Origin of the sequence: Cupriavidus oxalaticus (assembly GCF_004768545.1) — a bacterium.
Lineage (GTDB): Bacteria > Pseudomonadota > Gammaproteobacteria > Burkholderiales > Burkholderiaceae > Cupriavidus > Cupriavidus oxalaticus_A.
This window is the reverse complement of record NZ_CP038635.1, coordinates 1244562-1301185: the sequence shown is the minus strand read 5'-3', so window position 1 is coordinate 1301185 and position 56624 is coordinate 1244562. Positions and strand designations below refer to the sequence as shown.

General features: G+C 66.2%; 50 protein-coding genes and 4 tRNA genes (2 of these 54 cut by a window edge). 20 read left to right on the top strand and 34 right to left on the bottom strand.

Going from position 1 to position 56624, the window contains the following annotated elements; all coding sequences use genetic code 11:
- On the bottom strand, positions 1-885 hold the 5' portion of the coding sequence (locus E0W60_RS16870; RefSeq protein WP_135705003.1) for a DMT family transporter. Its footprint begins 42 nt before the window's first position; the window shows 885 of its 927 coding nt (coding positions 1-885); its start codon is at positions 883-885; its stop codon lies off the left edge, out of view.
- Positions 882-1802 (bottom strand): histone deacetylase family protein, encoded by a 921-nt coding sequence (locus E0W60_RS16865; protein WP_135705002.1) that lies wholly within the window; start codon positions 1800-1802, stop codon positions 882-884. The genes E0W60_RS16870 and E0W60_RS16865 overlap by 4 nt, the downstream gene beginning before the upstream one ends.
- Before the next feature lie 366 nt (positions 1803-2168).
- On the opposite strand from E0W60_RS16865, the gene phaP1 reads away from it, so the two are divergent.
- Positions 2169-2747, top strand: coding sequence for a TIGR01841 family phasin PhaP1 (gene phaP1, locus E0W60_RS16860; protein WP_133096799.1), 579 nt, complete (start codon positions 2169-2171; stop codon positions 2745-2747).
- Between the two features lie 354 nt (positions 2748-3101).
- On the opposite strand, the gene lpdA is transcribed toward phaP1, so the two are convergent.
- From lpdA to aceE, 4 genes are all read right to left on the bottom strand, one after another.
- Complete coding sequence (lpdA, locus tag E0W60_RS16855; protein WP_133096798.1) at positions 3102-4889, bottom strand: dihydrolipoyl dehydrogenase; 1788 nt, start codon at positions 4887-4889, stop codon at positions 3102-3104.
- Positions 4890-4922: 33 nt separating this feature from the next.
- Positions 4923-5552 carry an MFS transporter gene (locus E0W60_RS16850; RefSeq protein ID WP_133096797.1) on the bottom strand — a complete coding sequence of 210 codons (630 nt, stop codon included), beginning with the start codon at positions 5550-5552 and terminating at the stop codon, positions 4923-4925.
- Positions 5553-5628: 76 nt separating this feature from the next.
- The gene (aceF, locus tag E0W60_RS16845) at positions 5629-7293 is read right to left on the bottom strand and encodes a dihydrolipoyllysine-residue acetyltransferase (RefSeq protein ID WP_135705001.1); all 1665 of its coding nucleotides are present in this window, start codon (positions 7291-7293) and stop codon (positions 5629-5631) included.
- A 167-nt stretch (positions 7294-7460) separates the two neighbouring features.
- Positions 7461-10148: a pyruvate dehydrogenase (acetyl-transferring), homodimeric type gene (aceE, locus tag E0W60_RS16840; protein WP_135705000.1), complete on the bottom strand. Its 2688-nt coding sequence runs from the start codon at positions 10146-10148 to the stop codon at positions 7461-7463.
- A 422-nt stretch (positions 10149-10570) separates the two neighbouring features.
- Between aceE and E0W60_RS16835 the strand changes: the two genes are divergently transcribed.
- Positions 10571-13156 (top strand): PAS domain S-box protein, encoded by a 2586-nt coding sequence (locus E0W60_RS16835; protein WP_135704999.1) that lies wholly within the window; start codon positions 10571-10573, stop codon positions 13154-13156.
- Positions 13157-13304: 148 nt separating this feature from the next.
- Positions 13305-13937, top strand: a complete 633-nt coding sequence (locus tag E0W60_RS16830; RefSeq protein WP_029047707.1) for a response regulator transcription factor — start codon at positions 13305-13307, stop codon at positions 13935-13937.
- A gap of 72 nt (positions 13938-14009) precedes the next feature.
- Here the strand turns inward: E0W60_RS16830 and E0W60_RS16825 are convergent, their stop codons facing one another.
- Positions 14010-14690, bottom strand: a complete 681-nt coding sequence (locus E0W60_RS16825; protein WP_133097426.1) for a hypothetical protein — start codon at positions 14688-14690, stop codon at positions 14010-14012.
- A 195-nt stretch (positions 14691-14885) separates the two neighbouring features.
- Here E0W60_RS16825 and folD point away from each other — a divergent pair, with 195 nt between their 5' ends.
- The 4 genes from folD (at position 14886) to E0W60_RS16805 (ending at position 20797) form a co-directional block, all read left to right on the top strand.
- Positions 14886-15737 (top strand): bifunctional methylenetetrahydrofolate dehydrogenase/methenyltetrahydrofolate cyclohydrolase FolD, encoded by an 852-nt coding sequence (folD, locus tag E0W60_RS16820; protein ID WP_133097427.1) that lies wholly within the window; start codon positions 14886-14888, stop codon positions 15735-15737.
- A 120-nt stretch (positions 15738-15857) separates the two neighbouring features.
- Positions 15858-17951 (top strand): M3 family metallopeptidase, encoded by a 2094-nt coding sequence (locus tag E0W60_RS16815; protein ID WP_135704998.1) that lies wholly within the window; start codon positions 15858-15860, stop codon positions 17949-17951.
- On the top strand, positions 17948-18778 hold the full coding sequence (gene xth, locus E0W60_RS16810) for an exodeoxyribonuclease III (protein ID WP_195429544.1): 831 nt from the start codon (positions 17948-17950) through the stop codon (positions 18776-18778). Before E0W60_RS16815 ends, xth begins: the two co-directional genes overlap by 4 nt.
- A 174-nt stretch (positions 18779-18952) precedes the next feature.
- The gene (locus tag E0W60_RS16805) at positions 18953-20797 is read left to right on the top strand and encodes a SulP family inorganic anion transporter (RefSeq protein ID WP_371704846.1); all 1845 of its coding nucleotides are present in this window, start codon (positions 18953-18955) and stop codon (positions 20795-20797) included.
- Between the two features lie 207 nt (positions 20798-21004).
- Here the strand turns inward: E0W60_RS16805 and E0W60_RS16800 are convergent, their stop codons facing one another.
- Positions 21005-21268, bottom strand: coding sequence for a DUF1488 domain-containing protein (locus E0W60_RS16800; RefSeq protein ID WP_029047712.1), 264 nt, complete (start codon positions 21266-21268; stop codon positions 21005-21007).
- A 226-nt stretch (positions 21269-21494) separates the two neighbouring features.
- Here E0W60_RS16800 and E0W60_RS16795 point away from each other — a divergent pair.
- Positions 21495-21570: transfer RNA gene (locus E0W60_RS16795), tRNA-Lys, on the top strand.
- A gap of 128 nt (positions 21571-21698) precedes the next feature.
- On the opposite strand, the gene E0W60_RS16790 is transcribed toward E0W60_RS16795, so the two are convergent.
- The gene (locus tag E0W60_RS16790; RefSeq protein ID WP_135704997.1) at positions 21699-23087 is read right to left on the bottom strand and encodes an 8-oxoguanine deaminase; all 1389 of its coding nucleotides are present in this window, start codon (positions 23085-23087) and stop codon (positions 21699-21701) included.
- Between the two features lie 121 nt (positions 23088-23208).
- Positions 23209-24117: a LysR substrate-binding domain-containing protein gene (locus E0W60_RS16785; RefSeq protein ID WP_133097430.1), complete on the bottom strand. Its 909-nt coding sequence runs from the start codon at positions 24115-24117 to the stop codon at positions 23209-23211.
- A gap of 138 nt (positions 24118-24255) precedes the next feature.
- Between E0W60_RS16785 and E0W60_RS16780 the strand changes: the two genes are divergently transcribed.
- From E0W60_RS16780 to E0W60_RS16770, 3 genes are all read left to right on the top strand, one after another.
- Positions 24256-24331, top strand: a tRNA-Lys gene (locus E0W60_RS16780).
- 386 nt (positions 24332-24717) lie between these two features.
- Complete coding sequence (locus tag E0W60_RS16775; protein ID WP_135704996.1) at positions 24718-25698, top strand: tripartite tricarboxylate transporter substrate binding protein BugE; 981 nt, start codon at positions 24718-24720, stop codon at positions 25696-25698.
- A 320-nt stretch (positions 25699-26018) separates the two neighbouring features.
- The gene (locus E0W60_RS16770; protein WP_133097432.1) at positions 26019-26417 is read left to right on the top strand and encodes a hypothetical protein; all 399 of its coding nucleotides are present in this window, start codon (positions 26019-26021) and stop codon (positions 26415-26417) included.
- A 63-nt stretch (positions 26418-26480) separates the two neighbouring features.
- Here the strand turns inward: E0W60_RS16770 and E0W60_RS16765 are convergent, their stop codons facing one another.
- Positions 26481-27998 (bottom strand): acetyl-CoA hydrolase/transferase family protein, encoded by a 1518-nt coding sequence (locus E0W60_RS16765; RefSeq protein ID WP_135704995.1) that lies wholly within the window; start codon positions 27996-27998, stop codon positions 26481-26483.
- A gap of 410 nt (positions 27999-28408) precedes the next feature.
- Between E0W60_RS16765 and E0W60_RS16760 the strand changes: the two genes are divergently transcribed.
- Together E0W60_RS16760 and E0W60_RS16755 are read left to right on the top strand one after the other, a co-directional pair.
- Positions 28409-29023, top strand: coding sequence for a MarR family transcriptional regulator (locus tag E0W60_RS16760; protein ID WP_135704994.1), 615 nt, complete (start codon positions 28409-28411; stop codon positions 29021-29023).
- Between the two features lie 206 nt (positions 29024-29229).
- Entirely contained in the window at positions 29230-34098 is a 4869-nt protein-coding gene (locus E0W60_RS16755; RefSeq protein ID WP_135704993.1) for an NAD-glutamate dehydrogenase, read from the top strand.
- A 30-nt stretch (positions 34099-34128) separates the two neighbouring features.
- Here E0W60_RS16755 and E0W60_RS16750 read toward each other — a convergent pair whose 3' ends face one another.
- The 3 genes from E0W60_RS16750 to E0W60_RS16740 all read right to left on the bottom strand — a co-directional run bounded on the left by E0W60_RS16750 (position 34129) and on the right by E0W60_RS16740 (position 35225).
- Entirely contained in the window at positions 34129-34500 is a 372-nt protein-coding gene (locus E0W60_RS16750; protein ID WP_133097436.1) for a hypothetical protein, read from the bottom strand.
- Between the two features lie 101 nt (positions 34501-34601).
- Complete coding sequence (locus tag E0W60_RS16745) at positions 34602-34790, bottom strand: hypothetical protein (protein WP_133097437.1); 189 nt, start codon at positions 34788-34790, stop codon at positions 34602-34604.
- Positions 34791-34835: 45 nt separating this feature from the next.
- The gene (locus E0W60_RS16740; RefSeq protein ID WP_133097438.1) at positions 34836-35225 is read right to left on the bottom strand and encodes a hypothetical protein; all 390 of its coding nucleotides are present in this window, start codon (positions 35223-35225) and stop codon (positions 34836-34838) included.
- A 229-nt stretch (positions 35226-35454) separates the two neighbouring features.
- Between E0W60_RS16740 and E0W60_RS16735 the strand changes: the two genes are divergently transcribed.
- The 4 genes from E0W60_RS16735 to E0W60_RS16720 all read left to right on the top strand — a co-directional run bounded on the left by E0W60_RS16735 (position 35455) and on the right by E0W60_RS16720 (position 36997).
- Complete coding sequence (locus E0W60_RS16735; protein WP_240745948.1) at positions 35455-35730, top strand: hypothetical protein; 276 nt, start codon at positions 35455-35457, stop codon at positions 35728-35730.
- 38 nt (positions 35731-35768) lie between these two features.
- A complete protein-coding gene (locus E0W60_RS16730) occupies positions 35769-36275 on the top strand; it encodes a cupin domain-containing protein (protein WP_135704992.1) in 507 nt (168 codons plus the stop codon).
- 185 nt (positions 36276-36460) lie between these two features.
- Entirely contained in the window at positions 36461-36709 is a 249-nt protein-coding gene (locus E0W60_RS16725) for a hypothetical protein (protein WP_133097440.1), read from the top strand.
- Positions 36710-36712: 3 nt separating this feature from the next.
- The gene (locus E0W60_RS16720; protein WP_133097441.1) at positions 36713-36997 is read left to right on the top strand and encodes a hypothetical protein; all 285 of its coding nucleotides are present in this window, start codon (positions 36713-36715) and stop codon (positions 36995-36997) included.
- Positions 36998-37203: 206 nt separating this feature from the next.
- Here E0W60_RS16720 and E0W60_RS16715 read toward each other — a convergent pair whose 3' ends face one another.
- The 14 genes from E0W60_RS16715 to E0W60_RS16650 all read right to left on the bottom strand — a co-directional run bounded on the left by E0W60_RS16715 (position 37204) and on the right by E0W60_RS16650 (position 49906).
- Positions 37204-37485: a hypothetical protein gene (locus tag E0W60_RS16715; protein WP_240745947.1), complete on the bottom strand. Its 282-nt coding sequence runs from the start codon at positions 37483-37485 to the stop codon at positions 37204-37206.
- Positions 37486-37692: 207 nt separating this feature from the next.
- Positions 37693-37769 (bottom strand) — tRNA-Pro (locus E0W60_RS16710).
- Positions 37770-37825: 56 nt separating this feature from the next.
- A complete protein-coding gene (locus tag E0W60_RS16705; protein ID WP_133097442.1) occupies positions 37826-38248 on the bottom strand; it encodes a MerR family transcriptional regulator in 423 nt (140 codons plus the stop codon).
- A 132-nt stretch (positions 38249-38380) separates the two neighbouring features.
- The gene (locus E0W60_RS16700; RefSeq protein WP_063238522.1) at positions 38381-38791 is read right to left on the bottom strand and encodes an integration host factor subunit alpha; all 411 of its coding nucleotides are present in this window, start codon (positions 38789-38791) and stop codon (positions 38381-38383) included.
- An 89-nt stretch (positions 38792-38880) separates the two neighbouring features.
- On the bottom strand, positions 38881-41328 hold the full coding sequence (gene pheT, locus E0W60_RS16695; protein WP_135704991.1) for a phenylalanine--tRNA ligase subunit beta: 2448 nt from the start codon (positions 41326-41328) through the stop codon (positions 38881-38883).
- Positions 41329-41398: 70 nt separating this feature from the next.
- A complete protein-coding gene (pheS, locus tag E0W60_RS16690) occupies positions 41399-42430 on the bottom strand; it encodes a phenylalanine--tRNA ligase subunit alpha (protein WP_029047729.1) in 1032 nt (343 codons plus the stop codon).
- 250 nt (positions 42431-42680) lie between these two features.
- Entirely contained in the window at positions 42681-43037 is a 357-nt protein-coding gene (gene rplT / locus E0W60_RS16685) for a 50S ribosomal protein L20 (protein ID WP_008650487.1), read from the bottom strand.
- Between the two features lie 28 nt (positions 43038-43065).
- Positions 43066-43263 (bottom strand): 50S ribosomal protein L35, encoded by a 198-nt coding sequence (gene rpmI, locus E0W60_RS16680; RefSeq protein WP_006575466.1) that lies wholly within the window; start codon positions 43261-43263, stop codon positions 43066-43068.
- A gap of 166 nt (positions 43264-43429) precedes the next feature.
- Positions 43430-43951: a translation initiation factor IF-3 gene (infC, locus tag E0W60_RS16675; protein ID WP_081479471.1), complete on the bottom strand. Its 522-nt coding sequence runs from the start codon at positions 43949-43951 to the stop codon at positions 43430-43432.
- Positions 43952-43998: 47 nt separating this feature from the next.
- A complete protein-coding gene (gene thrS / locus E0W60_RS16670) occupies positions 43999-45906 on the bottom strand; it encodes a threonine--tRNA ligase (protein ID WP_135704990.1) in 1908 nt (635 codons plus the stop codon).
- 367 nt (positions 45907-46273) lie between these two features.
- Positions 46274-46350 (bottom strand) — tRNA-Val (locus tag E0W60_RS16665).
- A gap of 21 nt (positions 46351-46371) precedes the next feature.
- Positions 46372-48597 carry a RelA/SpoT family protein gene (locus E0W60_RS16660; protein ID WP_135704989.1) on the bottom strand — a complete coding sequence of 742 codons (2226 nt, stop codon included), beginning with the start codon at positions 48595-48597 and terminating at the stop codon, positions 46372-46374.
- A gap of 15 nt (positions 48598-48612) precedes the next feature.
- Positions 48613-48975: a RidA family protein gene (locus tag E0W60_RS16655; protein ID WP_135704988.1), complete on the bottom strand. Its 363-nt coding sequence runs from the start codon at positions 48973-48975 to the stop codon at positions 48613-48615.
- Positions 48976-49027: 52 nt separating this feature from the next.
- Entirely contained in the window at positions 49028-49906 is an 879-nt protein-coding gene (locus E0W60_RS16650; protein ID WP_133097447.1) for an alpha/beta fold hydrolase, read from the bottom strand.
- A gap of 229 nt (positions 49907-50135) precedes the next feature.
- Between E0W60_RS16650 and E0W60_RS16645 the strand changes: the two genes are divergently transcribed.
- Positions 50136-50912 (top strand): 3-hydroxybutyrate dehydrogenase, encoded by a 777-nt coding sequence (locus tag E0W60_RS16645; RefSeq protein WP_133097448.1) that lies wholly within the window; start codon positions 50136-50138, stop codon positions 50910-50912.
- A gap of 9 nt (positions 50913-50921) precedes the next feature.
- Positions 50922-51410, top strand: a complete 489-nt coding sequence (locus E0W60_RS16640; RefSeq protein ID WP_135704987.1) for a DUF411 domain-containing protein — start codon at positions 50922-50924, stop codon at positions 51408-51410.
- Positions 51411-51461: 51 nt separating this feature from the next.
- On the opposite strand, the gene E0W60_RS16635 is transcribed toward E0W60_RS16640, so the two are convergent.
- The 3 genes from E0W60_RS16635 to E0W60_RS16625 all read right to left on the bottom strand — a co-directional run bounded on the left by E0W60_RS16635 (position 51462) and on the right by E0W60_RS16625 (position 53393).
- A complete protein-coding gene (locus tag E0W60_RS16635; protein WP_133097450.1) occupies positions 51462-51842 on the bottom strand; it encodes a putative zinc-binding protein in 381 nt (126 codons plus the stop codon).
- A 199-nt stretch (positions 51843-52041) separates the two neighbouring features.
- A complete protein-coding gene (locus E0W60_RS16630) occupies positions 52042-52680 on the bottom strand; it encodes a CoA transferase subunit B (RefSeq protein ID WP_133097451.1) in 639 nt (212 codons plus the stop codon).
- An 11-nt stretch (positions 52681-52691) separates the two neighbouring features.
- Complete coding sequence (locus E0W60_RS16625; protein ID WP_063238512.1) at positions 52692-53393, bottom strand: CoA transferase subunit A; 702 nt, start codon at positions 53391-53393, stop codon at positions 52692-52694.
- Positions 53394-53582: 189 nt separating this feature from the next.
- Here E0W60_RS16625 and E0W60_RS16620 point away from each other — a divergent pair, with 189 nt between their 5' ends.
- The gene (locus tag E0W60_RS16620; RefSeq protein ID WP_133097452.1) at positions 53583-54128 is read left to right on the top strand and encodes a PAS and helix-turn-helix domain-containing protein; all 546 of its coding nucleotides are present in this window, start codon (positions 53583-53585) and stop codon (positions 54126-54128) included.
- Positions 54129-54131: 3 nt separating this feature from the next.
- Here E0W60_RS16620 and E0W60_RS16615 read toward each other — a convergent pair whose 3' ends face one another.
- The 3 genes from E0W60_RS16615 to E0W60_RS16605 all read right to left on the bottom strand — a co-directional run.
- Complete coding sequence (locus E0W60_RS16615) at positions 54132-54533, bottom strand: acyl-CoA thioesterase (RefSeq protein ID WP_133097453.1); 402 nt, start codon at positions 54531-54533, stop codon at positions 54132-54134.
- A gap of 52 nt (positions 54534-54585) precedes the next feature.
- The gene (locus E0W60_RS16610) at positions 54586-55614 is read right to left on the bottom strand and encodes a DctP family TRAP transporter solute-binding subunit (RefSeq protein WP_135704986.1); all 1029 of its coding nucleotides are present in this window, start codon (positions 55612-55614) and stop codon (positions 54586-54588) included.
- A 61-nt stretch (positions 55615-55675) separates the two neighbouring features.
- A protein-coding gene (locus tag E0W60_RS16605; protein ID WP_195429556.1) for a TRAP transporter large permease crosses the window boundary here: on the bottom strand, positions 55676-56624 show its 3' portion. 356 nt of this gene lie beyond the right edge of the window; only the last 949 of its 1305 coding nucleotides appear in the window; the start codon falls outside the window, past its right edge; it ends in the stop codon at positions 55676-55678.

Sequence of the window (56624 nt, the reverse complement as noted above, 5' to 3'; positions counted from 1 at the left end):
CATGCCCGCGGCGGCCAGCGGCGGGAAGCGTTCGCCGAAGAGCAGCCAGGCCATCACGGCAGTGGTTGGCGGCGTCAAGTACATCAGGCTCGACACCCTGGTTGCCGCGCCCTGGCGGAGCAGCACGAACAGCAGCGAGATGGCGCCGATGGACAACGCCACCACCGACCACGCCAGCGCGCCGATCATGGCGGCGGTCCATTGCACGCCGCGGGTCTCGAACAGGAACATGAACGGCAGGCAGGCGAGCGCGGCGGCGCCGAACTGGATCACGGATCCCATGCGCAGGTCGAACACCGGGCAGAAGTGCTTCTGGTAGACCGTGCCGACGGTAATGCTGAGCAGCGCGCCGACCGCCAGCGCCAGGCTTGCCGGCGTCAGCGCGCTGGTGCCGAGCTTGTTGCCCACCACCAGTGCCACGCCGGCGATGCCCAGGAGCAGGCCCAGCCACTGGCGCCCGCTGATGCGCTCGCCCAGCCGCGCGGCGATCAGCGCGGTCAGGATCGGCTGCATGCCCGCGATCAGCGCCGACACGCCGGCCGGCATGCCGAGCTTGATCGCCGCCCACACGCCACCAAGGTAGCCGCCCTGCAGCAGCAAGCCCGCCACGGCAAGATGGCCGACCACGCGCCAGTCGGTATGTGTCGAGCCGGCCGCGCGCGGCAACGGCACGCCGGCCAGCAGCACGAACGGCACCATCAGCACCAGCACGCCGGCAAAGCGCAGGAACAGGAATGTCATCGGTTCCGCATACGGCATGCCGTACTTGGCAACGATGAAGCCGGTGCTCCAGATCAGCACGAACAGCCACGGCATCGCCGCCACCCATGCCGTCTGGCGGGTGCCCGCGCCCACCGCGCGGCCGGGTTCTGCCGCGGCGCTCATGACACCCCCACCAGCGTGCCGTGGCGGGCATGGTATTGCGCGGCCAGGCGCACGGTCTGCACGTGGACCGCGACCGTGTCTTCGATCTGGTTGCCGTAGCCACCGGCCATCGCCACCGCCACCGGCAGTCCGCGCGCCATGGCGGCGTCGAATACCAGTTGGTCACGCCGCGCCAGGCCGGCGAAGCTCAGTTTGAGCCGCCCGAGCCGATCGCCCTCGTGCGGATCGGCGCCGGCCAGGTAGATCAGCAGGTCGGGCGCGAAGCGGCTGAACAGCGTATCCAGTGCCGCCTGCAGCGCACTGGCATAGCCATCGTCGTCGCAGCCGTCCGGCAGGCCGACGTCGAGGTCGCTGGCTTCCTTGCGGAACGGGTAGTTTTTCTCGCCGTGCAGCGACAGCGTGAACACGGTGGGGTCGCCTTGCAGGATCGACGCCGTGCCGTTGCCCTGGTGCACGTCGAGATCGACCACCGCCACGCGGCGCACGTCGCCGTCGCGCTGTAGCACGCGCGCCGCAATGGCAGCGTCGTTGAACACGCAGAAGCCGCCTCCCTTGTCGGCATACGCGTGATGCGTACCGCCCGCGAGGTTCACGGCAACGCCTTCGCGCAAGGCCGCCCGGCACGCCTCGATGGTGGCACCGGCAGAGCGCCGCGAGCGCTCGACCATGGCTTCGGACCACGGGAAGCCGATTTCGCGCTGGCGGGCGGCATCCAGCGTGCCGGCGGAAGCGGCCTGTACGTATTCCGGCGTATGCGCCAGCAGCAGGGCATCGTCGCCGGCGCGCGGCGCCTCGGCCAGGCGCAGGCCAGGAATCTGGGTTGCGACCGTGTCGCGCAGCATGCTGTACTTGCGCATCGGGAAACGATGTCCCGGCGGCAGCGGCAACACGAAATGGTCGGCGTAGAAGGCGAGCATGGGTCGGCCTGTGCGGTTCTGTTCACGTCTTGTCGGTTTTCGCAGGCGGCGGCCAGCCGTACAGCGAGGCAAGCCGCGATGTTAGCATCGCTCACCATCCCTCGCCGCCCTGCCGAAATGCCTGCTGCGGCACAAAATCAGCGCACCGCCACAATCTTTTTGTGCGACGCACAAAATGCGCTTGACATTAAACCTGGCTTCCCTAGAATTGGAATTGTTGCGGCGCATCAAAGCATCGGGCGCGGCACACAACCACCCACACGCGCCTGGGCTGGCCGAAACGGGAAACACCGTCACGGCCCTGACATCTAGGCGGCTTATTTTTGTATTTTGCTTGACCTTGAAGTTCACCACTGGAGACCAGCAATGATCCTGACCCCGGAACAAGTCGCAGCAGCGCAAAAAGCAAACCTGGAAACGCTGTTCGGCCTGACTACCAAGGCATTTGAAGGCGTCGAAAAGCTTGTCGAACTGAACCTGCAGGTCGTGAAGACCACGTTCGCCGAAAACGTGGAAAACGCCAAGAAGGCGCTGTCGGCCAAGGACGCACAGGAACTGCTGGCCCTGCAGGCCGCAGCCGTGCAACCGGTCGCCGAGAAGACCCTGGCTTACACCCGTCACCTGTACGAAATCGCTTCGGAAACCCAGAGCGAGTTCACCAAGGTGGCCGAGGCCCAACTGGCCGAAGGCTCGAAGAACGTGCAGGCGCTGGTCGAGAACTTCGCCAAGAACGCCCCGGCCGGTTCGGAATCGACCGTGGCCATCGTGAAGTCGGCGATCTCGGCTGCTAACAACGCCTACGAGTCGGTGCAGAAGGCGACCAAGCAAGCCGTGGAAATCGCTGAAACCAACTTCCAGGCCGCTGCTTCCGCCGCCACCAAGGCTGCCCAGCAAGCCAGCGCCACGGCCCGTACGGCCACGGCGAAGAAGGCTACGGTTGCCTGATAGCTGTTTGCCTTGACGATGGACCGGCTCCGGCCGGTCCGTTGGCAAAGCGCATCGAAGCGGAAACCTGCCGGTGTGTTTTGCCAACGATGAAGGTGGTGTCCCGACCGAGGATAGCGGCACTGCCTGGTCTGCCGATGTCTCCTCGGTACCGCGGTCTCCTTGTCCAAAGGTATCGTTAAAGCCTGGCCTGCAAAGGCCGGGCTTTTTTTTGGTTTTTCTCTTTCCCGCTTGTGCAGCGCCCCGCCCTGTTGGCCCCCAGTGTGGTGGCCTCGGGCTTCTGGCGGTTAATTGCATTCTCGGGGCAAAAAAAGAACCCGCCCGGAGGCGGGTTCTGCGCTTGCTGCGGAATCCTCAGCGCTTGCGCGGCGGCGGCACGTCGGTACAGGTACCTTCGTAGATCTCAGCCGCCATGCCGATCGATTCGCCCAGCGTCGGGTGCGGGTGGATGGTCTTGCCGATATCCACCGCATCGGCGCCCATCTCGATCGCCAGGCACACTTCGCTGATCAGGTCGCCGGCGTGCGTACCCACGATACCGCCGCCGATCACGCGATGCGTTTCCTCGTCGAAGATCAGCTTGGTAAAGCCCTCGTCGCGGCCATTGGCGATGGCGCGGCCCGAAGCGGCCCACGGGAACACACCCTTGCTGTACTTGATGCCCTGCGCCTTGCACTCGTCTTCGGTCAGGCCGGCCCAGGCCACTTCCGGATCGGTAAAGGCCACCGACGGGATCTGCTTGGCATCGAAGAACGCCTTCTCGCCATGCGCGGCTTCCGCGGCCACGTGGGCTTCATGCACCGCCTTGTGCGCCAGCATCGGCTGGCCGACGACGTCGCCGATCGCGAAGATATGCGGCACGTTGGTGCGCATCTGCTTGTCGACGTTGATAAAGCCGCGGTCGGTCACGGCCACGCCCGCCTTTTCGGCGGCGATGCGCTTGCCGTTGGGCGCGCGGCCCACCGACACCAGCACCAGGTCGTAGCGTTGCGCCTCGGCCGGGGCCTGCTCGCCCTCGAACTTTACGTAGATGCCGTCCGGCTTGGCTTCCACCCCGACCGTCTTGGTATTCAGCATGACCTTGCCGAAACGGTCCTTGTTCTTCTTTTCCCAGACCTTGACCAGGTCGCGGTCAGCGCCGCCCATCAGGCCCGGCAGCATCTCGACGACATCGATTTCCGCGCCCAGCGTGCTGTAGACCGTGGCCATTTCCAGGCCGATGATGCCGCCGCCGATGACCAGCATCTTGTTGGGCACTTCCGGCAGTTCGAGCGCGCCGGTCGAGTCGACGATGCGCGGGTCTTCCGGGATGAAGGGCAGCTTCACCGCCTGGCTGCCGGCGGCGATGATGGCCTTCTCGAAGCGGATCACGGTCTTCTTGCCGGTGCTGCGCTTGCCCTCGCCCTCGGTCAGCTCGACTTCCATATGGTGCGGGTCGAGGAAGTTGCCGATGCCGCGCACCACCTGCACCTTGCGCGCCTTGGCCATGCCGGCCAGGCCGCCGGTCAGCTTGCCGACCACCTGGTTCTTGTAGTGGCGCAGGCCGTCGAGGTCGATCTTGGCTTCGCCGAACAGGATGCCATGGGCGGCCAGCGCCTTGGCTTCGTCGATCACGGCGGCGTTGTGCAGCAGCGCCTTGGAGGGGATGCAGCCCACGTTCAGGCAGACGCCGCCAAGCGTGCTGTAGCGTTCGACCAGCACGGTATTCATGCCCAGGTCGGCGGCGCGGAAGGCGGCCGAGTAGCCGCCGGGGCCGGCGCCCAGCACCAGCATTTCGCACTGGATATCGGCACCGCCGCTATGCGTTGCGGCGGCCGGCGCAGCGGCGGCCGGTGCCGCGGCAGCCTGCGCAGGCGCAGCGGCCGGAGCCGGAGCTTGCGCGGGCGCCGGTGCAGCGGCGGCGGCCTCGGCCTCCACGGTGCAGATCACCGCGCCCTGGCCGACCTTGTCGCCCACCTTGACCTTGACTTCCACCACCTTGCCGGCGACCGACGACGGCACATCCATGCTCGCCTTGTCGGACTCCAGCACGATCAGGGACTGTTCCGTCTCGACCGTATCGCCGGCCTTGACCAGTACCTCGATCACTTCCACCGCGTCGAAATCGCCGATATCCGGCACCTTGACTTCGATCACACTCATATTTGCTCCTCAATACGCGCCCGCCTCTCGGCTTCAGGGCGCGCCGTCGTTGTTGGTTGCCGCATCCGCCGCCGGCGCTGCGCCATTGTCTGCATCGTGCAGCCGCACCGTATGGACCTCGATCGGCCCCGATGAGCTTTTGTCGAACTCCACGCCCGCATCGACGCCGATGCGCGCGATCTCGCCCGCATCCAGGTCGGGCCGGTCATACACCGCGTGCATCGCGCCCAGCGCGTAGTTGCGGCCCGAGCCGATGCCCCAGAAACGGTCGAACGAAAACACCTCGCGATACGAATAGACGCCGAAGATGCCGGCCGGATTGGCGATCAGGCATACGATCTGCGACGACTCGTAGGGATCGTCCTCGTCTTCCTTGGTGTTGACGAAGTACTCCGTCTTCAGCTTCTCGTGCACCTTCAGGAAGGTGCGGAACACGTCGTCGCGCGAGTCCAGCCGGCACTCCTCGCCCAGGCCCGCCAGCAGCGTGCGCATGACCGGGAAGTGCGCGGTCGTCCCGGCCAGCGCGATAAAGCCGTCGCCGACCGGAAAGACCTTCTGGTTGCGCTCATACGCGCGCGAGAGCCGCGTATCGCCGAAGGTGACCAGCGCGTCCGCCGCGATCGCCACCTCGGCGCCCTTCTTGACGACAACACAGGTAGTCATGGCTCGCTCCTCTGAATCAACTCAGGTGGCTGGCCTTTCGCACACCGGCAAAGCCGGTGTGCGTCGCGGCTGCTTTTTACAGCAGGATGCGGCGGAAGTCGGCCAGCAGTTGCGCGAAGTACGTGTTGAAGCGCGCAGCCTCGGCGCCGTCGATGACGCGGTGGTCCCACGACAGCGACAGCGGCAGCGTCAGGCGCGGCGCGAACTGCTTGCCGTCCCACACCGGCTTCTGGAACGACTTGCACACGCCCATGATGGCCACTTCCGGCGCGTTGATGATCGGCGTGAAGTACGTGCCGCCCAGGCCGCCCAGCGACGAGATCGAGAAGCAGCCGCCCTGCATCTGGTCCGGCTTGAGCTTGCCGTCGCGCGCCAGCTTGGCCAGCTCGCTCATTTCCTGGCTGATCTCCAGCACGCCCTTCTTGTCGGCGTCCTTGATCACCGGCACGACCAGGCCATTCGGGGTGTCGGCGGCGAAACCGATGTTGAAGTACTTCTTCAGCACCAGGTTGTCGCCGTCGAGCGAGGCATTGAAGTTCGGGAACTTCTTCAGCGCCGCGACCGTGGCCTTGATCATGAAGGCCAGCATGGTGACCTTGATGCCGGACTTCTCGTTTTCCTTGTTCAGCTGCACGCGGAAGGCTTCCAGCTCGGTGATGTCCGCTTCGTCATGGTTGGTGACGTGCGGGATCATGACCCAGTTGCGGTGCAGGTTGGCGCCGGAAATCTTCTTGATGCGAGACAGGGCCTTGCTTTCCACCTCGCCGAAGCGGGTGAAATCGACCTTCGGCCACGGCAGCAGGCCGAGCTCGCCACCGCCGCCGCCAGCCGCGGCAGCCTGGGCCGGCGCGGCGGCCTGGCCGGTCATCACGCCCTTGACGTAGTTCTGCACGTCCTGCTGCGTGATGCGGCCCTTGGGGCCGGTGCCGGCCACGCGCGACACGTCGACGCCCAGCTCGCGTGCGAACTTGCGCACCGACGGGCTGGCGTGGGCGGCCTTGCCGCTTACGCCAGCGACGGCCGGCGCGGCGGCAGCCGCTGCTGCCGGAGCCGGGGCCGCCGCGGGCGCGGGTGCCGGGGCGGGCGCGCTGGCAGCGGCCGGTGCCGGAGCCGCCGCGGCAGCCGGAGCCGGTGCCGCGGCGGCGCCTTCCAGGATCAGCAGCAGCGTACCTTCGGACACGTTGTCGCCAACCTTGACCTTGACTTCCTTGACCACGCCGCCCTGTGGCGACGGCACGTCCATGGTTGCCTTGTCGGATTCCAGCGTCACCAGCGCGTCTTCGGCGTTGATGGTGTCGCCCGGCTTGACGTGGACTTCGATGACCGGCACGGCGTCGTAGTCGCCGATATCGGGTACCTTGACTTCGATGGCGCCGCCACCGCTCGCGGCAGGGGCTGCCGCGGGAGCCACTGCCGGCGCGGCAGCGGGTGCGGGCGCTGCGGCGGCCGGCGCCGGAGCAGGCGCAGCGGCCCCGGCGGGCGGTGCCGCGGAGGCCTCGTTGGCCGCTTCCAGCATAACCAGCACGGAGCCTTCGGACACGTTGTCGCCCACCTTGATGCGGACGTCCTTGACCACGCCGGCCTGCGGCGAGGGCACGTCCATGGTGGCCTTGTCCGATTCCAGCGTCACCAGCGCGTCTTCCGCGTTGATGCTGTCGCCGGGTTTCACATGCACTTCGATGACGGGAACGGCGTCATAGTCGCCGATATCCGGCACCTTGATTTCAATTGCTTGACTCATTCAGTGTCTCCTGGGCAGGCCGGCGCGCACGACATCCGCAAGCGGCGAGATTACCTTCGCCGCCCGCTTCTGTCACGCCGCCATGCCGCAAGGCGCCAGCCGGCGGTTTGCCGGGGCGCCCGCGGCACGGCGTCGCCGTACTGCGGGGGTGGGTGCAGGCTGCCGGATCAGACCGACATCGGGTTGGGCTTGCTCGGGTCGAGGTTGTACTTCTTGATGGCCTCGGCCACCTTGTCGCGGCTGATGGCGCCCTCGTCGGCCAGCGCCTTGAGCGCGGCCAGCGTGACCCAGTGGCGGTCCACTTCAAAGAAGTGGCGCAGCTTCTCGCGGGTATCCGAGCGGCCGAAGCCGTCGGTGCCCAGCACCACGTAGCGGCGCGGCACGAACGGGCGGATCTGCTCGGCGAAGGCGCGCACGTAGTCGGTCGATGCAATCACCGGGCCGCGGACCGACTTCAGCTTCTGCGTGACAAAGGCTTCGCGCTGGGCTTCGGCCGGGTGCAGCAGGTTGAAGCGCTCGGCGGCCTGGCCTTCGCGGGCCAGCTCGGTGAAGCTCGGGCAGCTCCACAGGTCGGACTCGACGCCCCAGTCCTTCTTCAGCAGCTCGGCGGCGGCAACCACCTCGCGGAAGATCGTGCCCGAGCCCAGCAGCTGCACGCGTGGCGCGTTGCTGTTCTCGACGCCCTTGCGGAACTGGTACATGCCCTTGACGATGTCCTGCTCTACGCCAGCCGGCATTTCCGGATGCTCGTAGTTCTCGTTCATCACCGTCAGGTAGTAGTAGACGTCTTCCTGCTCGGCGTACATGCGGCGCAGGCCGTCCTGCATGATCACCGCCAGTTCGTACTGGTAGGTCGGGTCGTACGAGATGCAGTTCGGGATCGCGGCGTGGAACACGTGCGAGTGGCCGTCTTCATGCTGCAGGCCCTCGCCGTTCAGCGTGGTGCGGCCGGCGGTGCCGCCCAGCAGGAAGCCGCGCGAGCGCATGTCGGCAGCGGCCCAGCACAGGTCGCCGATACGCTGGATGCCGAACATCGAGTAGTAGATGTAGAAGGGGATCATCTGCACGCCGTGCGTCGAGTACGACGTGGCGGCGGCGATCCAGTCGCACATGGCGCCGGCTTCGTTGATGCCTTCCTGCAGCACCTGGCCAGTCTGCGATTCCTTGTAGAACATCAGCTGGTCATGGTCTTCCGGCACATACTTCTGGCCTTCCTGGTTCCAGATGCCGACCTGGCGGAACAGGCCTTCCATGCCGAAGGTGCGCGACTCGTCCGGGACGATGGGCACCACGTGCTTGCCGATCTGCTTGTCTTTCAGCAGGGTGTTCAGGATACGCACGAAGGCCATGGTGGTGGACACTTCGCGGCCTTCGCCGGTGGCCTTGAGCAGCGCCTCGAACGCGGACAGCTGCGGGACCGGCAGCGCTTCGGCCTTCTGGCGGCGGGCCGGCAGGTAGCCGCCCAGGTTCAGGCGCGCCTGGCGCATGTATTCCAGTTCCTTCGAACCTTCCGGGAAGGTGATGTACGGCACATCTTCCAGCTGGTCGTCGGCAACGGGGAGATTGAACTGGTCGCGGAACTTGCGGATCGCGTCCACCGGCATCTTCTTCTGCTGGTGGGCCACGTTCATGGCCTGGCCGGCGTCGCCCATGCCATAGCCCTTGATGGTCTTGGCCAGGATCAGCGTGGGCTGGCCCTTGTGCTCGCTGGCGGCCTTGTAGGCGGCGTAGATCTTGTGCGGATCGTGGCCGCCGCGGTTCAGGCGCCAGATATCGTCGTCGGACCAGTCGGCGACCATCGCCTTCAGCTCAGGCGTGTTGAAGAAGTGCTCGCGGACGTAGGCGCCGTCCTTGGCCTTCATGGTCTGGTATTCGCCGTCGACGCATTCCATCATGCGCTTCATCAGCAGGCCCTTGGTGTCGCGCGCCAGCAGCGAATCCCACTTGCTGCCCCACACCACCTTGATCACGTTCCAGCCCGCGCCGCGGAACTCGGATTCCAGTTCCTGGATGATCTTGCCGTTGCCGCGCACCGGGCCGTCCAGGCGCTGCAGGTTGCAGTTGATGACGAAGACCAGGTTGTCGAGCTTCTCGCGGCCGGCCATGCCGATCGCGCCCAGCGATTCCGGCTCGTCGGTCTCGCCGTCGCCCAGGAAGGCCCAGACCTTGCGGTCGCCGGCCTTGGCCAGGCCGCGGCTGTCCAGGTACTTCATGAAGCGGGCCTGGTAGATGGCCATGATCGGGCCCAGGCCCATCGACACCGTCGGGAACTGCCAGAAGTCCGGCATCAGCCACGGGTGCGGGTAGGACGAGATGCCGTGGCCGTCGACTTCCTGGCGGAAGTTGTCGAGCTGGTCCTGGCTCAGGCGGCCCAGCAGGAAGGCGCGCGAGTACACGCCCGGTGCCGAGTGGCCCTGCACGAAGACCAGGTCGCCACCGCTCTGTTCCGAGGGGGCGCGCCAGAAATGGTTGTAGCCCACGTCATACAGCGTGGCCGCCGAGGCAAACGAGGAGATATGGCCGCCGACGTTGGTGTGCTTGTTGGCGCGCAGCACCATCGCCATGGCGTTCCAGCGGGTGTACGAGCGGATGCGGTGCTCGATGTCCTGGTCGCCGGGGATGCGGGCCTGCTGCTCCACCGGGATGGTGTTGATGTACTGCGTCTCGGCGTGGAACGGCTGGGTCACGCCGTTCACGCGTGCGTACTCGATCTGCTTGTCGATCAGGAACGCGGCGCGTGCCGGGCCCTCGGCGGCGAGGACGCCCTGCAGGGCATCCAGCCATTCATGGGTTTCCTGGGGATCGGCGTCGTTGGCGCTGGATGCGCCGAGAATCTGCTCTGGTACGGCGGACATGACTGTCTCCTGGGTGAATTCGTGCTTCGTGCCTGCGCTTCCGGCGCCGGCTTTGGGGGCTCTACGGGTTGACTCGCACCGTTGCGGGTTCGGCGCTGCCGCGCCTTGCATCGGGGCCGCCGCCGGGGAACCTGTTCCGGCTCCTCCGCGCGGCAGGCGCATGGCTACCGCCCGCATTCTTGGGTCGAACCGATTCTATGGAAGCCCATTGGGCAACACAAGTGAAATTTTCAAATTGCGATATCGTTTTTTACGATGTGGAATAATGACGCAATGCACCAAGATCCACGCCACGACGCGCAAGGCGCCAGCCGCAAGGGCGCCCGCGCGGACAGCGGCGGCCGGGATTTCATTGGCGCTTTCCCCAAGCGACGCACCGCAATAATCTCGGTACACTGAACGGTCAGCCGTCAATCCCTCCCATGCCGTTCCTCGATCGCTACCTCTCCCGCCTGCGTGCAGCCATGCTTTCTCCCGATGCTTCGGGCACAGCCAAGGCCGCCGGGGGCGACACCGGCCACAACCCGCCTCCGGCGACGGGGCTCGGTCCGATCGACACCCTCGACCCCGACGACGGCGCGCCGGTGGCGGCCCCGCGCGGCCTGTGGTGGCTGCGCTGGCGCAATCTCGTCGCCACCAGCTGGTTCATGTTCATCCCGCTGGTCGCGATCGTGCTGTTCACGGTGGCAATGGGCGTGATCCTGTGGTCGCTGCACGAGACCGAGCGCCAGCAGCAACGCGATGCGCTGTACCGCGACGCCGCCTGGGCGCAACAGCGCGTACGCCTGTCGCTGCTCAGCAACCAGGACCAGCTGGCCTCGCTGGCGCGCGACATCGCCGCCGCGCAACTGGAGCAAGGCGCCTACCGTACCGCCGCCCAGGAAATCCTGCGCGAGAATTCCGAGATCGTCTTTATCAACTGGCTCGACGCCACCAAGCGCGGCCGCTGGTCGCTGCCGTCGACGTCCGAGTTCGCGGTGCGCCTGCGCGAAAACCAGGACCAGCCGCTCGAGCCCGAAGTGCTGGACACCTTCGATGCCGCGCGCGAAACCCAGCGCGTGGTCTACTCGCGCCCGCTGGTCAACGACCGCGGCGACAGCTTCATGCTGATGCAAGTGCCGATCGTGCGCGACAACGAGTTCCTCGGCACGCTCGGCGCGCTGTACTCGATCAACGGCATCCTGACGCACCTGCTGCCGCCGGAGCTGACCGAGCGCTACCGCTTCTCGCTGATCGATAAGAACAACCAGACCCGCGCCAGCACCTCGCTGCGTCCAGTGCCCGGCAACGCGCTGTCGTATGAAGTGCTGCTGGATCCGCCCGGCCATTCGCTGTCGCTGCGCGCCGACGCCTACCCGCCGCCGTCGAACCTGCCCAACAACATGCTGCTGTGGCTGGTGGTGGGCCTGTCCTGCTTCCTGCTGTGGAGCCTGTGGAGCATGTGGCGCCATACCAGCCGCCGCTCCGAGGCGCAGCGCGCGCTGCTGGCCGAGACCTCGTTCCGGCGCGCGATGGAAAACTCGATGCTGATCGGCCTGCGCGCGCTCGATCTGAACGGCCGCATCACCTACGTCAACCCCGCCTTCTGCCGCATGACCGGATGGCAGGAGAACGACCTGGTCGGCCGCCTGCCGCCCTTCCCCTACTGGCCGCCGAACGACCAGCAGGAGATGCAGAAGCAGATCGACCTGACGCTGCAGGGCAAGTCGCCCGCCGGCGGCTATGAGATGCGCACGATGCGCCGCGACGGCAGCAGCTTCTACGCGCGCATGTATGTGTCGCCGCTGGTCGACAGCCGCGGCCGCCATACCGGCTGGATGAGTTCGATGACCGACATCACCGAGCCCAAGCGCGCGCGCGAGGAACTGGCCGCCGCGCATGACCGCTTCACCACAGTGCTGGAGAGCCTGGACGCCGCGGTGTCGGTGCTCGCCACCGACAAGGCCGAGCTGCTGTTCGCCAACCGCTATTACCGCCAGCTGTTCGGCTGGGAGGCCGAGGGCCACCTCAAGCTCGCCGGCGACGATCTCGACAAGGAACAGGTCTCGAGCGACAACACCGATTACGTCGACGCCTACGCCGGCCTGCCCGCTTCCGAGCTGATGCCCTATGCGTCGGACGCGCGCGAGGTGTTCGTGCCCGACATGCAGAAATGGTTCGAAGTGCGCCGCCGCTATATCCAGTGGGTGGACGGCCACCTGGCGCAGATGCAGATCGCCACCGACATCACCGTGCGCAAGGCCGCCGAGGAAATGGCGCGCCAGCATGAGGAACGCCTGCAGTTCACCAGCCGCCTGACCACCATGGGCGAGATGGCGTCGTCGCTGGCGCACGAGCTGAACCAGCCGCTGGCCGCCATCAACAACTACTGCATGGGCGCGGTGGCGCGGCTGCATTCGGGCCGCAGCACGCCGGAAGACCTGATCCCGGTGCTGGAGAAAACCTCCGCGCAGGCCGTGCGCGCGGGCACCATCATCAGCCGCATCCGCGGCTTCGTGAAGCGCAGCCAGCCGCAGCGCCGCGAAGCGGCGCTGCACGATATCGTCGCCGATGCCGTGGGCCTGGCCGACCTGGAGGCGACCCGCCGCCGCGTCACCATCCTGACCCGGCTGCCGGCGCCGCCGATGACCATCTATGTCGACCCGGTGCTGATCGAGCAGGTGCTGGTGAACCTGCTCAAGAACGCGGTCGAAGCCATGGCCGGCCTGCCGGCGCTGCGCGCCGGCGGCGTGGTGCGCCTGCACGCGCGCGTGGAGCCGGGCGAGTTCGGCGACAACGTCCATATCGATGTCATCGACCAGGGTCCGGGCGTCGACGAAGCGACCAAGGAACGGCTGTTCGAGCCCTTCTTCAGCACCAAGTCCGACGGCATGGGCATGGGGCTGAACATCTGCCGCTCGATCATCGAGTCGCACCAGGGCCGGCTGTGGGTGGAGAACAATGTCGACGGCATTGGCTGCACCTTCAAGATCATGCTGCCGCTGCATCCGGTGATGGCCGAACAATAATCCCCGCATTCGACCGCTGTCCGATTCGTTCCGGACGCCCCCGGCAGGCCGGCGCGGACTCCCTACGCATGTGGGGGATCCGTCTCGCCACAGAGGCCCCGGGGCGGTTACACTTCGCAGCAATGAATTGTTGTCCCGAGGAGACTACATGACCGCAACGCCAAACCCCACGCCCCACCGCGGCGAGACCGTGTTCATCGTCGACGACGATGAAGCCATGCGCGACTCGCTGACCTGGCTGCTGGAGGGCAATGGCTACCAGGTTCGCAGCTTTACCAGCGCCGAGCAGTTCCTCGCCGCCTACGACGCCAGCCAGGTGTCCTGCCTGATCCTCGACGTGCGCATGCCCGGCATGAGCGGCCCGGAACTGCAGGAGCGGATGATCGCCGAGAACATCAATATCCCGATCGTCTTTATCACCGGCCATGGCGACGTGCCGATGGCGGTATCGACCATGAAGCGCGGCGCCATCGATTTCATCGAGAAGCCGTTCGACGAATCCGAACTGCGCGCGCTGGTCGAGCGCATGCTGCAGAAGGCCCGCACCGACCACTCGGCCGCGCGCGAGCAGCGCGCCGCCAAGGACCTGCTGGGCAAGCTGACCACGCGCGAGCAGCAGGTGCTGGAGCGCATCGTGGCAGGCCGCCTGAACAAGCAGATCGCCGATGACCTGGGCATTTCCATCAAGACGGTGGAGGCGCACCGCGCCAACATCATGGAAAAGCTCAACGTCAACACGGTCGCCGACCTGCTGCGCCTGGCCCTGTCGCGCAACAGCTGACCTGCGGCGCCGGCTGGCCTCCTCAAGCCCTCCTGGCCAGCCTTTCCGGGCGCCACTGCCGGCGCCCCGGTCTCAATTCTTCAGGTAATCTTCGTCCCGGAACGTGACCACCCATTGTGGCCGGTAGACCACAAAGACGGCCACCAGCAGCCCGGTCAGGAACGCCTCGCCAAACGCCAGGATCAGCGTAGCCGCCAGCGTATCGGCCACGGTGAACGGCAGCCCCGGCGCCATCACGTGCCGCCACGCCGCCTGCGCGGCACTCGCGCCCAGCGCGGCCAGCCCCGCGGTGAAATAGCCGTGCCCCAGGATAAAGATGAACGGATGGCGCGGCAGCCAGCGCCGCATCAGCGCCTGCAGTCCGGCCGAAAGCAGCGCCGGCACCAGCGCCAGCCAGGTATAGCGCACCCATAGCGAAGGCCAGTCGAACAGCGCCCAGCTGTGGCCGGCCAGGTATTCAAGCCCGAACAGCGACACCAGGTCCACCACGAACAGCGACAGCAGCGCCAGCGGCAGCCCGAACAGCGTCACCATCAGCGTGGCGCCCAGCAACTGGATCACCAGCCCGCCGACCAGCGTGGCGCGCACCGTCCACAGCAGCGCCACCAGCACCATCGCCCCCAGCCAGGCGTGCTGCAGCGAATTGCGCCGCAGCAGGCGCCACGGCCGGCGGCTCAGCGCCCACAGCAGTCCGGCGAGGGACACGACAACGAGCAGCGGATCTGACAGCAGGGACGGGAGCGCGGTGTGCATGCGGCCGATGCTACCAGTCCCTTACCCCTACAACCCTTGCATCCGGTCAAGCTGCGCGCGCCAGCCCGCACTGACCCTTTATAATTCGCCTTTGATCCGCATGCCCGCATGACGGGCGCACGCCACTCGCGGCCGAAGCCATCTGCCGGATCCGCCCAAATTCGCACAAACCCGCCCAAACCGGTCTTTTCCTCCATGTCTGCCCAACTGATCGACGGCAACGCCCTTGCCAAACAAATCCGCTCCGAAGCCGCCCAGCGCGCCGCCAGCCTGACCGAGCGCGGTCACCGCCCCGGCCTCGCCGTGATCCTGGTCGGCGAGGACCCGGCCAGCCAGGTCTACGTGCGCAACAAGGTCAAGGCTTGCCAGGACAACGGCTTCCACTCCTCGCTGGACCGTTACCCGGCCGACCTGTCCGAGGCGGAATTGCTGGCCCGCATCGACGCGCTCAACCAGGACCCGAGCATCCACGGCATCCTGGTGCAGCTGCCGCTGCCCAAGCACATCGACAGCCACAAGGTGCTGGAAGCGATCGCCCCCGAAAAGGACGTCGACGGCTTCCACGTCGCCAACGCCGGGGCGCTGATGACCGGCGCCCCGCTGTTCCGCCCGTGCACGCCGTATGGCTGCATGAAGATGCTGGATTCGATCCAGTACCCGCTGCGCGGCGCGCGTGCCGTGGTAGTCGGGGCCTCCAATATCGTCGGCAAGCCTATGGCGATGCTGCTGCTGCAGGCCGGTGCCACCGTCACCATCTGCAACAGCAAGACGCGCGATATCGGCGCCCATACCCGCGACGCTGACGTGATCGTCGCCGCGGTCGGCAAGCGCAACCTGATCACCGCCGACATGGTCAAGCCGGGCGCCGTCGTGATCGACGTGGGCATGAACCGCGACGACAACGGCAAGCTGTGCGGCGACGTGGACTTCGCGGGCGTGCGCGAGGTGGCCGGCTACGTCACGCCGGTGCCTGGCGGCGTCGGCCCGATGACCATCACCATGCTGCTGGTCAACACGCTGGAAGCCGCGGAACGCGCCGCGGGCTGAAGCGCGCGCGTTCGGCGTACATTCGACCTACAGTACGCCACACGGGGTGCTGGAAATGCCCGCACCCCGCCCCCATCTGCGGGGCATCGACCTTTGAGGCCAGCCAACCGAGAACACGCCATGGACCAAGCCGCACAAGCCACCCCGGTCAACAATCCGCTGCTGGACTTTTCCGACCTGCCCCGCTTCGCCGAGATCCGGCCCGAGCACATCAGCCCGGCGCTGGACGCGCTGCTCGAAAATGCGCAGCAGGCGGTCGCCCGCGCCGAGGATCCGGCCACGCCGGCCGACTGGGCCAACGCCGTGCAGGCGCTGGAAGCCGCCACCGAGCCGCTGGGCCGCGCCTGGGGCGTGGTCAGCCACCTGAGCGCGGTCGCCGACACGCCGGAACTGCGCAAGGCACACGCCGACAACCTGCCGCGCATGACCGAGTTCTGGTCGTCGCTCGGCCAGAGCCTGGCGCTGTATGAAAAGTACAAGGCGCTGGCCGCCAGCCCCGAGTTCGCCGGCATGAGCGCGGCCCGCCACCAGCTGATCGAGAACGAGCTGCGCGGCTTCCGCCTGGGCGGCGCCGAGCTGCCCGAAGACCGGAAACCGCGCTTCGCCGAGATCCAGGAGCAGCAGGCGCAGCTGTCCAAGGCCTTCTCCGACCATGTGCTGGACGCCACCAACACCTACGCGCTGATCGTCGAGGACGAGGCACGCCTGGCCGGCCTGCCCGACGATGCGCGGGAAGCCGCCCGCCACGCCGCTGAGAAAGACGGCAAGGCCGGCTGGAAATTCACGCTGCACTTCCCCTCGTACTTCCCGGTGCTGCAGTACGCCGACGACCGCGCGCTGCGCCAGACGTTGTACGAGGCCAATGTCACGCGCGCCTCGGAACTGGGCGCGCAATACGGCCTGGGCCAGGGCGAGTGGGACAACACCGCCAACATGCGCGACCAGCTGGCGCTGCGCCGCGAAGAAGCGCAGATGCTCGGCTACCAGTGCTACGGTGAAGTCTCGCTGGTACCTAAGATGGCCGAGTCGCCGGCCGAAGTGCTGAAGTTCCTCGACGAGCTGGCCATCAAGGCAAGGCCCTACGCCGAGAAGGACTGGGCCGAGCTGAAGGCCTTCGCCGCCGCCGAACTCGGCCTGTCCGACCTGCAGCCGTGGGACGTGGCCTATGCCTCGGAAAAGCTGCGCCAGCAGCGCTATGCGTTCTCCGAGCACGAGGTCAAGCAGTACTTCCCGGAACCCAAGGTGCTGGAAGGCCTGTTCGGCGTGGTGCAGAAGCTGTTCTCGGTGCGCATCGAGGCCGAGCCGGCGCAGACCTGGCACAAGGACGTGCGCTTCTTCCGCGTGACCACTGCGGACGGCACGCTGCTGGCCCAGTTCTACATCGACCTGTACGCGCGCGAAGGCAAGCGCGGCGGCGCCTGGATGGACGACGCGCGCGGCCGCAAGGTGCTGGAGCAAGGCGGCGTGCAGACGCCGGTTGCGTACCTGACCTGCAACTTTTCCGCGCCGGTGGGCAACAAGCCCGCGCTGTTCACGCACGACGAAGTGATCACGCTGTTCCATGAGTTCGGCCATGGCCTGCACCACATGCTGACGCAGGTGGGCGAGCTGGGCGTGTCCGGCATCAACGGCGTGGAATGGGATGCGGTGGAACTGCCGTCGCAGTTCATGGAAAACTTTTGCTGGGAATACGAAGTGCTGACCGGCATGACGCAGCACGTCGACACCGGCGCGCCGCTGCCGCGCGCATTGTTCGACCGCATGCTGGCCGCCAAGAACTTCCAGAACGGCATGATGACGCTGCGCCAGATCGTGTTCTCGTCGTTCGACATGCACCTGCATACGGACTTCGACCCGGCCGGCGCCGCCTCGGTGCTGGAGCTCTCGCGCCAGATCAATGATCGCGTGCACGTGGTGCCGCAGCATCCGCTGTCGCGCTGGCCGAACACCTTCAGCCATATCTTTGCCGGCGGCTACGCGGCGGGCTACTACAGCTACAAGTGGGCGGAGGTGCTGTCGGCCGACGTCTATGCGGCGTTCGAGGAAGCGGCACAGCTGTCGGGCACCGTGCTCGACAGCGAGACCGGCGCGCGCTACCAGCGCGAGATCCTGTCGGTGGGCGGCAGCCGCCCGGCGATGGAATCCTTCGTCGCCTTCCGCGGCCGCGCGCCGCAGATCGATGCGCTGCTGCGCCACGGCGGGATGGCGGCATGAGCGCGGTTGCACTACCCACCACCGGTCCGCTGCGGATCGCGAGCTGGAACGTCAATTCGCTGAAGGTGCGCCTGCCGCAGGTGCTGCAATGGCTGGCCGAGCAGGACCAGGCCGGCGCGCCGATCGACGCGCTGTGCCTGCAGGAACTGAAGCTGCCGGACGACAAGTACCCGCTGGCCGAACTGGAGAATGCGGGCTTCCACAGCATCTACACCGGCCAGAAAACGTACAACGGCGTGGCCATTCTCGCGCGCGACGCCAGCATGCCCGGGCCGGTCGACGTAGTGCGCAATATTCCCGGCTTCGAGGATGCGCAGCAGCGCGTGATCGCCGCCACCTACGGCGACCTGCGCCTGGTCTGCGCCTACTTCCCCAACGGCCAATCGCCCGAGTCGGAGAAGTTCACGTACAAGCTCAAGTGGCTGGAAGCGATGACGGCGTGGCTGCGCGACGAAATGCAGCGCCATCCGCGCCTGGCGCTGCTGGGCGACTTCAATATCGCGCCCGAAGACCGTGACGTGCACGATCCGGCCAAGTGGGTCGGCCAGAACCTCGTGTCGCCGCCGGAGCGCGCCGCCTTTGCCGCACTGGTGGAACTGGGCCTGGCCGATGCCTTCCGCAGGTTCGAGCAGCCGGAGAAAAGCTTCTCCTGGTGGGACTACCGCATGCTGGCGTTCCGCCGCAATGCCGGGCTGCGCATCGACCATATCCTGCTGTCGCCGGAGCTGGTCGAGCAATGCTCCGCCTGCGTGATCGACCGCGTGCCGCGCACCTGGGAACAGCCCTCGGATCACACTCCGGTGGTCGCCACGCTGCACTGCGGCTGAGGCCCGCCACGGGCTGCGGCCGCCACGGCATGCGCCGCCAGTCCACGCATTCACGCAAGCCCGGGCATGCCCGGCTCGCCCCGCGGCGGCCTGCCCGCTACACTGACGGCATGAACCCCGCATGAACCCCTGAACGCGGCAAGACCGCGGACAGGGGCGCCGAGGCCTGTTCCCATGTCCGTATCCACGCAAGGCTCATTCCTGCATCGCATGTTCCCGTGGCGCCAGCGCGTCGACCGCGCCACGCTGCGCGCCGACCTGGTCGCCGGCCTGCTCGGCGCGGTGCTGGTGCTGCCGCAGGGCGTGGCCTTCGCCACGCTGGCCGGACTGCCGCCGCAGTACGGCATCTACAGCGCGGTGGTGCCCTGCATCGTCGCGGCGCTGTTCGGTTCGAGCTGGCATGTGATGTCGGGGCCGACCAATGCCAATTCGCTGGCGTTGTTCGCCATGCTGAGCCCGCTCGCGTTCGCCGGCAGCCCCGCGTATATCGGGCTGGCGCTGGCGGTGACCATCGTGGTCGGCGTGATGCAGCTCGCGGTCGGCACGCTGCGGCTCGGTTCTCTCGCCAACTTTATCTCGCCGTCGGTGCTGCTCGGCTTTACCTGCGGCGCGGCGACGCTGATCGGGTTGTACGCGCTGAAGGATGTGTTCGGACTGCAGGTGCCGACCGGCACCAGTGCCTTCGGCGTGCTGCGCCACCTGGCCGAGCATGCCGAGACCATCAACTGGTCCGCAGCGGCAGTCGCCGCCGTGACGCTGGCGGTGACGCTGCTGTGCAAGCGGCTGTGGCGCAAGCTGCCGTTCATGCTGCTGGGGCTGCTCGCCGGCTATGGCGTGGCGCTGCTGCTGAACCAGGCCGGCGCCTTCGCCCAGCATGTGAACGTGGTCGGGCCGATCCCTTCGGCGCTGCCGCATTTCCATGTGCCCGACGTCGACTGGCGCAAGCTGCCCGACCTGCTCGGCATCGCCTCGGCGCTGACCATCGTCGCGCTGGGCCAGTCGATCTCGATCGCCAAGGCGGTGGCGCTGCGCTCCGGGCAGCATATCGACGCCAACCGCGAATTCATCGGCCAGGGCCTGTCCAATATCGCCGGCGGCTTTTTCTCCGGCTATATCTCGTGCGGCTCGCTCAACCGCTCGATGCCCAACTTTGAAGCCGGGGCGCGCACACCGCTGGCCAGCGTGTTCTCGGCGTTGTGGCTGGTGGCGCTGGTTGCGCTCAGCGCGCCGCTGCTGGCGCAGATCCCGATGGCGGCGATCGGCGCCATGCTGCTGCTGGTGGCGTGGGGACTGCTCGATCTCGCCCGGCTGCGGCGCATCTTCACGCTCAGCCGTACCGAGTTCGCGATTGCCATCGGCACCTTCGCCGCGACGCTGGTGATCCGGCTCGAAATGGCGGTGCTGCTCGGCACCGTGCTGTCGCTGGTGGCCTACCTGTACCGCACCTCGAGGCCTGCAGTGCGCAGCCTGGTGCCGGATGCCGACGACCCGGGCCGGCGCTTCACGCCGCTGGACGAACTGCACCGCCCGCAGCCGGAATGCCCGCAACTCAAATTGCTGCGCATGGAAGGCGCGATCTACTTCGGCGCCGTCCAGTACGTGACCGACCGCCTGCACTGGCTGCGTGAGGTCAATGCCGGCCAGACGCACTTGCTGGCGATGACCAAGAGCATGAATTTCATCGACCTGGCCGGCGCGGAAATGTGGGAAAACGAGCTGGCCGAGCGCCGCGCGATGGGCGGCGATCTCTACTTCCACCGCCCGCGCACGCAGGTGCTGCAGACGTGGGAGCAGACCGGCTTCAGCAACAAGCTGGGGCCGGACCATATTTTCCCGACCAAGCGGCAGGCGCTGCACACGATCATCGGCAAGCTGTCGCCCGAGATCTGCGCGCAGTGCCGCGCCAGGATCTTTGAAGAATGCGCGTCGCGGCCGGGGGCATCAGGGCACGACGCCGTCGATGCCGATGCGGCCAGCGCACCGCGGCCGCAGGCATGCGCCACCGCGGCGGCACGCTGACGCGTCGCGCACAAGATGCCGTCAGCAAGAAAAAGCCTGCCGAGGACAGCGTTAGACGACCGGAAATTGAAACAGCGGGGAAGACGTTGGTGCCTGCGCCGGCGTTGCGGGGCCGGGTACGCAAGGCCGGACGGCCCTACGCGGTGATGCCTGATGGTGGATGGGCGCCCGCGGCATGCCGACGGCTGGCCGGGGCATCCATCCTCATCAGATCGGCGCCACGTGGGCGCGCTTGACGACGATTGGCTGGGGCGCGCCCTGCTCGATCAGCACCACGGCGGCGCGTTCGATGGTTTCGCGTCCGGCACGGAATGCCTCTTCCAGCGACAGCACCTGGTCGGCGCTGAAGCCTTCCCACAGTGCTTCGCGTGTCACTACGCAAGTCACTTTCTCGCCATTGACGATCGCCTGGAAGAGCAAGCCTTCATTATTGATGTCGTAGCGTTCTTGCTCTTGGAATTTGATATCCATCGGTGCAGCCCTCCATATGCAAGTGGAGAAGAATCCTAACATGGCTCCGACCATATCGTGCGGATCCGCCTTGTGCGATTGCGCTCAATCCGATGACCGGCAAGGCTGGCGTTCGGTTCCGTTCACCTGATCGTCACTGGCATCGGCATGCGCGAAAGGCGTTGCACACGGTTGTTTGCAAACTGTTGACAGCGCCGGAAATCATGCTAGAATCTCGTTCTTCGTTGGGGCGTTAGCTCAGTTGGTAGAGCAGCGGACTCTTAATCCGTAGGTCGAGTGTTCGAGTCACTCACGCCCCACCAGCGAATACAGAAAGGCCGGAAGCAGCGATGCTTCCGGCCTTTTGCTTTTTCCGCTGCTGCTTTCCGTTCCGGGTTTTCTCGAAAATGCCGCAGGCAGTGCACGCCTGCGGCAGTTCACCTCCCCGCGCTCACGCGCCGACGCTGGCGCGCTCGAACAGCGTGTGCGCCAGTGCGCGATGCCGCGTCAGCACGTTGGGCAGGTCCGCCGTCAGCAGCACGCCGTCACGCACCACTTCGCGCCCGTTGATCACGCTCGCCGCGACATTGGCCGGCGTGCAGAACACCAGCGACGCAACCAGGTCGTGGCCGCCGCCGGCGAAGCCCACCCCCGACATATCGAAGGCAACAAAGTCCGCCGACATGCCCGGCGCGAGCGCGCCGATATCGTCGCGGTTGAGCACGCGTGCGCCGCCCAGCGTGGCGATCTCCAGCGCCTCGCGCGCGCTCATCGCGGCCGGGCCGTAGCCGACACGCTGCAGCAGCATGGCCTGGCGCGCTTCACCCAGCATGTGCGCGCCGTCGTTCGACGCGCTGCCGTCGACACCCAGCCCGACCGGCACGCCCGCATCGCGCATCGCCCGCACCGGCGCGATGCCGGATGCCAGCCGCATGTTCGAGCACGGGCAATGCGCCACGCCGGTGCCGGTACGCGCGAACAGCGCAATGGCTTCGTCGTCGAGCTTCACGCAGTGCGCATGCCAGACATCGTGACCGACCCAGCCCAGGTCTTCGGCATACTGCGCCGGCGTCAGGCCGAATTTCTCGCGCGAGTATGCGATGTCGTTGTCATTCTCGGCCAGGTGGGTGTGCAGCGACACGCCATAGTGGCGCGCCATCACGGCCGACTCGCGCATCAGGTCGCGCGACACCGAGAACGGCGAGCAAGGCGCCAGCACCACGCGCAGCATCGCGTGGCGCGCGCTGTCGTGGTACTGCTCGACCAGCCGCTGGCTGTCGCGCAGGATCGCGGCTTCATCTTCGACCACCACGTCGGGCGGCAGGCCGCCCTTGCTGCGGCCCACGCTCATCGAGCCGCGCGCGGCGTGGAAGCGCATGCCCATCTCCTGCGCGGCGGCGATCGAATCGTCCAGGCGCGAGCCGTTGGGAAACAGGTAGAGGTGATCGCTGGTGGTGGTGCAGCCGGACAGCATCAGCTCGGCCATCGCGGTCCTGGTCGACACGGCAATCATTTCCGGCGTCAGGTGCGACCACAGCATGTACAGGTTGGTCAGCCACGAGAACAGCTCGGCATCCTGCGCGGCGGGCACGGCGCGCGTCAGGCTCTGGTACATGTGGTGGTGCGTGTTGACCAGGCCCGGTGTCACCACGCGGCCGCGCATATCGAGCACCTGCGCGCTGCCATCGTCGACCATGCGGCGGTATTGCGGCGGCAGCCCGGCGGTCGGACCGACCCATTGCACCGCCGGGCCTTCGGCGACCAGCGCGCCGTCGCGGATCTCGCGGCGCTGCGCGTCCATGGTGACGAGTACGTCGGCGTTCAGGGCAATCAGGGTCATGGCGGCATTCCTTAGGTTCTCGGGGACGGATGCCGCCAGTCTAAGGCGAAGGCGTGCTCGCGCCTAAGCATTGAATTCCGAGCACTGTGTCCACAAAAAGTGGACATCCACCCTACCCCGCCTAGCGGGCCTGGGCGAACAACGTGGCCAGTGCATCGCCGATGCGTTCGGCCATCAGCTCCGCGGCCGCGCTGAGGGTGCCGCGGGCACGCGCCACCAGCGTTAGCGTCTGCCCCTGCAGGTGGCGGTCGCGCAGCGGCACGTACACCAGCGCCTGCCGCGCGCGCTCTTCCATCACGTCGAGCGGGTTCAGCAGCGCCACGCCAGTGCCCAGCATGACCAGCTGGCGGATCAGCACGGTCGAGGTCGATTCCGCCACCGGCGAAACTTCGATGGCATTGCGCGAGAAGGCCGCGTCCAGCAGGGCGCGGATCGATAGCGACGGCGCCGGCAGGATCAGCGGATAGCCGACGCATTCGCTCAGCAGCACGGACGGCTGCGCCGCCAGCGCATGGCCCGGCGGCACCACCGCGCCGATCTGCCAGTCGCTGCTGGCCAGCGTGCGAAAGGCGGGCAGCTCCGGCAGATCGTAGCCAAGCCCGAGATCGGCATCGCCTTGCTCGACCGCCGCGACGATATCGGCAACCGGCAGGTCATTCACCCGCACCACGATGCCCGGATAGCGCTGGCGGAAGTCATGCACCAGCGACGGCATCAGCGAGCCGGCCAGTCCCGCGGTGACCGCCACGGTGACCTCGCCGCGGCGAGCGCCCTTGAATTCCTCGATACGTTCGCGCAGCGCGTCATGCTCGCGCAGCGTCTGGCGGACGTGGGCCAGCACCATCTCGCCCAGCGGCGTCAGGCGCAGCCGCTTGTTGATGCGCTCGAACAGCGGCGCGCCCAGCTCGGCTTCCAGGTCAAGGATCTGCCGGTTCACGGCCGTCGGCGCCACGTGCAGGTGCTCGGCCGCCTTGCGGATCGAACCGCGGCGGACAACCTCGTCGAGATAGCGCAGGACTCTGGCGTGCATGGGCTGGCCGTGTCAGGGTGTATCGGGGGGTGCCGAATTGTAGCGGCGGGCGCGAGCCCCGCGGCCGTCCCCTTCGCGGAAAATGGCGAAAGGGTATTGCGCAGTATCCGATACCTTGCTACAATCTTTTTCTTCGTTGGGGCGTTAGCTCAGTTGGTAGAGCAGCGGACTCTTAATCCGTAGGTCGAGTGTTCGAGTCACTCACGCCCCACCAGCGAATTCAGGAAAAGCCGGAAGCTTGCTTCCGGCTTTTTTTCATTTCCGCCTTCGTTTCCGTTCTCATTCCCGCTCGCCCTTCCCTCGCTCCCCTCTCCTGCGCAAGCCGCTGCCAGGCAGCACGGCACGACCGCCGTTTTCTTGATACGCGGGTTGTCACCAATTCCTTTCCACGCGCTTTCCCGGTTGAATCGCTTCCGCGCACGTTGTGGAACTTGGTTCCGTATCGCGGAACCGCAACGCGCAGGCCGCTGCCGCACCCCGGCGCGGCCGGGTCAGCCGGCGCGGGAAGACTGACGGCGCGGGGCGCACGATGGTGGCGCCCGATAGAAACGCCTGCAGCCCGCCTGGCAAGCAATCAGTGAAAGAAGAACGGAGGCATCCTTGAAAGCAGTCAACAATGCAGGCGCAGCCGCCTGCCTCGCAGCCATCGGCCTGGCCTGTGCCGGCTTTGCCCAGGCGCAGTCCTACCCCACCAAGCCGATCCGCCTGATCGTCCCGTTCGCGGCCGGCGGCACCACCGATATCGTCGCGCGCGCGGTCTCCGACGGCCTGGGCCGCGAGCTGGGCCAGCCGGTGGTGGTGGAAAACCGCGGCGGCGGCGGTGGCGCGATCGGCGCCGACGCGCTGGCCAAGTCCGCGCCGGATGGCTACACCCTGGGCATCGCCACGGTCAGTACCATGGCGACCAACCCAGCCACCAATCCCAAGAATCCGTACGACCCGCTCAAGGATTTCGCGCCGATTACCAACCTGGTCAACGTGCCCAACGTGCTGACGGTGAACCCGAAGGTGCCGGCCAAGACGCTGAAGGAATTCGTCGCACTGCTGAAGGCCAACCCGGGCAAGTACAGCTACGCGTCCGCCGGCAAGGGCAGCATCTCGCATCTGGATGGCGAGCTGTTCAAGGACATCACCAAGACCGACATGGTCCATATCCCCTACCGCGGATCGGGCCCGGCGCTGAACGACACGCTGGCCGGCCAGGTCAACGCGCAGTTTGACAACCTGCCGTCGTCGATGCCGCATATCCAGGCCGGCAAGCTGCGTGCGCTGGCAGTGGCGGCACCCAAGCGCGTCGAGGGCCTGCCCGATGTGCCGACCTTTGCCGAAGCCGGCATGAAGGACATGAACAACATGGCCTGGTATGGCCTGGTCGCCCCGACCGGCACGCCCGCTGCCATCATCACGCGCGTGCACGATGCCGCGGTCAAGGCACTGCAGGACCCGAACGTCAAGCGCCGCCTGGCTGAAAGCGGCGCCTACACCGACGGCAACACCTCGGCCCAGTACGCCGCGCAGATCAAGCGCGAACTGGACCTGCGCAAGAAGATTGCGCATGACCAGAACATCACGCTGGAATAACCGGCCTTTGTGTCAAAGAGGACATCGAACGGCTGCCACATGGCAGCCGTTTTTTCGTCTGGACGCCACAAAACGTGCAGATTACATCACTCTCCAATGGGAAATTTCTGTTCTCGGAGCCGAATCTTGATCCTGGACAGGACGCAACCTCCGCCCAAGCGTTTCAATATCCATAGAAGAAACTTTCACTTTGCGGACACGCGCCAACTCGGTACATTAGCTGGGTGATCCGCCACACGGCCGGCCGCATGCCGGACCACGCTCGGCCCCAACCCGTCATCGCGCAGGCGCTGCGATGCCGATATCGCGAGGATAAAGAGATGCTGAAGAAGACCGTTTCGACCCTGATCGTTGCAGCATTCGCCGCTGTGGGTGCGACGCAGGTTTATGCGCAGAAGAACTACACCGAGGGCGGCGACCTCTACGGCGGCAGCCACACCAAGAAGCAGGCCAGCCCGAACCAGAACCCGGCGAAGTCGGGCAAGTTCGATCCCTACACCGATGGCGCCAAGCAGTCGACGCGCTCCGACCTGACCAACTCGGGCAAGAAGTTCGACCCGAACACCGACGGCGCCAAGGCCGGCAAGTACGATCCGTACACCGACGGTGCCAAGGCTGGCAAGCCCGATCCGTACACCGACGGTGCCAAGACCGGCAAGTACGATCCGTACACCGATGGCGCCAAGGCGCCCGCCAGCCAGGGCGACAAGGCCCAATAAGCCCGCACTGCCCAGGCAAGACAGCCCGCTTCGGCGGGCTGTTTGCATTGTTGCGTACGCGTTTCAGGCAGCCAGCGCCTGCGCCGGCTGTGGGGGCTGCATCGTGCCGCGATCGCGGAAGCCGACGTGCCAGGACAGCGCCTCTTCCAGCAAGTGAGGTGTGTGGCCACCGTGGGCGCCGGCGCGGCGGAAATAATCGCCCAGCAATTCGCGGTATTGCGGGTCGGCGCAATTGGCGATGACGGTGTGCGCGCGCTCGCGCGGCGCCAGGCCGCGCAGGTCGGCCAGGCCATGCTCGGTGACGATGATGTCGACGTCGTGCTCGGTGTGGTCCACGTGCGCCACCATCGGCACGATGCTGGAGACATCGCCGCCCTTGGCCACCGACTTGGTCACGAACACCGACAGGTGCGCATTGCGCGCAAAGTCGCCGGAGCCACCGATGCCGTTCATCATGTGCGTGCCGCCCACGTGCGTGGAATTGACGTTGCCGTAGATGTCGCACTCCAGCGCGGTGTTGATGGTGATCAGCCCCAGCCGGCGCAGGATCTCTGGATGGTTGCTGATCTCCTGCGGGCGCAGCAGCAGCCGCGAGCGGTAGCGGTCCAGGTTCGACAGAAAGCGCTGGTAGACCTCGCGCGTCAGCGTCACCGACGATGCCGAGGCGAACGACAGCCGGCCCGCATCGAGCAACTCGATGGTGCTGTCCTGCAGCACCTCGGAATACATCTTCAGGTCGCGGAACGGCGAGTCGACCAGCCCGTGCAGCACGGCGTTGGCAATGGTGCCGATGCCGGCCTGCAGCGGCTGCAGCGACGGCGACAGCTTGCCCGCGCGCACTTCGCGCAGCAGGAAGTCATTGAGGTGGCCGGCGATGCTGCGCGTCTCGTCGTCCGGAGGCAGCGCATTGGAGGGGCTGTCGTCCTTGGCGGTGATGACGATGGCGGCAATCTTTGCCGGATCGATCGGGATATACGGCAGTCCGATGCGCTGTTCCGGCGCGATCAGCGGGATCGGCTGCCGGTACGGGCGGTGGACCGGGAAATAGATGTCGTGCAGCCCCTCCAGCTCCAGCGGCATGTTCATGTTGATTTCGACAATCACCTTGCGCGCCAGCATGGCAAAGCTGGCCGAATTGCCCACCGAGGTGCTGGGGATGATGCCGCCCTGCTCGGTGATCGCGACAGCCTCGACCACCGCCACGTCCACCGGCGCGATCTGGCCGGAACGCAGCTGCTCGACGGTTTCGGACAGGTGCTGGTCGATGAACATCACTTCGCCGGCGTTGATCTTGCGGCGCAGCGTGGCATCGGACTGGAACGGCAGCCGGCGCGCGATCACGTCGGCCTCGGCCAGCACGCGGTCGATGTCGTTGCCGAGCGAGGCGCCGGTCATCAGGGTAATGCGCAGTGGCTCGGTCGCCGCACGCCGCGCCAGCGCGAACGGGACTTCCTTGCAGTCGCCCGCGCGGGTGAAACCGCTCATGCCTACGGTCATGCCGTCGCGGATCAGCGCGGCGGCTTCGTCGGCCGAGACTACCTTGTCATGCAGCCTGGCCAGGCGAATGCGTTCCTTGTACATCCATATCTCCGGTCTGGCGGCGCAGGCCCTTGCCCATGCCGCTCGCCCCGCGCCTTGTTTGCCGAAGGCTGGCGTTGTGGGGTCTCCGGCTCGCAGTGTAGCCAGCCGCCCCCATTCCGGCTGTGATTTAAAGTCATGGGCAGCAGTCGCTTTCCTCATAGGCGGCGGCAGTGCCAGCGACCTTCGCTCCACTAACTGCAGCCAGAGTCTCAGGGCATACCCGCAATGTCACAAAAATGGCAAAAGTTTCTGGTACTGTCTCGCCCTATCGGTTGAAGGGGCCCGCCAGAGAGGTCCAGCAACCGTGCCGCCCGGGCCGGCCATGCTCGGCCCATCAACCCGTTGCACCAGCGTGACGGGTGCCTGCAGCATCGTAGTGGCGGCAAATTTAAAATCAGGAGACGCCATTCATGCAGCCCAGACCTCTCGAACCCAACGAGCCGGTCGTCCTTGCACTGGTCGACGCCGTCACCGCCTGGCAAGACGCCCTGGAACAGACCCTCTCCGCCTCTGGCCTGACTTACGCCAAATGGCTGTTGCTGCGCGCGATCAAGCGCGGCGACTTCGTACGCGGCGCCCCGTTGCCGGGCGCCATGCCGATCGACGTTCCACAGTCCGAACTGCTGCTGCATGAACTGCGTCGCGACGGCTGGATCGAGCATGCCGAAGCCACCACGCCGTGCATCGCCGACACCGCCGCGAGCCGCCTCGAACGCGTTTCGCAGGCGCTCAGCGCGCTGCACAGCGTGTCGGTGGCACCGTTCAACCCCCAGGAGCGCGTGGCGCTGGGCAGCCTGCTGGAACGGATGAAGCTCCGGCTGAACGACCACACCATGCGCCAGATCCGGGTGGGCGGCGAAGCCGCTCGCCAGGACAGGCTGGCGAGTGCAGGCGGTACCGGCGCTACTGCCGGCGGGATTGCCCCGCAGGGCGGCGCGCCGGCGCCCTGCGCCTCCTGCACGGGACTGCCCCCGGTCGCGCATCGCCCGGCCTCTTGTCCCACCCTCGCCAGCGCGCGCTTCTGAGGCGCGTAGCCAGGCCGGTTGCCGCCCCTTCTGCAGGTGGGCCGGCCGCACTGTCCGGATCGTTCGCTTTCTTCGCGACTTTATCCCGCCAGGTGCGCTGATTTTTCCTAAAGTATGAGCATGCCCCGGCACATGCCCGACCGGGCGGCGAATTGCCGCGCGGGCCGCGCGAGCCGCGTCGTCTATCGATACCGCGAGGAGAGATCATGCCGCAGGAGAACGAAGACAAAGTCGCGCACCTGCTGGACGAACTGCTTGCCTTTGCGCGGGAGCGGCTGCCGGCGGCCACCTTCAGCGCCGCCGAGCCCTTCCTGCGGCACTACTACGACCAGGCTGACCTCGACGACCTGCTGCACTGCGAAGTCGCCGACCTGTATGGCGCCGTGATGGCGCACTGGCAGACCGCGCAGAAGTTCGTCCCCGGCAGCGCGCGCATCCGCATCTACAACCCCACGCTGGAAGAGCATGGCTGGCACTCCGACCATACCGTGGTCGAGATCGTCAACGACGACATGCCCTTCCTGGTCGACTCAGTGACCATGGAGATCAACCGGCAAGGATTGGCGTTGCATTCGGCCATCCACCCGGTGTTCCGCGTCTGGCGCAGCGCCGCCGGCGGGATCGAGCGCATCGCACTGGGCGGCGCCGGCGAGCCCGGCGACAATTCGCGCCTGGAATCCTTCATCCACTTCGAGGTCGACCGCAGCGGCGAGGCCGCGCGGCTGGAAGCGCTGCGCAGCGGCATCGCGCGCGTGCTGGGCGACGTGCGCGCCGCGGTCGAAGACTGGCCGGCGATGTGCGACATCACCCAGGCCACCATCGCCGCACTGGCGCAGGCGCCTGACGCCGCCTCCCCTGACAGCACCGAGGCCCGCGCCTTCCTGGAATGGATGATGGACGACCATTTCACCTTCCTCGGCCAGCGCGACTACCAGTTGGTGGCGCAGGAAGGGCGCTATTTCCTGCGCGGCGTACCGGGCTCGGGCGCGGGCATCCTGCGCGAGAGCCTGCGCGAGCCGGACGCCGATGACCTGACGCCACTGCCCGCCGCGGCCACCGCCATCATCGAAGGCCCCTCGCCGATCTTCGTCACCAAGGCCAACTCGCGCGCCAGCGTGCACCGGCCGGGCTATCTCGACTATATCGGTGTCAAGCTGCTGGATGCACAGGGCCAGCTATTTGGCGAGCGCCGCTTCGTGGGCCTGTACACCTCGACCGCGTACACGGCGCCGATCGCCGAGATCCCGCTGGTGCGGCGCAAGTGCGCCAATATCCTGGCGCGCGCCGGCTTCCTCACCAAGGGTCACCTGTACAAGTCGCTGGTCACGATCCTCGAGCAATATCCGCGCGACGAACTGTTCCAGGCGAGCGAAGACGAACTGTTCAGCATTACCACCGGCATCCTGCGGCTGCAGGAGCACCAGCGCACGCGGCTGTTCGTGCGGCGCGACCGTTTCGACCGCTTTGTCTCGTGCCTGGTGTTCGTGCCGCGCGACAAGTACAACACCGACCTGCGCCAGAAGATCCAGAAGCTGCTGACCGCGGCCTTCCACGGCACCAGTTGCGAATTCACGCCGCTGCTGTCGGAATCGCCGCTGGCACGCATCCAGCTGACCGTGCGCGGCGAGCCGGGCACGATGCCGCATGTCGATACCGCCGAACTGGAACAGCGCATCGTCCATGCCAGCCGCCGCTGGCAGGACGACCTTGCCGAAGCGCTGCACGAGAGCCACGGCGAAGAACAAGGCAACCGGCTGCTGCAGCGCTACGGCGGCTCGTTCCCCGCGGGCTACCGCGAAGACTACCCCGCCCGGACCGCGGTGCGCGACATCGAGCTGATGGAGCACGCGCTGCGCGCCCACCACAGCGCGCGCGGCATGGCCATGAACCTGTACCGGCCGATCGAGGCCGCGCCGGGCGCGTTCCGCTTCAAGGTCTACCGCGCCGGCGAGCCGATCGCGCTGTCGCACAGCCTGCCCATGCTCGAACACCTGGGCGTGCGGGTGGACGAAGAGCGCCCCTACCTGATCGAGCCCGACAGCGGCGCGCCGGTGTGGGTGCATGATTTCGGGCTGGAGATCGCCGACAGCGGCGGCGCGGCGGACTTCGATATCGCGCGCGTCAAGGCGCTGTTCGAAGACGCCTTTGCGCGCGCCTGGCATGGCGAGATCGAGAACGACGACCTCAACCGGCTGGTGCTGCGCGCCGAGATGGCCGCGCGCGACGTCACCATCCTGCGGGCCTATGCACGCTATTTGCGCCAGGTGGGCTCGACCTTCAGCGATGCCTATATCGAACGCGCGCTGACCGGCAATGCGGGCATCGCGGCGATGCTGGTCGCGCTGTTCATCGCGCGCTTCGACACCGTGAGCCAGGTGGCTGCCGATACCGCGCGCCAGGCACGCTGCGACAAGCTGCTGGCCGAGATCGAGGCCGCGCTCGACAAGGTGCCCAACCTCGACGAGGACCGCATCCTGCGGCTCTTCCTGGGCGTGATCCAGGCCACGGTGCGCACCAACTACTTCCACCGCAGCGACGACGGCCAGCCGCGTCCCTACGTGTCGTTCAAGTTCAACCCGGCGCTGGTGCCGGGGCTGCCCGAGCCGCGGCCGATGTTCGAGATCTGGGTCTATTCGCCGCGGGTCGAGGGTGTGCACCTGCGCGGCGGCCGCGTGGCGCGCGGCGGGCTGCGCTGGTCCGACCGCCGCGAAGACTTCCGCACCGAGGTGCTGGGGCTGATGAAGGCGCAGATGGTGAAGAACACGGTGATCGTGCCGGTAGGCTCCAAGGGCGGCTTCGTGGTCAAGCGCCCGCCGCCGCCGACCGACCGCGATGCCTTCCTGCAGGAAGGCATCGCCTGCTACCAGACTTTCCTGCGCGGGCTGCTGGACCTGACCGACAACCTTGTCGGCGGGCAGCTGGTGCCGCCGCCCGACGTGGTGCGGCACGACGACAACGATCCCTACCTGGTGGTGGCGGCCGACAAGGGCACCGCCACGTTCTCCGACTTCGCCAATGCGATATCCGCCGAGTATGGCTTCTGGCTCGACGATGCCTTTGCCTCCGGCGGCTCGGTCGGTTACGACCACAAGAAGATGGGCATCACCGCGCGCGGAGCGTGGGAATCGGTCAAGCGGCATTTCCGCGAGATGGGCGTCGATATCCAGACCACCGACTTCACCGTCGCCGGCGTCGGCGACATGTCGGGCGACGTGTTCGGCAACGGCATGCTGCTGTCGCCGCATATCAAGCTGGTAGCCGCCTTCGACCACCGTCACATCTTCCTTGACCCCGACCCGGATCCCGCGCGCACGCTGGAGGAACGCACGCGGCTGTTCAGTCTGCCGCGCTCGAGCTGGGCCGACTACGACGCCACGCTGATCTCCGCCGGCGGCGGCATCTTCCCGCGCACCGCCAAGACCATCGCGCTGACGCCGCAGGTGCAGGCGGTGCTCGGCGTCACGGCCAGCGCGCTGTCGCCGGCCGAGCTGATCCACGCCATCCTGATGGCGCCGGTCGACCTGCTCTACAACGGCGGCATTGGCACTTACGTCAAGTCGAGCCAGGAAACGCATCTGCAGGCCGGCGACCGTACCAACGACGCGGTGCGCGTCAATGGCAATGAACTGCGCTGCAAGGTGGTCGGCGAAGGCGGCAACCTGGGTTTCACCCAGCTGGGCCGCATCGAGTTCGCGCGCAAGGGCGGCCGCATCAACACCGATGCCATCGACAACTCCGCCGGCGTGGACTGCTCCGACCATGAGGTCAATATCAAGATCCTGCTGGGCCTGGTGATGGCCGACGGCGAGATGACCGAGAAGCAGCGCAACAAGCTGCTCGCAGAGATGACCGACGAGGTCGGCCTGCTGGTGCTGCAGGACAACTACTACCAGACCCAGGCGCTGTCGGTGGCCGGGCGCCACGCCACGGCGCTGCTCGACGGCGAGGCGCGGCTGGTGCGCTGGCTGGAGCGCGCCGGCCGGCTGAACCGGGCGCTGGAATTCCTGCCTTCGGACGAAGAGATCGCCGAGCGCAAGCTGGCGGGCGAAGGGCTCACGTCGCCCGAGCGCGCGGTGCTGCTGGCCTACAGCAAGATGTGGCTGTACGACGCGCTGCTCGATTCCGACGTGCCCGAAGACCCGCTGGTCGGCGGCCTGCTGGCCGATTACTTCCCGGTGCCGCTGCGCCAGCGCCATGGCGATACCATGCATCGCCACCCGCTGCGGCGCGAGATCCTGTCGACGCACCTGACCAACATGCTGGTCAACCGCATCGGCGCTACCTTCGTGCACCGGATCATGGAAGAAACCGACGCGCGCCCCGCCGACATCGTGCGCGCCTGCCTGATTGCGCGCGACGTGTTCGGGCTGACCGCGCTGTGGCAGGAGATCGATGCGCTGGACAACCGCGTGCCCGATGCCGAGCAGGCACGCATGTTCGGCCAGGTGGCGGTGCTGCTGGAGCGGGCCTGCCTGTGGTTTATCCGCTATCTACGCAGCGGCGGCCAGGCCAGCGCCGAGCTGGCGCGCTTTACGCAGGCGGCGCAGTGGCTGGTGCCGCAGTTGCCCCAGCTGCTGCCGCCCGCCGATGCGGCGGCGCTGGCGGAGCATGCCAGGACCTTTTCCGATGCAGGTGTCGACGAGGCGCTCGCCTTGCGCGTTGCCGGCAGCGAGATCTCGGCGGCGGCGCTGGATATCGCCGAAGTGGCCAACGCGTGCGAGCGCAGCCTCGACCTGGTTGCGGGCGTGTATTTCGCGCTGGACAGCCACCTGAGCTTCAGCTGGCTGCGCGAGCGTGCGCTGGCGCTGCCTTCTGACACGCACTGGGACCTGCTGGCGCGCACCACCACGCTCGAAGACCTGGGCCGGCTCAAGCGTGCGCTGACGGTCAGCGTGCTGTCGCAGCAGGGAGAACTGGAATCGCCGGAAGCGATGATCGATGCCTGGCGTGCCAGCCGCCATGGCGCGCTGGAACGCTTTACGCGCATGCTGGCCGACCAGCGCGCATCGGGTGCGGCGGGACTGTCGATGCTGTCGGTCGCGGTGCGCGAGATCGGGATGCTCGAGCGCGGCTAGCGCGCCATGCGTGGCGCGGGCGAGGCGCGCTTATTCGTCCGCGCTGCCTTCGTCGCCGCTGTCGTCATCGCCGTCGAGGTCGGTGTCGAGACCGTCATCGTCCCGGCGGGCGCGCAGCTCCAGCCCGAGCAGCACCAGCAGCTCGAAGGCATCTGACAACAGGTGCTTCTGCCGGGGCAGCAGGCTGGCGTAAGGCATGTCGTAGATCGACTGGTGCGCGGCGCGCTGCCCCTTCAGGCCGCGGTCGCGCGCAATATCCGACAGCAGCGCGGCAAACCCGGACAGGTCCTGCGCCGCCAGCGCCGAATTCAATACCTTGGCGATGACTTCCGGGGAAGCGTTCGCCCAGCCCATGCGTTCAGCATTGGAAGCGGAATCTTGAGGGAAGTCGGCAAAGTCCATTTTGTGTTTAACGGTCTCGCCCAATGGAGCTTAAGTCGGCAGCCATGTGAATTTGACCCCACATGCGTGGGGTTCTGCACAGGCTCGCCGCGCCGATACAGCTAGCGCGCTGCCGGCTTCGCGGCTACCTGCCGATAGACCGTGGTGCCGTCACGCGCGGTGCGGGCTTCGACATAGTTGCGGGCGCCGCATTGCGGGCAGCGGAATACCGGCCCCTGCCCTTCGTTGCGGATCTGCACCTCGTCCGGCTCCCAGCGCGCGCCGCAAGCCTGGTTCCCACAAACAAACATGAACTCTCCTGAAAATTGAAAATTAAGGGCCCAATAGCGGCCCGCTCAACCATTGCGTTGCACCCACTGCCGCGCCCATGAAATCGCCGCGGCGCGGGCATCCTCCGGCGTGGCGTGCGTGGTCGGCGGCGCGCCGCCTTCCAGCACGACGGCGCCGGACTCCCAAATATCGCACAACGCCTTGAAACGTCCCGGCCCCAGCGCGTGGCAGAACACGTGGATGACAAAGCCGCGATACTCGACCACGTCGGTCGCGTCATCGGTCAGCGCGCGATCGGCGGTGGCATTGGATGGCACCACCGGCGCGTCCACACGCGGCTCCGGCCTGCCTCGCGCCGGACTTGCCCGCAGCAACGCCGCGCAGGCACCGCCCAGCGCCGCACCGATGGCCACGCCCAGGCCAAACCAGCAAGCCCTGCTTTTACACTGCGCCATCGGCATTCCCTGTCAGCGGCCTCCTGCCGGTCATCCTGTCACCCGCGCAAGACCGCCGGCAGCGTGCGCGGTATTGCTTTCAGAAGGTTATACCAATCCGGAAGAAGGCCATTGGCGGCGCGCGGTGCGCTGAAATAAGAATTCGGAACGTGACCAGACCGCGGGCGGCGACTATACTGTATATTCATACAGTAATCAGCAGGCGTCCTGCATCTGGCCGCGCTGCCGCATGGTCCTTGCCATAATGCCCCTGTACCAGTCCGATTCCATCCTGCTCGAGGCCTTTTATTTCGGCGACGATGCCGAATCCCTGCGCCTGCCCTGCGGCAGCGTCAGCATTGACGCCGGCGCCATCATCGTCCACGGCATCGAGCCCAACCTGCTGTGGTCGCTGCGCTGGACGCCCGATTTTCTCTCGTTCGAAGCGCACGGCACGCATCACCGCTATCCGGTCAGCCGCCCTGCGCTGGTCGGCCCCGCGCAGGCACGCTTCGCCCTGCTTTAAGCTATCGCTTCCGCCCGCCATGCCCTGCCGACACCGACATGCCAGACCGCAGCCTTGCCGCCAACGAACTGATCCGCACGCTTGAACTAAAGCCGCACCCGGAAGGCGGCTTCTACCGCGAAACCTACCGCAGCGAAAAACGCGTCGTGTGCGCCGACCAGCGTACGCGCGAAGCCAGCACCGCGATCTACTACATGCTGTGCGGCAACGACTTTTCCGCATGGCACCGCATCTGTTCCGACGAGTTGTGGCATTTCCACGCCGGGTCGCCGGTAGACGTGCACAGCATCGCCGACGGCGGCATCGTCACGCAGCGTCTCGGCGATCCGTTGCGCCACGACGGTGCGTCATTCCAGGCGATGGTGCCCGCGGGCCGATGGTTCGCCGCGGAACGCGTGGACCTTGGCGACGGCGTCGACTTTGCGCTGGTCGGTTGCACCGTGGCGCCGGCCTTCCAGTTCAGCGAGTTCGAACTGGCCGATGCAGCCGCGCTTGCGGGCCTGGCAAGCGGGCACGACGCCCTGCTGCGCCGGCTCTCGCGATAGCGCGCGGCAAAAAAACAGCCCACCGCGGCGGGGTGCGGGCGGGCCGTCAGCACTGCGGCGCCAGTCTACGCCGTCACCGCGCGCGCCCATCGGCAAAGAACCCGGGTAGCCCACCGCTTTTTCCTCCGACAGTCCGCACAGAGCGCTATACTGTATATCCATACAGTACTTCTTCTGTGCGCCCTATGTCACCCGAACCCGCCAACTGCCCCGTCTGCGGCGCCGCTGCCGAGCGCCTGCGTGCCGCGCCGCGCAGCTACCGCTACACCTGCCCCAGCTGCGGCATTTTCCAGATCAGCTCACGCGCGCTGACCTGCCGCCCCGGCCTGCCGGCCTCGGCGCGCGAGGATATCCGCCGGCTGCGCGCCTACGGCCACCTGCCGCTGCTGGACCTGACCCGGGACGGCGTCAGCATCAGTCCTGGCAGGCCCTGACCGATGGGCAACAACAAGCGCGCGTCCCGCTGCCACGTGCCGGCAGCGGCACCCGACAGCTACCCCGTCCCCGGGGCCAACGGCATCCTGGGCCGCATCCCCGGCCACTACATTGCCGCCGCGCTGGGTACGCTTGGCCCCGCCACGCGCGACGGTCCCGCCCACCGCGAAGTGCTGCTCGAAGCCGGCCATGCCGGCACCGTGCGGCTGTTTATCGAAAGGAAGCAGGCACGCCATGGCCGGTACACGCATTACTACTGGTCCGCATACCGCGCCGAGCCCGAGTGAGCAAGCGAATCGGAAGGCGGCACCGGCGGGCGCCAGCGGTTTGCGTCGCAAGAAGACGCGATCCGTCCTCCGTCGTAATCAGGACTAAAAACGGGACTAAAAACAGGACTAAAGCAGGAAGGACGCCATCGTCCGGTCATGCCATGGCCGCAGCCAGAACATTCACTACACGCGTAATGCGGAAACGGTTGCGGCGAAGGTCGCGTTCATGAACGCTTGCATTCAACCTTCTCTTCATACTCTCCGTCCTCATCCCATTTACGCTCGATCAGGCACGGACCGTCGCGATACTTTTCCTTGTGCTCATAGCCGCGCGGACCGCCCTTGCACTTGCGCTCTTCCTTGTATTCGCCATCCCGCTTGACCTCGCGCTCGATCTTGCAGGGGCCGCTGCGGAATTTCTCCTTGTACTCGCCGCCGGCATGGGAAACCGGTGAGCCAATCAGGCAGGAGAAGATGACGATAGGGGTAAGGTGTATGCGTGCCATGGGAACGACCTGCGCAGGGGATGACCGAGCATAACAACAGCCGCTGCCAGCGGCTGTATCAAAGCGTTACGCCTCGTCACATCCGTGCGCCCCGATGCGGACGCATGGCAATGCGATGCAAGCCATGGCAAACGAAATCGGATCATTGCAGGCGATGACTCGCAAAGAAAAAACCCGCTTGGCTTTCACCAAGCGGGTTTCTTGTTCTGGTCGGGGCGAGAGGATTTGAACCTCCGACCACCTGCACCCCATGCAGGTACGCTACCAGGCTGCGCTACGCCCCGAAAGAAGAAGATTATATCAGAAGCATTTCCCGTATGACTAGCTCCGGAAGCACAAATTATCCGGGCTTCGCGATCTCGCGCAGCTGCGCGAGCAGGTGCTGCACCTCGACCAGTTCGTTGCGCAGACCGGCTACGTCGATCGACAAGGCTGCCGGGCTTTCCTCGCGGCGTTCGTCAGCGGGTTCCGCCGCGGCGGCAGTGTGATGACGGCCTTCGTCGAGCCGGTTGCGCGCGCCGTTGATGGTGAAGCCTTGCTCGTACAGCAGCTCGCGGATGCGCCGGATCAGCAGCACCTCATGGTGCTGGTAGTAGCGGCGGTTGCCGCGGCGCTTGACCGGCTTGAGCTGCGTGAACTCCTGCTCCCAGTAGCGCAGGACATGCGGCTTGACGGCGCAAAGCTCGCTCACCTCACCGATGGTGAAGTAGCGCTTGGCCGGGATCGGCGGCAACGCGATGCGTTCGCTGGATTTGTCCGACATGCAGTGTGTAGACGAGCGTCAGGCCATGCCGGCCATGAGGTTGGCGCGCAGGGTTTTGCGCGCCCAGAAGGATACCGATGCAGGCCTGCGGAGGCAATCCGCCTTTCGGGTGATGCGTGACGTGGCGAAGCGTCAGCCGGCGATGTCCGCGCGCTCTTCCACCAGGCCCTTGAGCTTCTGGCTGGCGTGGAACGTCACGACCCGGCGCGCGGTGATCGGAATCACTTCACCGGTCTTGGGATTGCGGCCGGGACGCTGCGGCTTGTCACGCAACTGGAAATTGCCGAAGCCGGACAGCTTGACGCTGTCGCCCTGCTCCAGCGCTTCGCGGATGACGTCGAAGAAAGCTTCGACCATGTCCTTCGATTCGCGCTTGTTCAGGCCGACCTGGTCGAACAGCATCTCGGCAAGTTCGGCCTTGGTCAGCGTGGGAACTTCGGGCGCGCGGGTATCCGGCGTCGCGTCGTCAAGGGTGGAAGCCTGCCGGTCGCTCATGTCACCCAGTGCTGCAGCGGTCATGGAATTCGCGTCTCGATCATTCATGTCGATCGCTCTAGTGTCTGTCTGGCGATCCGCCCGGGGCAAGGCCCGGGCGCCCTTGTTTATCGTAAGCCGTCGCTAGTAGCGTCAGTCTAGCCACGCAGCCGGGCCTGGAAGGCCTCTGTCAGCGCGTCGACCATGGAGCGCACTGCGCTGTCGACGGTTTCGTCCTGGAGGGTCGACCCAGTATCTTGCAAGGTCACCCGGAACGCAAGGCTTTTCTCGTCCGCGCCGATGGCGGCCGAAGCGGCCTTGGGACGGAACTCGTCGAACAGCGCGAGGCTCTGGCAGAAGCGGCCATAGCCCTGCTTTTCCAGCGCCGCGCGCATGGTGTCGAGCATGTCCTGCACGCGTACCGATTGCTTCACCACCACGGCCAGGTCGCGCACGGCGGCCGGGAACTTGGAGATTTCGGTGTACGTGGGCAGGCCGGTCTCGCGCAGTGCGTCGAGCTCCAGTTCGAACAGCACCGGCGCGTGCTGCAGCTCGTATTCCTGCAACCAGCGCGGATGCAGTTCACCGACCACGCCAACCGGCTTGCCATCGACCAGCACGCGCGCGGCGCGGCCGGGATGCAGCGCCGGGTGCGACACCGGCTCGAAGCGCGGCACGCGCGGATGGAACAGTGCCTCGACATCGCCCTTGACGTCGAAGAAGTCGACGTTGCGCGTGGCGATGCCCCACTGCTCTTCAAACGCCGGGCCGTAGGCGATGCCCGCGGCCATCATCGGCTGGTGGTAGCCGGCCACCGTCAGGCCGCCGTCCTGCACGTTCTCGTCGCGATGGAACACACGGCCCACCTCGAACATGCGCACGCGCGCGGCCTTGCGGTTCAGGTTGTAGCGCACCTTGTCGACCAGGCCGCCGACCAGCGACGAACGCATCACGGCCAGCTGGCTGGCGATCGGGTTGAGCAGGCGGATCGGCTTGTCGTTGGCGGCGAAGTCGCGTTCCCATTTCTCTTCGACGAAGGCGAAGTTGATGACTTCCTGGTAGTCGCGCGCAGCCAGCGCGTGGCGCACCACATGCGTCGAGCGGCGGGCTTCGTTGGTCGGGCGCATTTCGCTTTCGGCGATCGGCGGACGCGCCGGGATGCGCTCGAAGCCGTAGATACGCGCGACTTCCTCGATCAGGTCCTCCTCGATCTCGATGTCGAAGCGGTAGCTCGGCGGCGTGACCTCGAACACGTCGCCTTCGGCGCCTTGCACGCGCGTGAACGGCAGCTGCAGGCGCTGGAACACGTCGGCGATGGCGGCCGGCGACAGCTCGATGCCGAGCACGCGCTCGGCGCGCGCCACGCGCAGGCTGACCGGCTTGCGCACGGGCAGGTTGACCACGTGGTCGTCCACCGGGCCGGCCTGGCCGCCGCAGATCTCGAGGATCAGCGCGGTGATGCGCTCGATATGCTCGACCGTGGTGGCGTAGTCCACGCCGCGCTCGAAGCGATGGCCGGCGTCGGTCGAGAAGTTGTAGCGGCGGCTGCGGCCCTGGATCGCGGCCGGCCACCAGAATGCGGCTTCGAGGTAGATGTCGGTGGTGTCCAGCGTGACGGCGGTGCTGTCGCCGCCCATGATGCCGGCCAGGCTCTCGATCTCCTTCTCGTCGGCGATCACGCCGACCTGTTCGTCGACCTCGATGGTGTTGCCGTTCAGCAGCTTGATCTGCTCGCCCTTGCGGCCCCAGCGCACGTCCAGGCCACCGTGGATCTTGTGCAGGTCGAACACGTGCGACGGACGGCCCAGCTCCAGCATCACGTAGTTCGAGATATCGACCAGCGCGGACACGCTGCGCTGGCCCGAGCGCTCCAGGCGCTGCACCATCCACAGCGGCGTGACGGCACGCGCATTGACGCCGCGGATGACGCGGCCGGAGAAACGGCCGCACAGGTCGGGCGCCGACACCTTTACCGGCAGCTTGTCCTGGATCGTCACCGGCACCGGCTTCATGTCGGGCAGGTTCAGCGCGGCACCGGTCAGCGCCGACACTTCGCGCGCGACGCCGTGGATCGACAGGCAGTCCGCCTTGTTGGGCGTCAGCTTGATGACGAAGACCTGGTCATCCAGGTCCAGGTACTCGCGGATGTTCTGGCCGACCGGCGCGTCTTCCGGCAGCACCAGCAGGCCGCCGTGCTCCTCGGACAGCTTCAGTTCGCGCGCCGAGCACAGCATGCCGTAGCTCTCCACGCCACGCAGCTTGCCGACCTTGATCTCGAACGGCTGGCCGCCGTCCTCTGCCGGCGGCAGCACCGCGCCGACCAGTGCGCACGGCACCTTGATGCCGGGCTTGACGTTGGGCGCACCGCAGACGATCTGCAGGGTCTCGCCGGTGCCGGCATCGATCTGGCACACGTTGAGGCGGTCGGCATTGGGATGGCGCTCGGTCGACAGCACGTGCGCGACCACCACCTTGTCGAACGGCGGCGCGACCGGGCCCACCTCTTCCACTTCCAGCCCGGCCATAGTCAGGCTGTGCGACAGCGCGTCGGTGGAGATCTTTTCAGGGTTGGCGAAGGTGCGAAGCCAGGATTCCGAGAATTGCATGGCGCTTCTGATCCGGTAAGTATTCTGTGTAGTCGGTGACGAGTGATGCGGCGGCTGAATCAGTCCCGCGTCAAGCGAACTGGCGCAGGAAGCGCACGTCGCCCTCGAAGAACAGGCGCAGGTCGTTGATGCCGTAGCGCAGCATGGTCAGGCGCTCGAGGCCGGAGCCGAACGCGAAACCGATATAGCGCTCGGGATCGAGGCCCATGTTGCGCAGCACGTTCGGGTGCACCTGGCCCGAACCGGATATTTCCAGCCATTTCCCATTGCCAAAGGCCATGTCGATTTCCGCCGACGGCTCGGTGAACGGGAAGTACGACGGGCGGAAGCGCACCTGGATGTCATCGCGCTCGAAGAACTTGCGCAGGAAATCGGTGTACACGCCCTTCAGGTCGGCAAAGCTGACGTCCTCGCCGATCCACAGGCCTTCGACCTGGTTGAACATCGGCGAGTGCGTGGCATCGCTGTCGACGCGGTAGGTACGGCCCGGGCAGATCACCTTGATCGGCGGCATCGCCTTGCCCGCGTACTTCTCCACGTGCATCTTGGCGTAGCGCACCTGCATCGGGCTGGTGTGCGTGCGCAGCAGCAGGAGCTTGTCGTCGCTGTCGCGGCCATCGACGTAGAAGGTGTCCTGCATCGAACGCGCCGGATGGTTGTCCGGGTTGTTCAGCGCGGTGAAGTTCATCCAGTCGGTTTCGATCTCGGGGCCGTCGGCCACGTCGAAGCCGATCGAGCCGAAGATCTGCTCGACACGCTCCCACGTGCGCATCACCGGATGCAGGCTGCCGCGGGCGACCGCGCGGCCCGGCAGCGTGACGTCGATGGCTTCGGCGGCCAGGCGCGCGTTCATCAGCGCGTCGGCCAGCGCCTGGCGTCGCGCCTGCAGCGCGGCTTCCACCTGCTGCTTGACCTGGTTGATGCGCGCGCCCTCGCTCTTGCGGGTCTCCGGGTCGAGCTTGCCGAGGCCCTTGAGCAGTTCGGTCAGCGCGCCGGTCTTGCCCAGGAAGCGGGCCTTTTCGTTTTCCAGCGTGGCGTTGTCATTGGCGGCGGCGAAAGCGGCCTGGGCGTCAGCGACGATTTGGTCCAGATCCTGAGACATGGCGGCGGTCGTGGAGTGTTCTGACGTCGGCGGAACAATGTCAAAAAACAAAGCCGGCGCGACGTGGGTTGGCACTGCGTGCGGTATGCGTTTCCGGATGCCGTCTCGATAACAAACGCAAGACGGCATCCGGAACTGCAAATAAAAACGGGGCTCGGTGAGGAGCCCCGTTTCAGCGGACCTTGCGGTCGGCGGTCGACCTTGCGGTCGGTGCTTGCCCGGCGGCGCTTACGCGCCGCCGCAGCCGGCATCAGGCAACGGTGGCTTTCACCTGGTTGACGATGGCGGCAAAGGCAGGCTTGTCGTGAATAGCCATGTCCGACAGCACCTTGCGGTCCAGTTCAATCGAGGCCTTCTTCAGACCGTTCATGAACACGCTGTAGGTCATGCCATGCTCACGCGTCGCGGCATTGATACGCGCAATCCACAGGGCGCGGAACACGCGCTTCTTGTTGCGGCGATCGCGGTACGCGTACTGGCCAGCACGCATGACCGCCTGCTTGGCGATGCGATAGACATTATTGCGACGGCCGCGGTAACCCTTGGCAGCGTCGATGACTTTCTTGTGACGGGCCCGTGCAGTGACCCCACGCTTTACTCGAGGCATGTAATTCTCCTTTCGTTATCGTCAGGGGTTATGCGTAAGGCATCATCGCGCGCACCGACTTCAGGTTCGTCTCATGGACGTCCTGAGTACCGCGCAGTTGACGCTTGTTCTTGGTGGTCTTCTTGGTCAGGATGTGACGCTTGAAGGCCTGGCCACGCTTGAACGAACCGTTCGGACGGGCAGTAAAGCGCTTGGAAGCGCTTTTCTTCGTCTTCATCTTCGGCATGAAAAACTCCAGCTCATATGACATGCATGCAGGTGGCCGGCTCACGCCGACGCTTGCAAGACCCGCATCCACTTGTTGTTGCACGACGCCCTTGCGGGCGCGCGCGACTTCCGCACGAAGCAACGCCGGAATGCGCTGGCATTCCGGCCGCTGCACCGCGCAAGAATTACTTCTTCTTCTTGGGGGCGAGCACCATCACCATCTGGCGCCCTTCCATCTTCGGCATCTGCTCGACCTGGCCGATCTCTTCCAGATCCGCCTTCAGGCGTTCGAGCATGCGCGCGCCGATTTCCTGGTGGGCCATCTCGCGACCACGGAACCGCAGCGTGATCTTGGTCTTGTCGCCATCTTCCAGGAAGCGCTTCAGGTTGCGCAGCTTGACGTTGTAGTCGCCATCATCCGTACCCGGCCGGAACTTGACTTCCTTGACCTGGATGATTTTCTGCTTCAGCTTGGCCTCGTGGGCGCGCTTGGCTTCCTCGTACTTGAACTTCCCGTAATCCATGATCCGGGCGACGGGCGGAGTCGCGTTGGGGGCGATCTCCACCAGGTCCAAGTCCTTGTCCTCAGCCAGCCGCAGAGCGTCCATGAACTTGACGATGCCGAGCTGCTCGTTATCAACCCCTACCAGGCGCAATTCAGGCGCGCTGATTTCCCGGTTGATGCGATGACCTTTGTCCGTAGCGATGTTGCGTTACCTCAAGAAGACAAAAAAACAAGCCGTGCTCACCACCCTCAGGCTTTGCTGGCGACGTCGTGTTGCAGACGCTCAACAAACGCGGAGACGGGCATCACACCCAGATCCACGTTGCCACGGGCACGCACGGCCACTTGATTGGCATCCCGCTCCTTGTCGCCCACCACTAGCAGGTAGGGAACCTTCTGAAGGGAATGCTCGCGGATTTTATACGTAATTTTCTCGTTGCGCAAATCGGCCTTGGCCCTAAACCCTTGTTTTTGCAGCAATTGCACGACGTTTTCGGCGTATTCTGCCTGCGAATCCGCAATATTCATGACCACGACCTGGTCCGGGGCCAGCCAGGCGGGCAGCGCGCCGGCATGGTTTTCCAGCAGGATGCCCAGGAAGCGCTCGAAGGAGCCCAGGATCGCACGATGCAGCATGACCGGGCGCTTGCGCGAGTTGTCCTCGGAGACGTACTCGGCACCCAGGCGCTCCGGCAGCACCAGGTCGAGCTGCAACGTGCCGCATTGCCACGAGCGGCCGATTGCGTCCTTGATGTGGTACTCGACCTTCGGGCCATAGAATGCGCCCTCGCCCGGCAGCTCCTCCCATTCCACGCCGCAGGCGCGCAGCGCCAGGCGCAGGCCTTCCTCGGCGTGGTCCCAGACCTCGTCCGAGCCGGCGCGCTGGTCGGGGCGCAGCGACAGCTTCACCGAAACGTTCTTGAAGCCGAAGTCGTCGTAGACCGAGAACGCCAGTTCATTGAAGGCCTTCGCTTCCGCGACGATCTGCTCTTCCGTGCAGAAGATGTGGGCATCGTCCTGCACAAAGCCGCGCACGCGCATCAGGCCATGCAGCGCGCCCGAAGGCTCGTTGCGATGGCAGGCGCCGAACTCGGCCAGGCGCAGCGGCAGGTCGCGGTACGAACGCAGGCCGTGATTGAAGATCTGCACGTGGCCCGGGCAGTTCATCGGCTTGATCGCGTAGTCGTGTTTTTCCGACTCCGTGACAAACATGTTCTCTTTGTAGTTCTGCCAGTGGCCGGACTTTTCCCAGAGCGAACGGTCCATCACCTGCGGCGTGCGCACTTCGTCATAGCCGGCGTCGCCCAGGCGGCCGCGCATGTATTGCTCGACGGCCTGCCACACCTGCCAGCCCTTCGGGTGCCAGAACACCATGCCGGGCGCCTCTTCCTGCAGGTGGAACAGGTCGAGCGTCTTGCCCAGCTTGCGGTGGTCGCGCTTCTCGGCCTCTTCCAGCATGTGCAGGTAGGCTTCCTGGTCTTCCTTCCTGGCCCAGGCCGTACCGTAGACACGCTGCAGCATCTCGTTGCTGGAGTCGCCGCGCCAGTAGGCGCCGGCCACCTTCATCAGCTTGAAGACCTTGAGCTTGCCCGTCGACGGCACGTGCGGGCCGCGGCACAGGTCGACGAAATTGCCTTCGCGGTACAGGCCGATTTCCTGGTCCGCCGGGATCGAGGCGATGATCTCTGCCTTGTACTTCTCGCCCATCGACTCGAACAGCGCCACTGCCTCATCGCGGTTCCACACCTCGCGCGTGACCTTCTCGTCCTTGCGGGAGAGTTCCGTCATCTTCTTCTCGATGGCCGCGAGGTCTTCCGGCGTGAAGGGACGCTTGTAGGCGAAGTCGTAGTAGAAGCCGTTCTCGATCACCGGCCCGATCGTAACCTGCGCTTCCGGATACAGTTCCTTGACGGCATAGGCCAGCAAGTGCGCCGTGGAGTGGCGGATGACGTCGACGCCGTCGGCGTCCTTGTCCGTGACGATGGCCAGCTGGGCGTCGTCTTCGATCTTGTAGCTCGTGTCGACCAGCTTGCCGTCCACCTTGCCGGCCAGCGCGGCCTTGGCCAGGCCGGAGCCGATGCTCTGCGCCACTTCGGCAACCGTCACCGGGCCCGGAAACTCGCGGCGGGACCCATCCGGCAGCGTGATTGCGATCATTTGGACTCTCCAGGATTCCGCCGGCGGCGCGCTGCGCATGGGCCGGGCGGATCAAACTGCATCTTGCGGGCACCGGTCCGCGGCTGCGCGACCCGGCGATTGTTCGATTGCTTTTTGCCGCACACATCGCTCCGCCGAAGCGCGCGAGAGCGGCAGCTTATCAGGCTGCTGGCAGGCGACAGGCGAAAAAAAACGCGGCCAAGGCCGCGTTTCTCTTTATCAAACCCGTTTCAACCGGGTCGGAAGGCGCACCTCGACTACTGTCGCTTGCCAGCGGTAGTAGTTCGCGGTGTCATGAACATGATGCCTTTCCGTTCCATTTCAGGTTGAATCGGACTTGCCGCACTTCGTTGTTACTGCAATTCGTTGGTAGGCTCGATTGGACTCGAACCAACGACCCCCACCATGTCAAGGTGGTGCTCTAACCAGCTGAGCTACGAGCCTAGCGAAGACGCAAGTATAGCATCACTTTCTTTTTGCCTGCAATACCCCCTGCACCTCTTCGATCAGCGACAGCGCGCGCTGCAACTGCGTGGCCTCCGATACCTCCGCGGTGAACTGCATGCGTGCCACGCCCTTGCTCGACAACGTCTTTACGCCGGTGACGTTGATCTTCTCGCGCGACAGCACTTCCGAGATATCGCGCAGCAGCCCTTGCCGGTCGATGGCTTCGACATGGATGTCGACCGGATAGACCGCGGCATGGCTCTTCTTGCCCCACTCGGTCTGGATGACCCGCTCCGGCGCGCGCGCCGACAGCTGCTGGAAGGTATGGCAGTTGCGCCGATGGATCGACACCCCGCGTCCGCGCGTGACAAAGCCGACGATATCGTCCGGCGGCGCCGGCTTGCAGCAGCGCGACATCTGCGTCATCAGCGAATCCACGCCCACCACCAGCACGCCGCTCTTGGCGCCGCGCGCCACGCTGGTGGCGCGGCTCTTCTTGGTGACGGCGTCTTCCTCGCTGAGCGGTGCCTGGATTTCGCCTTCCGGGTGGCGCAGCGCATGCTCGACATGGCGCAGGCTGAACTCGTCCTTGGCCACCGCGGCGAACAGGTCGTCGGGCGTCTTGAAGTTCAGCCGCGCGGCCAGATCTTCCAGCTTGACCGCGGTCTTGCCCTCGCGCTGCAGGGTCTTGTCGATCAGCGCGCGGCCCTGCGCGATGGTCTCCTGCGAATCGAGCGCGTTGAACCACGCCCGCACCTTGGCGCGCGCACGGCTGCTGGCCAGGTAGCCAAGCTCCGCATTGAGCCAGTCGCGCGACGGCCCGCCCTGCTTGACCGCGATGATCTCGACGGTCTGGCCGTTCTTCAGCGTGGTATTCAGCGGCACCATGGTGCCGTCCACGCGCGCGCCGCGGCAGCGGTGGCCGAGGTCGCTGTGCAGGTAATAGGCAAAGTCCAGCGGCGTGGCGCCCTGCGGCAGCGCCACCACGCGCGCCTGCGGCGTCAGCACATAGATGTGGTCGTCGATCGCCGCGTGCTTGATCTGCTCCCACTCGTCATGCGCCACGCTGTGGTCGGCATCGTCCTTCCATGCCAGCAGCTGGCGCAGCCAGGCGATCTTCTCGTCGTAGCGTTCGCTGGCGGAGAACTGCCCACCGTAGCCCTTGCTGCCCGCTTCCTTGTAGCGCCAGTGGGCCGCGACGCCGTATTCGGCGAAGTGGTGCATCTCGTGCGTGCGGATCTGCACCTCGAAGGCGCGGCCGTCATCGCCGATCACCACCGTGTGCAGCGACTTGTAGCCGTTGGCCTTGGGCCGCGAGATGTAGTCGTCGAACTCGCGCGGGATCGGCTGCCAGATATGGTGGACGATACCCAGCACCGTATAGCAGTCCTTGATATCGTCGACGATCACGCGGAAGGCGCGCACATCGTACAGGTCGGCAAAATCCAGCTCCTTGCCGCGCATCTTCTTCCAGATGCTGTAGATGTGCTTGGGCCGGCCGCTCACTTCGGCACGGATGCCCGCGGCCGTCAGCTCGGACTGCAGCCGCGCGATGGCGCCGGCGATATAGCCTTCGCGCTCGATGCGCTTTTCGTCCAGCAGCCTGGCGATGCGCTTGTAGGTGTCGGGCTGCTCGAAGCGGAACGCCAGGTCTTCCAGCTCCCACTTCATCTGCCAGATACCGAGGCGGTTGGCCAGCGGCGCGTAGATGTCGAGCGTTTCGCGCGCCACGCCGGCGGTCGGCGTGTGCTTGGTCTCGGCCAGCCAGCGCAGCGTCTGCAGACGCGAGGCCAGCCGCACCAGCACCACGCGGATGTCCTGCGCGAATGCGAGCAGCATTTTGCGCAGCGCCTCGACCTGCTCGTGGCGCGCCTGCGCCTCGTTCTTCGACGGCGTGGCCGCTTCCACATCGGGGCGATTGCCGGCGATGGCACCGATGCGCAGCAGCTGCCGCACACCGTTGACCAGCCGCGCCACTTCTTCGCCGAAGCGCGGCTCGATCTCGGCTTCGGTGTCGGGCACGAATGCCGCCAGCCCGAACAGGCAGGCGGCCGCGCGCGCGGCATCGTCCACGCGCAGGCCATCGAGGATGCGCAGCATCCCCTCAGCGTGCGACTGCACCGTCTCGCCCGTAGGCAGCGCCACGCCGGCGCCGTGCTCGCGCACGTACGCCAGCGCACGGCCCACCAGTTCAGCATCCGGAATGCCTGCGATCCGGCCAGCCACGTCGGTCGACGTCACCATGTCCCTACGCCTGCATCAGTTGAGCGCAGCGGTCACCACCACTTCGATCAGGTAATCGGGATTGGCCAGGCGGGCTTCCACCGTGGCGCGCGGGGGCGTGTTGCCTTGCGGCACCCAGGCGTCCCAGACCTCGTTCATCTCGCCGATCAGGTCGACGTTGGCGAGGAAGATCTGGCACGACAGGATGCGGGTCTTGTCGCTGCCGGCCTCGGCCAGCAGGCGGTCGATATGGCCGAGCACCTCGCGCGTCTGGCCGCGGATATCGGCCTTAGGGTCGACCTCGGGCACCTGCCCGGCCAGGTAGACCACGCCGTTGTAGACCGCATATTCGGACAAACGCTTGCCCACGTGGGCGCGCTTCAGTTCAAGGTTACTCATGACAATGCGTTGATCGATAAAAATACAGGTCCGCCGCGCGATGCGCGCCAACTCACCCGACAAAAAACTGCCGGGCGATCGCGATCTGCGCCGGATCGACAAAGGTTGGTGCATGCCCCACTTCAGGGACTTCCACCGAGCTCACATGCTTGCCGCGTGCCACCATCTCGGCGACGGTCTCGCGCAGCAGCAGGTCGGACTGCGCGCCGCGCACCACCAGCACCGAGGCTTCGATGGCCTCGAAGCTGCGCCACAGCGAGGCCTCGCCCGCCGCCACCGCTTCCGGCGTGGACTTGCGGAAGGGCACGGCCAGTTGCGGGTCGTAATGCAAGCCCCATTCCAGGCCGTCGCCGCCCTGCACCGGCTTCAGGATGGCGGCGTTCAGCTCGCGCCACTGCTCCGGCGTGTGGCGGCCGAACGACGCGCTGATGGTCTGCAGGTATGCCAGCCCTTCCTCAAAGGTCTTGAAGCGTACCGGCAGGCCCAGGTAGGCACCGATGCGCTCGACCGCCGACGGCGCGATCCTGGGGCCGACGTCGTTCAGCAGCAGCTTGCGCACCGGCGACTTGGGCAGCCCCGCCAGTCCCATGCCGATCAGCCCGCCCATCGAGGTGCCGAACCAGTCCACCTGCTCGACATTGAGCCGGGCGATCAGCGTGACCATGTCGGACACGTACTGCGGCACGATGTAGCTGTCCGGATTGGCCAGCCATTCCGAGCGGCCGCGCCCGACCACGTCGGGGCATACCACGCGATAGTCGCCGCACAGCGCGCTGGCGACGGCATCGAAGTCGCGGCCGGTGCGCGTCAGCCCGTGCGCGCATACCAGCACGCGCGGATTCGCGGGATCCCCCCATTCGTGGTAGGCCATGCGGTGCAGGCCCGCCGGACTGATGCACTGGACAAAACCGAGGCGCGGACTGGCAGACATCTGGACTCCCTGACGGACCCGGCCGGGACCGCGAAAAAGCGGCGCTGCCGGTGGTTGAGCAAAACTGGATTGTACGCCGCACCGGGTACAATGCCACAGCACACTGTCTGCGCCACCGCACGCGCCCGCGCGCCGATGCATGCCGGTGCGTGGCGGTGCCAGACCAGGCGGACCGGGCCACCCGGGCCGCCCTTTCCTTCCTGTGGAATCTCTCTCGATGGAGGCTTACATGCTCAAAGGCAAGACTGCTCTGGTGACTGGCTCGACCAGCGGCATCGGGCTCGGCATCGCAAAGGCACTGGCGGCCCAGGGCGCCAACATCATCGTCAATGGCTTTGGTGACGCGGACGCCGCAAAGAACGAGATCGCGCAGGCCGGCCAGGGCATCCAGGTCGGCTACCACGGCGCGGACATGAGCAAGGCGTCAGAGATCGAGGACATGATGCGCTATGCGCAGGCCGACTTCGGCGGCGCCGACATCCTGGTCAACAACGCCGGCATCCAGCACGTCGCCCCCATCGAGGACTTTCCCACCGAGCGCTGGGACGCCATCATCGCCATCAACCTGACCTCGGCCTTCCACACCACGCGCCTGGCGCTGCCCGGCATGCGCCAGAAGAACTGGGGCCGCATCATCAACGTGGCGTCGACGCACGGGCTGGTCGCGTCGGCACAGAAATCGGCCTACGTGGCTGCCAAGCACGGCATCGTTGGCTTCACCAAGGTGACCGCGCTGGAAACCGCGCAGACCGGCGTGACCGCCAACGCGATCTGCCCGGGCTGGGTGCTGACCCCGCTGGTGCAGAAGCAGGTCGAAGCCCGCGCGCAGAAGGAAGGCATCCCGGTCGAGCAGGCCAAGCGCGAGCTGGTGCTGGAGAAGCAGCCCTCGGGCGAGTTCGTGACGCCCGACGAGCTGGGCGCGCTGGCAGTGTTCCTGTCGTCCGACGCGGCACGCCAGGTTCGCGGCGCGATCTGGAACATGGATGGCGGCTGGGTGGCGCAGTAAGGATCTACGATGCAACGACGACGTTTTCTCGGCACCCTGGGCGCGCTGGCGCTCGGCACGATCGCGGTGGGCGCGCTGGGGCCTGCGGCCGATGCCTTCGCGCAGGCCAGGCCTCTTGCCATCGACGTCTACAAGAGCCCGCTGTGCGGCTGCTGCGAGGAATGGGTCAAGCACCTGCGCACCAATGGCTTCACGGTGACGGTGCATGATGTCGAGGATACCGGCGATTACCGCAAGCGCTTCGGCATGCCGGAGCGCTTCGGCTCCTGCCATACCGGCTACATCGGCGGCTACGCGATCGAGGGGCATGTGCCGGCCGCCGATATCCGCAAGCTGCTGGCCGCCAAACCCAAGGCAGTCGGGCTGGCGGTGCCGGGCATGCCGGTCGGCTCGCCGGGCATGGAACAGGGGCCGCGCAAGGATCCGTTCGACGTGCTGCTGGTCAAGGCCGACGGCGCGGCCTCGGTGTTCACCCGCTACAACAAGCCGGCGGCCTAAGGCGTCCGCCCCGCCGCCCTGCCGGATGCGCCGCCGCGCGTCCGGCCTTCCCTAAACCCCCGCAAGGCTTTCCAAAGCCGCTTCGACTTCCCGCCACACCGCCTCGGTCTCGCCCTCGGTGCATTCACCGTGCTGCCGCTTGACCGCCCCCAGCCGGTTCAGCACCAGGTGCTGGTCCGGCACCACGCCCACGTTTGCCAGGCAAGCCTGCACGCAAGCCAGCGGGCAGCCATCCAGCGCCAGGATCGGCCGGCCCGATTGCGCCACGCGCGTCAGCGCCGGCACGCCGCCGCCCACGCCGCTGATGCACGACATTTCGGCGCGGCCGCTGCGGTCCAGCCGCACCGCGCACGCATTGGCCAGTTGCGCCACGCTGGAGCAGCCAGAGCAGGCATACACCAGTGGCAGGGATCGGGTGGGAGAAGCCGGCATCGCGTACCTTCCGTCAGGACTTTGGTTGGCAGGACCACGCCTGCCGGGAAGCGGCCAGCATAGTGACTTGTGCGGCGGCGGGCCATTCGCCGATAGAGCTAGCCCGCACGGCCGATCGGCGTGGTCGGCAACACCAAATGAAAAAAGCCCTGTGGCGCAGTGCGCCACAGGGCCCGTCAGGCAATGGCCGAAGGCTTGCTTACAGCAACGGCGCCCCGGTCTTCGCCTGGATTTCCTCGCGGCTGACGCCCGGTGCGGTTTCGACCAGCTTCAGGCCTTCCGCAGTCACGTCCATCACGCCCAGGTCGGTGATGATGCGATTGACCACGCCCACGCCGGTCAGCGGCAGGTTGCACTGCTTCAGGATCTTGATGTCCTCGGTGCCGTCCTTCTTCTTGGCGGTGTGTTCCATCAGCACCACCACGCGGCCGACGCCGGCGACCAGGTCCATCGCGCCGCCCATGCCCTTGACCATCTTGCCCGGGATCATCCAGTTGGCCAGGTCGCCCTTCTCGCTGACCTGCATCGCGCCCAGGATGGCCAGGTCGATGTGGCCGCCGCGGATCATCGCGAAGGAATCGGCCGAGGAGAAGATCGACGAGCCCGGCAGCGTCGTCACGGTCTGCTTGCCGGCATTGATCATGTCGGCGTCGACTTCTTCCTCGGTCGGGAACGGGCCGATGCCGAGCAGGCCATTTTCCGACTGCAGCCACACTTCCATGCCCTCCGGCACCCAGTTGGCCACAAGCGTCGGCAGGCCGATGCCCAGGTTGACGTAGAAACCGTCCTGCAGCTCAGCCGCGGCGCGCGCGGCCATTTCGTCACGTGTCCATGCCATGATGCGTCTCCTTAGCTGGCCGCGCGCACGGTGCGCTGCTCGATGCGTTTTTCGGGATTGGTGTTCAGCACCAGGCGCTTCACGAAGATGCCGGCCAGGTGGATCTCGTCCGGGTCCAGCTCACCGGTCTCGACGATATGCTCGACCTCGGCGATGGTGACCTTGCCCGCCATCGCGCACATCGGGTTGAAGTTGCGCGCGGTGCGGCGGAACACCAGGTTGCCGGCCTTGTCGGCCTTGTATGCCTTGACCAGCGCCACGTCAGCCGTCAGCGAACGCTCCATCACGTACGTCTCGCCATCGAATTCGCGGACTTCCTTGCCTTCGGCGACGATGGTGCCGACACCGGTCTTGGTGAAGAAGGCCGGGATACCCGAGCCGCCGGCGCGCAGCTTCTCGGCGAGCGTGCCCTGCGGGGTGAATTCGAGTTCGAGTTCGCCCGCCAGGTACTGGCGCTCGAACTCCTTGTTCTCGCCCACATAGGACGAGATCATCTTCTTGATCTGGCGCGTGGCCAGCAACTGGCCCAGGCCGAAGCCGTCGACGCCGGCATTGTTGGAGATGCAGGTGAGCTGCTTGACGCCGCTGTCGCGCAGCGCGGCGATCAGCGCCTCGGGGATGCCGCACAGGCCGAAACCGCCAACGGCGATCGTCTGGCCGTCGCGGACGACGCCTGCAAGCGCTTCTGCGGCGCTGGCGTAGACCTTGTTCATGTTCGCTCCTTCCTCGGTAGTTCCTCGGGGTTCCGCTGTTGTGCTTCCGCCGCCCGCTTGTGCGGTGGGCGACGCAGGGAAATTGTAACGGTACAATCGGCGCAGTCGATGACGGGCGCCGTTTATCGTCCGACCGACAGCATACGCAAGCCCCGCCGGCTACGCCATTACGTAAAAATACATAAGTAGATGCCCGCCATCGACTACCAGACCGCTTTCCAGCTCGCCCCCGTGGGCCTGGTGCTGTCACGCGAGCGCGTGATCGAGGACTGCAACGAGGAAGTCTGCCGGATTTTCGGCACCACGCGCGAGGCGCTGCTGGGCCAGTCGTTCCAGGTACTCTACCCTACCGCCGACGAGTTCGAGCGCACCGGCGCCCGCATCGCGCCGATCATGAACAAGCGCGGGATGTATTCGGACGAGCGCATCATGAAGCGCGCCGGCGGCGAACTGTTCTGGTGCCACGTCACCGGACGCGCGCTGGACCGCGCGCAGCCGCTGGGCGCGGGGATCTGGACCTTTGAAGACCTGTCGCAGAAGCGGCAGGTGACGGCCGAGCTGACCGCGCGCGAACGCGACATCGCGGCACAACTGGTGGAAGGCAAGACCAGCAAGCAAATCGGCAAGCTGCTGGCGATCAGCCCGCGCACCGTGGATATCTACCGGGCGCGGCTGATGAAGAAGTATGGGGCGAGTACGTCGGTGGACCTGGTGCAGCGGCTGGTGAACCACTGAGGGTTAGCCTTCGATAATCGCCCGGATCTCCGGCGGCACCGGCACCGATTTCTCCACCGCATAATCGCACCACACGACCTTCGCCCCGCCCTCCGCCCACACCACGTCAGGCAGATCGGTACGCCGGATCTCCATGCGCGTTTCGAAACTGGTGCGCCCCAGTTGCCCCGCATAAACGCGGCATTCGATATTGCCCGGATAGCGCAGCTGCTTCAGGAAGGTCATATGCGCATTGATGATGACCGGCCCCTGCCCTTGCGCATCCTTGCCGCCGCGCCCCAGCGACGCGAACCACTCGATGCGCGCCTGCTCCAGGTACTGGAAGTAGACGGTGTTGTTGACATGGCCCATCGCATCCATGTCGCCCCACCGGATCGGCATGACCACCGTATAAACGTGCTTCATCTCAGCCTCCAAAGCAACAGGCCCGCCAACGCTGGCGGGCCTGTTGCATGACTTAGCGCTTGGCGATCGCGCCTTCGGCCTTGGTCACCAGGTCGGTGCCGATCTGCTTCTTCCACTTGTCGTAGACCTTGGCGGTCGCCTTGCGGAAGGCGTCATGCTCGGCCGGCGTCAGGTGCGTGACCTTGACGCCATGGCCTTCCATTTCCTTCCAGGCGGGCGCACCGGCCTCGGCCAGGCCCTTGCGGGCCAGCGCGATTTCCTGCTTGCCGGCGTCGATGGCGGCCTGCTTGACGATCTCGCGGTCGGCCGGGGTCCAGCTTTCCCAGATCTGCTTGTTGACCACGAAGATCAGCGGGTCAGCCACGTAGCCCCAGGTGGTCACGAACTTCTGGCCGACCGTGTACAGCTTGGCGGCGGCGAACACCGATTGCGGGTTCTCCTGGCCATCGACCGCGCCCGAGGCCATCGCCGGCTGCGCGTCGGCCCAGCTCATCTGCGTCGGGTTCGCGCCCAGCGCGTTGAAGGTCTCGATGTACAGCGGCGAGCCCACCACGCGCAGCTTCAGGCCCTTGAGGTCGTCCGGCTTGCGCAGCTCGCGCTTGGAGTTCGACACCTCGCGGAAGCCGTTCTCGCCCCAGGCCAGCGGCACCACGCCGGCCTTCTCCAGCGTGGAGAAGATCGACTTGCCGACTTCGCCCTGCGTCAGCGCGTCCAGCGCCTTGTAGTCGGGCATCAGGAACGGCAGCGAGAACAGGTTCAGCTCCTTGACCTGCGGCGACCAGTTGATGGTCGAGCCGACCGCCATGTCGATCACGCCCTGGCGGATCGCCGAGAACTCGCGGGTCTGGTCGCCGGCCACCAGCGAAGTGCCGGGGTACAGCTTGATATTGATGCGGCCGTTGGTGCGCTGCCTGACCAGGTCGGCCCAGATCTCGCCGCCCTTGCCCCACGGGAAGGCCGGGCCGAGCACCAGCGACATCTTGTACTCGGACTTGTAGGTCTGGGCCATCGCGCCGGCGGGGGCGAAGGCGGAAGCGGCAATGGCGGCGGCCGTTGCAAGCATCAGGGCACGACGTTTCATTTCATCTCCTCTCGGGAATCGTCAGTTCTTGTTTGTGAATGCAAAATGAAGTCAACAGCGATCAATAGCCGAGGTACTCCGGCAGCCAGGTCGCCAGCGGCGGATAGGCCAGCACCATCAGCATGGCGATGAACATCGCCAGCAGCATCCATATCACCCAGGGCACGGTTTCTTCCATGCGCACGCGGGCGATCCGGCACGACACCATCAGGTTCACGGCCAGCGGCGGCGTGAACTGTCCGAGCGCCACCTTCAGCGTCAGCACCACGCCGAACCACACCGGGTTCCAGTGGAAGGCATTGGCGATCGGCAGCAGCAGCGGCACGAAGATCAGGAAGATCGAGATGCCGTCGAGGAACATGCCAACCGTCATCAGCAGCAGCACGATCAGCGCCAGCACGCCGTATTCGCCCAGCCCGGAGCTGGCGATCGCCTGCGCCAGCGGATCGATCACGCCGAGCGTCGACAGCGCATAGGCGAAGATGCCGGCCAGCGCGACCACCAGCAGGATCACCGCCGAGGTCTCGGCCGCTTCCTGGAAGATCGTGAACAAGTCGCGCATGCCGATGCTGCGGTACACCACCATGCCGACGAACAGGCCATAGACCACCGCCACCACCGCGGCTTCGGTCGGCGTGAACCAGCCCGCGCGCATGCCGCCGAGGATCAGGAACGGCGCCACCAGGCCCCACGCCGCTTCGCGCAGGCTCTTCCAGAACGGGGGGCGCGGCAACGCGGCTTCGGCGGCGCCCATGTTGTGCTTGCGCGCCAGCCACACCGCCGGCACGATCAGCGCCACGCCGGCCAGCACGCCCGGGATCATGCCCGCGGCGAACAGCGCCGGCACTGAAGCGCCCGGCACCAGCACGCTGTAGATGATGAAGGCCACCGACGGCGGGATCAGGATGTCGGTCGCGGCCGCCGCGCCGACCACCGCGGCGCTGTACGAGCCGGGATAGCCCGCGCGCGACATCGCCGCGATCATCACGCCGCCGACCGCGGCCGCGTTG

What these genes read in the sequence shown, in the direction of transcription:
- E0W60_RS16730 (WP_135704992.1), top strand. Translation starts at nt 35,769, where the DNA reads ATGCCAGACCGCAGCCTTGCCGCCAACGAACTGATCCGCACGCTTGAA.
- E0W60_RS16625 (WP_063238512.1), bottom strand. Translation starts at nt 53,393, where the DNA reads ATGAACAAGGTCTACGCCAGCGCCGCAGAAGCGCTTGCAGGCGTCGTC.
- E0W60_RS16760 (WP_135704994.1), top strand. Translation starts at nt 28,409, where the DNA reads ATGCAGCCCAGACCTCTCGAACCCAACGAGCCGGTCGTCCTTGCACTG.
- E0W60_RS16700 (WP_063238522.1), bottom strand. Translation starts at nt 38,791, where the DNA reads ATGAATGATCGAGACGCGAATTCCATGACCGCTGCAGCACTGGGTGAC.
- E0W60_RS16765 (WP_135704995.1), bottom strand. Translation starts at nt 27,998, where the DNA reads ATGTACAAGGAACGCATTCGCCTGGCCAGGCTGCATGACAAGGTAGTC.
- rplT (WP_008650487.1), bottom strand. Translation starts at nt 43,037, where the DNA reads ATGCCTCGAGTAAAGCGTGGGGTCACTGCACGGGCCCGTCACAAGAAA.
- E0W60_RS16715 (WP_240745947.1), bottom strand. Translation starts at nt 37,485, where the DNA reads ATGGCACGCATACACCTTACCCCTATCGTCATCTTCTCCTGCCTGATT.
- E0W60_RS16725 (WP_133097440.1), top strand. Translation starts at nt 36,461, where the DNA reads ATGTCACCCGAACCCGCCAACTGCCCCGTCTGCGGCGCCGCTGCCGAG.
- E0W60_RS16610 (WP_135704986.1), bottom strand. Translation starts at nt 55,614, where the DNA reads ATGAAACGTCGTGCCCTGATGCTTGCAACGGCCGCCGCCATTGCCGCT.
- E0W60_RS16830 (WP_029047707.1), top strand. Translation starts at nt 13,305, where the DNA reads ATGACCGCAACGCCAAACCCCACGCCCCACCGCGGCGAGACCGTGTTC.
- E0W60_RS16805 (WP_371704846.1), top strand. Translation starts at nt 18,953, where the DNA reads ATGTCCGTATCCACGCAAGGCTCATTCCTGCATCGCATGTTCCCGTGG.
- E0W60_RS16660 (WP_135704989.1), bottom strand. Translation starts at nt 48,597, where the DNA reads ATGGTGACGTCGACCGACGTGGCTGGCCGGATCGCAGGCATTCCGGAT.
- E0W60_RS16745 (WP_133097437.1), bottom strand. Translation starts at nt 34,790, where the DNA reads ATGTTTGTTTGTGGGAACCAGGCTTGCGGCGCGCGCTGGGAGCCGGAC.
- E0W60_RS16785 (WP_133097430.1), bottom strand. Translation starts at nt 24,117, where the DNA reads ATGCACGCCAGAGTCCTGCGCTATCTCGACGAGGTTGTCCGCCGCGGT.
- xth (WP_195429544.1), top strand. Translation starts at nt 17,948, where the DNA reads ATGAGCGCGGTTGCACTACCCACCACCGGTCCGCTGCGGATCGCGAGC.
- pheT (WP_135704991.1), bottom strand. Translation starts at nt 41,328, where the DNA reads ATGCAATTCTCGGAATCCTGGCTTCGCACCTTCGCCAACCCTGAAAAG.
- E0W60_RS16800 (WP_029047712.1), bottom strand. Translation starts at nt 21,268, where the DNA reads ATGGATATCAAATTCCAAGAGCAAGAACGCTACGACATCAATAATGAA.
- E0W60_RS16755 (WP_135704993.1), top strand. Translation starts at nt 29,230, where the DNA reads ATGCCGCAGGAGAACGAAGACAAAGTCGCGCACCTGCTGGACGAACTG.
- E0W60_RS16735 (WP_240745948.1), top strand. Translation starts at nt 35,455, where the DNA reads ATGGTCCTTGCCATAATGCCCCTGTACCAGTCCGATTCCATCCTGCTC.
- E0W60_RS16630 (WP_133097451.1), bottom strand. Translation starts at nt 52,680, where the DNA reads ATGGCATGGACACGTGACGAAATGGCCGCGCGCGCCGCGGCTGAGCTG.
- E0W60_RS16615 (WP_133097453.1), bottom strand. Translation starts at nt 54,533, where the DNA reads ATGAAGCACGTTTATACGGTGGTCATGCCGATCCGGTGGGGCGACATG.
- E0W60_RS16620 (WP_133097452.1), top strand. Translation starts at nt 53,583, where the DNA reads ATGCCCGCCATCGACTACCAGACCGCTTTCCAGCTCGCCCCCGTGGGC.
- E0W60_RS16705 (WP_133097442.1), bottom strand. Translation starts at nt 38,248, where the DNA reads ATGTCGGACAAATCCAGCGAACGCATCGCGTTGCCGCCGATCCCGGCC.
- E0W60_RS16850 (WP_133096797.1), bottom strand. Translation starts at nt 5,552, where the DNA reads ATGACTACCTGTGTTGTCGTCAAGAAGGGCGCCGAGGTGGCGATCGCG.
- E0W60_RS16740 (WP_133097438.1), bottom strand. Translation starts at nt 35,225, where the DNA reads ATGGCGCAGTGTAAAAGCAGGGCTTGCTGGTTTGGCCTGGGCGTGGCC.
- aceF (WP_135705001.1), bottom strand. Translation starts at nt 7,293, where the DNA reads ATGAGTCAAGCAATTGAAATCAAGGTGCCGGATATCGGCGACTATGAC.
- rpmI (WP_006575466.1), bottom strand. Translation starts at nt 43,263, where the DNA reads ATGCCGAAGATGAAGACGAAGAAAAGCGCTTCCAAGCGCTTTACTGCC.
- E0W60_RS16635 (WP_133097450.1), bottom strand. Translation starts at nt 51,842, where the DNA reads ATGCCGGCTTCTCCCACCCGATCCCTGCCACTGGTGTATGCCTGCTCT.
- E0W60_RS16770 (WP_133097432.1), top strand. Translation starts at nt 26,019, where the DNA reads ATGCTGAAGAAGACCGTTTCGACCCTGATCGTTGCAGCATTCGCCGCT.
- E0W60_RS16655 (WP_135704988.1), bottom strand. Translation starts at nt 48,975, where the DNA reads ATGAGTAACCTTGAACTGAAGCGCGCCCACGTGGGCAAGCGTTTGTCC.
- phaP1 (WP_133096799.1), top strand. Translation starts at nt 2,169, where the DNA reads ATGATCCTGACCCCGGAACAAGTCGCAGCAGCGCAAAAAGCAAACCTG.
- E0W60_RS16645 (WP_133097448.1), top strand. Translation starts at nt 50,136, where the DNA reads ATGCTCAAAGGCAAGACTGCTCTGGTGACTGGCTCGACCAGCGGCATC.
- lpdA (WP_133096798.1), bottom strand. Translation starts at nt 4,889, where the DNA reads ATGAGTGTGATCGAAGTCAAGGTGCCGGATATCGGCGATTTCGACGCG.
- E0W60_RS16790 (WP_135704997.1), bottom strand. Translation starts at nt 23,087, where the DNA reads ATGACCCTGATTGCCCTGAACGCCGACGTACTCGTCACCATGGACGCG.
- E0W60_RS16750 (WP_133097436.1), bottom strand. Translation starts at nt 34,500, where the DNA reads ATGGACTTTGCCGACTTCCCTCAAGATTCCGCTTCCAATGCTGAACGC.
- E0W60_RS16815 (WP_135704998.1), top strand. Translation starts at nt 15,858, where the DNA reads ATGGACCAAGCCGCACAAGCCACCCCGGTCAACAATCCGCTGCTGGAC.
- E0W60_RS16720 (WP_133097441.1), top strand. Translation starts at nt 36,713, where the DNA reads ATGGGCAACAACAAGCGCGCGTCCCGCTGCCACGTGCCGGCAGCGGCA.
- aceE (WP_135705000.1), bottom strand. Translation starts at nt 10,148, where the DNA reads ATGTCCGCCGTACCAGAGCAGATTCTCGGCGCATCCAGCGCCAACGAC.
- pheS (WP_029047729.1), bottom strand. Translation starts at nt 42,430, where the DNA reads ATGTCTCAGGATCTGGACCAAATCGTCGCTGACGCCCAGGCCGCTTTC.
- folD (WP_133097427.1), top strand. Translation starts at nt 14,886, where the DNA reads ATGTCTGCCCAACTGATCGACGGCAACGCCCTTGCCAAACAAATCCGC.
- E0W60_RS16835 (WP_135704999.1), top strand. Translation starts at nt 10,571, where the DNA reads ATGCCGTTCCTCGATCGCTACCTCTCCCGCCTGCGTGCAGCCATGCTT.
- thrS (WP_135704990.1), bottom strand. Translation starts at nt 45,906, where the DNA reads ATGATCGCAATCACGCTGCCGGATGGGTCCCGCCGCGAGTTTCCGGGC.
- E0W60_RS16650 (WP_133097447.1), bottom strand. Translation starts at nt 49,906, where the DNA reads ATGTCTGCCAGTCCGCGCCTCGGTTTTGTCCAGTGCATCAGTCCGGCG.
- E0W60_RS16825 (WP_133097426.1), bottom strand. Translation starts at nt 14,690, where the DNA reads ATGCACACCGCGCTCCCGTCCCTGCTGTCAGATCCGCTGCTCGTTGTC.
- E0W60_RS16865 (WP_135705002.1), bottom strand. Translation starts at nt 1,802, where the DNA reads ATGCTCGCCTTCTACGCCGACCATTTCGTGTTGCCGCTGCCGCCGGGA.
- E0W60_RS16640 (WP_135704987.1), top strand. Translation starts at nt 50,922, where the DNA reads ATGCAACGACGACGTTTTCTCGGCACCCTGGGCGCGCTGGCGCTCGGC.